Source organism: Mucilaginibacter flavus, from assembly GCF_030409315.1.
Lineage (GTDB): Bacteria > Bacteroidota > Bacteroidia > Sphingobacteriales > Sphingobacteriaceae > Mucilaginibacter > Mucilaginibacter flavus.
In genome coordinates this window covers 173,015-230,685 of record NZ_JAUFPS010000026.1, presented here as the reverse complement: position 1 = coordinate 230,685, position 57,671 = coordinate 173,015, and the positions used below count along the sequence as shown (strand labels likewise).

Sequence of the window (57,671 nt, the reverse complement as noted above, 5' to 3'; positions counted from 1 at the left end):
TAACCATGGTATGATGCATGGGGTTCATCGTTCTCAATTTCGGGGGTTAGCCAAATGGCAGTTACACCGAGGCTTTTCAGGTAATCAAGATGGTTCATTACACCTTGCAAATCCCCGCCGTGGCGGCTGTACATAGAATCGCGGTGAACGCCTTTTTCACGCAGGTTATCAAAAGAGTCGTTACTTTCATCGCCGTTGCTAAAACGATCTGGCATGATGAGGTAGATTACATCCTTGCTGGTTACCCCCTGAATCCTACCGGCAGATTTATCGCGTTTATTAAGGGTGTATTGGTAAACCAGGTCCCTTTTACCAGCCTTTGTAAATTTTACCGGGAACGTTCCCGGTAATGTTGATGAGGAAATTTGCAGATCGAGGAATAAGTAATTCGAATTTTCGACTTTATGTACCGCTTTTAGCTTTACACCGGGGTAATTAAGCACCACATTACGGCTTGCAATATTATTGCCATGTACTATAAGCTGCAGGTTTGGGTTGCTCATCCCTACCCACCATGACATTGGCTCAACACGCTCTAAAGCAGGCATCTGCGCATGCGCGCTTACAGCCAGCACAAAGCCGAATAGGGTTAATAGTAAGTTTTTTTTCATGTTAAACTGGTTAATTGGCTGTGGTCGGGAACGATCCCGAAATCCACGATTCAAATTTATAATAAAAATGATTTGTTGTATATTAAATTAAAAAAATGTTGAAAAGCATGAAGCAGACGACTCTCCCCGAACATCGCTGCGCTCATTCTGCCCCTTTATCCGGCTACTCCGCATAGAGGGGCGGGGAAATTTTGTTTCTTTAGCCCTTTTTGCCGCTTGCGGGAGAGAGGGCAGGTCCAGCGAAGCGTAGACCGGGTGAGTCGTCTACTCAATACAGAGCGAAGTGCCAAATCCCCGTTTATTTCCCATCGTAGAAAAACAGTATTCAAAAATTCTTTATCTTTATTTGGAATAAATATAAATAAACACAATCTTTGTGTTATTATATGATTGCTACGCTAACCCAAACAACTCCATGGACCGATGTTTTTAAAACAACAAAAGGTGCCGTTTACCAAAGCGATGAAGAGCGTTGCTGGTATGTTGATTTTGCCGGTAAGGTTGCCAAATTTGATCACCGTTGTTTGCTAAAACTTCGCAAAGCAGTTTACCATATAGATATTGAGCAAGCTTTGCTTAATACCACCAAAGATCCGGATGTGGAGATCATCTTCATTTGCGCCTGCGACCATTGCTATGTTTTAACCCTGGTACAAATCATCGCCCTCAAAGAATTACTGGAAGGCACATTTGTAATGTTAGAGTTGAACCACATTTTACACGATAAGCTTTACGCTTAGTCATTCGCTACGGTGTCATTTGCTACGCGTCATTTAGTCATTGTTAATTTTAGAAGAGCTAACTTTTAAAAATGACATAATGACCCAATGACTTAATGACCTTTCCCACGTATTATTTAGACCAAGTTCATATTGCGTTTATTTTGAGCAAAATAGATTTATAGCACTATAATTGTATATTATTTCCTGCTTAAGTTTATATTAATTATTCAATTTAATCCGATCATGAAAGATTTACTCCGCATAAAAAGCCTGATCTCAACAGAGATCGAATCGCTTTTAAATCAGCAAATTAAAAAAGAAGCTTATTCTTCTTCAGTATATTTATCAATGGCATCATGGTGTAACCGTAATGGTTATGATTTTTCGGCCGACTACTTTTTTAAACAAGCCGAAGAGGAAAGAACACACCAGCTAAAATTCTTCAAATATGTATTGGATATGGGCGGCAATTCCGTATCACCAGATGTTACCGGCATTAAACAGGAGTATAACTCATTCCGCGAAGTTTTTGAAGAAGCTTTAGACCAGGAGATCAGCGTTACCAACTCTATCAAAAACATTTATGCCCGCTGCATGAAAGAGCAGGATTTTGTGACTATGGAATTTTTAAACTGGTTCCTGAAAGAACAACGCGAAGAAGAATACAAAGCCCGTCGCGCCCTTGAACTGTTTGAAGTTATTGGCGAAGAAGGCACCGGCCGCTGGCAGATTGACAAACACGTTGGTGATATAAAATATAACAGCGAGGCATAAAGCCTCACCCTGCCCTCTCAAAAGAAGAGGGTTCTATAAAGAAAGGTCGTTTTGCCTGTGGCAAAACGACCTTTCTTGTTACATATGCTAATCAAAGTCCTCTCCTTTGGAGAGGATTTAGGTGAGGCTTCCTACTCTATCAAATCCATCAGCTTCAACACATCCTTAGGATGATACTCCTTGAGCCAGGTATTGCCCGGCTGGATGCTGCATATGGGGGCATATTTGCACCGATCTGTGCATTCGGTTTCTATTACCTCCATTTCGGTATTACCGTGGTAATGTTTGATGTATGATTTGGCAAGTTTATACATGTCCTTACCGCCGCGCTTGCCACATTTACTGCCGGTGCATACGTACAATACTTTGTCGGGGATGGTGAACTTGCTCATACTATGTTATTTTAATATTACTACAAAGTTAAGCCAATAATGTTGGATGATTTGCTCACGCTGCTGATTTTTACTCGCGAGCGATAAAGCGGCTATTTACCGGGCAAGTTTTTGTTTAATAAAGCCCGCGGCTTTGGTGTAGCCACCTTCGGCTCCATCAACAAAATGAATATGATCGTCTTCCAGGTCCCGCACGTAGCATGACATTACCGACTCACTACTTACATGAAAACCGTAATAAATTTGTCCTTCGTCTTCCATTTTACTTAAAACCTCCTGCAACTCTTTACGCTGATTTGGGCTACCTGTAATCACAGTATTTATCTTACCGTCGATAACTAACGTGTCAGACATTTCGACTAATTTATCCAAATACTTTTTACCCTTTTTAGTACGCAAATAAATGTAGGTGATGAGCATAGTAGCCCAATGTTTTAACATTTCAACTACCATGCTTTTGCTAATGCGCTCACGCATTGCCTTTTCCAGGCGGTTAAAGGTAGTTTTGAGCTTAAGTTTAGGTACCGATATTGGCTGCCTCTTCTTAGTATCGCCATAAATCCTGTCTATGTGGCAAATTACATACCTGAAAACTTCAGGTTGCTCATCCTCGTGCAGCGCCAGCACCAACAAGGTAAGTACTTCCTCATAGTCCTCGGGCGGTGGTATTTTATCCCATCGGCATTGCATTCCGCTTAAGTCAAGCTCGTCGGTTTGCGATTGATAGTTGGTTAAGTTGTCATTTCCTTTGATCTCTTTTTCGGCATAACTCAGACCGTTTCCTAAAACTATGGGAATGGTAAAATTCCCCGTGCAGCAAAATTTACTGATGCAAAGCTTATAACCGGCATCATAAATTTGCTTAACGGGTATGGTACCGGTGCGCAGCGCTAATTCAAAAGTTTTCAGGGTATTTTCTTTATGCAGGGCCAGGGCTTGCATTACGCTTTCCAATATCGATGGCGGCACTATAAACGTTGCGCCATCTCCACCGAAAAAGAAAGGCACTGATATATCTGCCTTAAAAGCGATATTCAATACCGAAACTATACTCCCGGTTGCTATCAGGTTTACATTTTCGTGCTTGCCATTCATCACCGCCGTGGTTGAGTTTTTGATATCGGTAATGATCACGTGCCAATCCCCGGGTACATTGAAAAACAGTTTATCATTAATAAAAAGGTCGCCGAGGGAAATATTATTCACCGGCAAACTGGCGTAAAACTGGTTGTTATTTGCTGACATTGATTATTTGGTAGTTAACAGTAACCAAGAATAAGGGTTTTGCTAATTACACACTACTTACGTAAACAAGATAAGTATGAATTTAGTTAAAATGTAAAAAACATTTGCCAATTACCCACTTAGCCCTACATTTATATAACCCAAGTATATATAAACCCAAACATGAAATCAATTGAAATTATCTCTATCCCGGTAACCAATCAGCAGGTTGCCAAAGAGTTTTACCTAAAACTGGGCTTCGCTGTGTTAGTAGAATCACCTTTTGAACCTGACGGCGCGCAATGGATACAAATGGCCTACCCAGGCTCGCCGGTTTCAATCACGCTGGTAAACTGGTTCCCGGATATGAAAGCCGGCAGCATCCGCGGACTGGTGATCAAAACCGATGACCTTGATGCCGATATTAAAGACCTTACCGAAAAAGGCGTAGCATTAGGCGAAGTGGATGCCACGCCATGGGGTAAATTCCTGAATATTAAAGATCCCGATGGAAATGTAGTGAGTTTGCATGGGAAATAAGTTTGAGATGTTGTCTGAATCAGAATTTACAGAATTTGGGAATTTTCAGAATGCTTTTTTAATTCTCCTTATTCTTTAATTCTGTAAATTCTGATTCCGACAATCATTGCCCATAACCATTCACATATTCTGCCAGCGGCTCCAACCCTACTTGCTTGCGTAATCTATCAACAGATTTGGGGTATTTAAGCGGGAAAGGTTTAAACTTCCTGGTTTTATCATCGCGTGATAATTGCGTACCGTAAATCTGTTTCTGATTTTTATTCACCAATACCCTATCAACCAGGTAAGCATATTTTTCTTTGTTAGCGTTATTTTTCGCGACTTCCTTTTTTAGCAAAGCCAACACGCGTTCCTGGAAAGGAATATCATCGTCACAATGCTGAATGATGGCCCAAAAATCATCGCTCGCCCTCTCGCCTACTTTGCTGTAGCCTGGGTAACCGTATTTATTAATGATGGCTTTGGCTTTAACCTCATTAATGCTATCTGCCTTTGACCAATTATCTTGTATCGTTTCGGCATCATAATTCGATTTTTCTTTGCGCTGGGTTTTCATAAACTCCACCCGCCAAAACTGATCTGTTTTATACATCGCAAGAATCTGGCTGGCCAATGCGGTATCCCGTTTAGCTTTTTGCCCAAAACAATGACTTGCAAAACAGGCAAAAATGAAAATTACAATTGTAAGTGTTTTCATATCAAATAATCAACTAAATATATAGTTATTAATTAAATAAAATACTTCTTTTATCATTTTAATATTACAACTTCACAACGTTTCCCTAAACTTTACAACATTCCAACTTTTTAACTTTAAAACGCCTCTTCCAAACTTTACAACGTTACAACATTCCAAGCTTACAACATCCAACACAAACTCCTATCTTTGCCGCCGAATATGATTATCCAGCAATTTTATGATAAAGGGTTAGCGCATGCCTCATATGCGGTGATCCGTACAGGTAAAATGATCGTTATTGATCCGGCGCGCGATCCGCAGCCTTACTATGATTTCGCTACGCTGCACACAGCCGATGTGGTTGGCGTTATTGAAACCCACCCCCATGCCGATTTTGTAAGTTCGCACCTGGAAATTCATGAAACCACCGGCGCTGTAATTTATTGCAGCAAACTTACCGGTGCCGCCTACCCACATGAAACTTTTGATGATGGCGATGTTATCCAACTAAATGACGTTAAACTAAAAGCCATCAACACACCAGGCCACTCACCCGATTCTATTTGTATTTTACTGGTAGATGAAGATGGCAAAGAACAGGCTGTTTTTACGGGCGATACCTTGTTTGTTGGCGATGTTGGTCGCCCCGACCTACGCGAGAGCGTTGGCAATATTACCGCAAAAAAAGAAGAGCTGGCCAAGCAAATGTACCTGAGCACGCGTCATAAAATCATGACCCTGCCCCGCAACGTTATTGTTTACCCCGCGCATGGCCCAGGTTCCTTATGCGGCAAAAATATGAGTCCGGATTTGCAAAGTACCATCGGGCGCGAGTTATTAGAAAACTATGCCCTGCAATTGATGGATGAATTTACCTTCATCAAAACCCTCACCAGCGATCAGCCCTTTGTACCCAATTATTTTGGTTATGATGTGGAGCTGAACAAAGCCGGTGCGCCTGCAATGCAGCAAAATGTTGATAAGGTACCTATGATGGATGCCGACATTCAGCTACAGGATGATATTACGGTTATTGATAGTCGCGCTAAAAGCATATTCCGGGCCGGCCACCTTAAAGGTGCTATTAACCTGCAGGACGGCGAAAAATTTGAAACCTGGTTAGGATCAATCCTGCAAGCAGATGAAAAATTTTACCTGGTAGCCGATAGCGAAGAAATTATTGGTAAGCTGTTAAAAAAGACAGCTAAAATAGGTTATGAAAGCAATATTCTGGCCACCCAGTTATCGCCTAAAAATACCAACGAAACACTGCCCGATCTTGATCTGGCAGCTTTTAAAGCAGATACAGACAGCTACACCATTGTAGATGTACGGAACGAAAGCGAAGTAAACGGCAGTAAAGCATTTGATACCGCCATCAATATACCGCTACCTCAGTTACGCAATCGCCTTAACGAAATCCCGACAGGTAAACCAATCGTAATACATTGCGCGGCGGGTTATCGCTCGGCAGCCGGCGCAAGTATAGTAGCAGGAGTCATTACCGGGGTACCCGTTTATGATTTAGGAGAGATAATTACTGAGTTCATAGTTCATAGTTCATAGTTCATAGTTCATAGTTCATAGTTCATAGTTCATAGTTCATAGTTCATAGTTCATAGTTCATAGTTCGGAATACTAAAGACAAAGGATTGTTTTAAACGAAAATCATTTTTTACTAACAATGCAGCTTTCACCATGAACCATTATCTATGAACCATGAACAACCGTATGACCTATCAATAGTTACAACTGCCGATGGGTCAAAAACCATTTACAACGCGCAGATTGGCGAGCTTTACCATTCGCGTAATGGCGCCTTGCAGGAAAGCAGGCATGTGTTTGTCAATGCGGGACTGGAATATTTTTTAGCCAATAATGATACCGTTAATACAAGCGTACTGGAAGTAGGTTTTGGCACTGGTTTAAACTTTTTGTTGAGTGCCGATGTTTGCAGTTTAAAAAACACCAACCTTGATTATACCGGTATAGAAGCCTACCCGCTTACCTCACAAATGATGAGTGAAACTGGTTACCAGGAATACACTTCGCCTGCGCTATGGTCATCTTATTTAGCTAACTATACAGAAGCTTTTAAAAAACCGGTTAGCATTGATCCTTGCAATACTTTACAAATAGCCGCGGTTAAACTCCTCGATTTTACATCGGGCACCAAATACGATATTATTTATTTCGACGCCTTTGCCGCCTCCCGCCAGCCAGAAATGTGGGAGCAGGAGGCTATTAGCCACGCGGCTGGTTTTATTAAGCCGGGCGGAGTGTTTGTAACCTATGCCATAACGGGTAATCTTAAACGAATGCTCAAAGCTCTCGGTTTTAAAATTGAAAAGGTACCCGGCGCAGCAGGAAAAAGAGAAATGCTGCGAGGGACATTTTTAAGTTAATCCCATACGCTTTCAATATACCGTTTAGTTTATGCTGTTAATAAAAATTCGCCCTGTTTTTAAGCGGCTTCAGTTTCAAAAAACTCCTTCTGAATTTTTAACGCTTCATCCACAGATTGTTGAATATACGCTATACCCGCTACAGCCTGAGGAACAGATGTGCGCCGTTCTAACTCACCAGGTTTAGTAAAATCAATATGGGGGATACGTTGGTTTATCCACCACAGGTTGCCAAACGGATCTAAAAGCCGGCAAACCTTTTCGCCAAAATACCTGGCTGTTATTTCGGTTGCCGATTTTGCACCCAGGGCAAGCGCTTTTTGATAAACCAGCTCAACATCATCTACATACAAATTTAAAAACGCTGGTGTCGACCCCCAGCCGCTGCGCGAATCAAATAACATAATCCGGGCATTTCCAATTTTGACCACTACATGTATAATAGCATCCCCGGCATTCATAATCCTGCTATTCGGAATTTCCTCGGCATCAAATGCCGCTTTTAAAAACTCCATCAATTTTGCCGACGAAGGTGATATAATCCAGGGTGTTACAGATGTGTAGTTATCGGGAATTATTTTGATTTGGGGTATGTTGTTGCTTCTCATGGCCTTTAATTTTGATTGTTACACAAAACTACCGGGCACTCATGACAACCCTATGTCAGGAGCTTTTAAATTAAATCAATGCAGGTTTTAATATTTTACAAATAACGTTGTTTGAATTGCAAGTTGCATCAAATCCGATAGTTTGATTGTTCCCCTAAGCACCTATCTTTGCTGTATAACAAATACAAACACATGCCTTTAAAAGCTCCTGAAACCGCTCCTACCTCAACCATAGCATTTCAACGTTTACTGATCATTATGGACGATCTGCGGGCCAACTGCCCATGGGATAAAAAGCAAACATTGGAAAGTTTACGCCACCTAACCATCGAAGAAACTTACGAACTAAGCGATGCCATTTTAGGCGATGATATGCAGGAGATAAAAAAAGAACTGGGCGATATTATGCTGCACCTGGTTTTTTATTCCAAAATAGCATCTGAAACCAATGATTTTAATATTACTGATGTTTTAAACGGCGTTTGCGATAAGCTTATTAACCGCCACCCGCATATTTATGGCGATGTAGAAGTGCAAAACGAAGAAGATGTAAAACGCAACTGGGAACAAATTAAACTTAAGGAAGGCAACAAATCTGTTTTGGGCGGTGTGCCCGCTTCATTACCGGCATTAGTAAAAGCATCGCGCATACAGGAAAAAGCGCGTGGCGTAGGCTTTGACTGGGAAGAGAAAAACCAGGTTTGGGCCAAGGTGGAAGAAGAGATGCAGGAATTTAAAAACGAATTTAACGCCGAAGACGAAAGCGCCATCGACCATGAAAAAGCCGAAGCCGAATTTGGTGATCTGCTGTTTTCACTTATCAACTATGCCCGTTTTATCAACATCAACCCCGAAAACGCGCTCGAAAAAACCAATAAAAAATTCATCAAGCGTTTTCAATACCTTGAATTGAAGGCCAAAGAGAACGGTAAACAACTACAGGATATGAGCCTTGCCGAGATGGACATATTCTGGAACGAGGCAAAAAAACTTTAAAATTTCACTTAGATATTGTAGCGTTTGTATCTTTATGTACGTAACCAATGTAAATACAAAGAAATATGAAGCGTTTTTTATCTTATTTATTACCCATATTGTTAATATTCGCCGTTGCTTGCTCGCCCAAATCAACCAGTACCGTAGTGCCGGCACCGTCTGGAACATTTTCGGGCCAGTTTAGATTTTATACCAAAAACAGCTCAGGCAACTATGACAGCCTCAGAACCAGCATAACACTTAAGTTAACAACTGATTACCATTTTAAGGTAACAGGCGATACCTCAACTGTGCATGCGGGTAGTCATGGTACGTTTAGTTATGATGGCTATTATATGCTGTTTGGCGATAGTACTTACAGCGCAACGGCTCCAAAAACCAAAAAACATTTATCGGGTTTGTTCCAGTATTTGTACGATGGCACCAATTTAAAGATGTTACGTTCTACATCAGGCTCAAGTCCAGATACTATCGGGCGTTATGACCTTAGCAGAACTTTAAATTAATATTTGTTTTTAACTAAACTGCCGTCGCCTTTTTGGGCCGACGGCTTTTTTAATTACAAGCCATATTAATTTGTAGTTAACTCTATTGACACGGGCGTGGCCTGCAAACAAAAAACATTTTTTTTATTTGTATCAATGTGGTTACATGCTGCGTAAGGGCATAAAAACCAACACAATATTTAGCGGAATTAAACATACTTAATGCATCTACCCAAACGCATTACTGAAGAAGAAATCATCAGCCAATGCAAAGCAGGCAACCTTAAATACCAGGAAATGCTGTATAAGCAGTTTTATGGCTATGCTATGGGTATAGGCTTGCGTTACAGCTTAAATCGCGATGATGCTTTAGAGGCCGTAAATGATGCATTTATAAAAGTATTTAACGCTATATATAATTACAATACAGATAAACCCTTTAAAGCCTGGCTGCGTACAATTGTGGTAAATACCGCTATAGACCGCCGTCGCAAGGATCTTAAATTCCAGTTAAATGTTGAGTTGGATAACGCCGCGCCCATTAGCAGTAATGTGGGTACGGTTGATAATTTAAATGCACAGGATATATTAAAACTGATGAACGAGCTGCCGCCTATACAGCTTACCATTTTTAATATGTACGAAATAGATGGTTACAATCATGACGAAATTGGTACTATGTTAGCTATCCCGGCAAGTTCATCGCGCGTTTATTTAAGCCGGGCTAAAGAACGATTGAGAAAAATATTAAGGCACGAAACACAAAACCATGGACGATCATCAGTTGGATAACGACTTAAAGAACCGCATCAGGGAGGTGTTTGATAATTACGAAGACACCACCGCCGATGAAGGCTGGCTGCTGCTTAGGGAACGATTCCCTGAGGAGGAGAAAAAGCGCCCGGTGGCCTGGTTATGGTGGGCAGGTGTGGCTGCCGGCTTACTGCTATTTTTAAGCATAGGCGTTTGGATGCTTGGTAAAAAACAGCGGGCAAATGATAGCGTTGCTATTAACCCAATCAAACAACATCAACATAAAACAGAAATTAAAGACTCGGCTGCACAGTTGGCCAGCACGCTAAATACAACTGGAAATAAACCGGCGGATAGCTTAGCAACGTCAACTCAAAACAATATCATTCCAAACAGTAAGCAAACACATAAAAGCCCGGTTGGGGCTTCGGCTCCTGTACAAAATAATATGGCGCAAAGCAATGTACCGGTAGTTAAAAGCCAGGCAGTAAATAATGCAAACACAACGCAAGCCAGCAACATGCTTGCAACTAATCAGCAAAAGCAACCTGCTTTAAATAGTCAGCCTTTGACTACCGGTGGTAATAACGGCATAGGCGGTAGTAGTAATGTGGCGGTTGTTACGCCACAGGTTGGTAAACAAACTAATATTGCAGCAACTACGCAAAAAGGGACTGATACCGCTAAATTGGCACCGCCAAAAACAGATGCTGCCCAATATGCTGTAAACAATAATATTATCCCTAATAAAACCGCGGATAGCAAACCTGCTGCTACAGATAAACAATTTGCCAAAACAGCTACGTCAGCAAGCGCCATGGACGCCATGTTTAAGGCAGAGCAAAATCAGTCTAAACGCCCGGAAGAAAAGCCGGCAGATGACAAACGGGTGAAATTTGGTGTGTACGCCGCTACATTTTTCAACTACGCCAAAGGCAGCAGTAACCAGGTTAATGCCGGCGCGGGTTTTACATCTGATATTAAATTGAGCAAAAATCTTAAGCTATCAACAGGGATAGCATTGGCACAAAACACTTTAAAATACAACAGCACCACGCCGCCAAATACAAACGCGGCCAGCGCGTTAGCCTTTGCCGCTACAAAACAGGAAGATATGCTGGCACCTGCCTCATCATTACCTACCTTTAAAAACTACAACGCCAGCCTGGTAGGGCTTGATGTACCTATCAATATTAAATACGAGTTTAACCCGCAAAAAACAGACGCGTACATTTCGGCAGGCCTAAGTTCGGGCACGTTTATTAACGAGGCTTATACCACCAGCTACGGCATTACCCACAATTCGTTGCTGGCAGGTGTAACACAGCAAACCACCGATCAAACCGATAAGCAAAGCTTTAACAGCTTTTATTTTGCCAGAACGTTAAACGTTTCCGTTGGTTTAGGAACCGCCATAGGTAAAAGCAACCGCCTTGTTATTGAACCTTTTTTGAAATACCCGCTTCAAGGGCTGGGATCGCAACAGATAAAGTTTGGTGCAGGCGGCGTGAACCTAAAATTTAACTTTACCAATAAAAAGTAAAGGAGTATCAAATTAGGAAAATCGTTTTTAGAGTCCTATCTTGATTTTTTTGGGGCTAAAACCTTCTTTTTTAGTTACTCTCGTTAACCGTTGGCTAAAGTCAAAACGGCAATGAATTAAAAATCAAATTCGAAAGCCATTTGAAAATTCATGTTCGTTCCATTTGTGGGGCGTACAAAGGCGATATACAAAGGGGCTTCAGCCAAAATGCACGGGTATGATCGATAGGGGTTTCAATTATAACTTATTAAACATTCAAAAACCGCAAAATATTTAGAAGCCGTCAAAAAACGGTTCCGGAAGGATATTATAGTCAAAAATCGCCATTGCTTTGTTATTCCTTCTACCAATTGCTTATCGTTTAAACGCTGGCGACGACTCACCCCGGCAACGCTTCGCTGGCCGACCCTCTCTCCGGTAAGCCGCAAAGAGGATGGAAAAATAGAAAGCTCTTGCCCCTCTATGCGACGCAGTCGGAGAGAGGGAGACGGGCGTAGCCTCGTCGGGGTGAGTCGTCTGCGCCTCATTCACACCATGCCATTCTTCAGATGTTGAGAATCTTACCAAAGGCAATAACAATCTGTTTTCTTACTTTTAAACAGCTTCTTAAAGATTACTTAAACCTGATAGCCTTAACCGGCGAAATTTTGCTTACCAGCATAGATGGCACAATAAGCACCAGCAGGCAAATGAACAGCGTACCTATGTTAAGCCAAAGAATATCCCAGGCGCTAAACATTACGGGTACAAAGGTCATGTAATAAGAAGCCTGGTCGAGTTTAAAGAAATGGGTTTGCTGTTGAAAAAAGCCAAGGCCAAGGCCCAAAGCATTCCCCAGTATAAGGCCTAAACCTATGAGGTAAGTGGCGTTAAATAAAAACACTTTTTGAATGTTCCAGTTTGATGCCCCCATGGCTTTAAACATGCCAATCATAGCGGTACGCTCCAAGATCATGATAAGTAATGCCGATATCATATTGATCACCGCCACAATTACCATGAGTACCAGCATCACTACCGAATTTACATCTAACAAGTTGAGCCACTCAAAAATGTTAGGATAATCATCCATAACGGTATGCGTTTTTTCTTTGATGGGTAAAATGTCATCTACCCTATCGGCAGTTTGGTTTAACTGGTCAAAATCGGCAACACGAATCTCGTACTGGCCTATCTCGGCGGGTTTCCAATTATTAAGTCGGTTTATTAATGATAACGAGCCAATTACAAATGTTTTATCAACTTCCTCTACCCCGATGCTAAAAATGCCTTTTATTTTAAACTGGCGCTTACGCAAGGGTTCCTGCACAAAATACATCAACAGCTTATCGCCAACCTTAAGCTTTAACCTATCGGCAGTTGTTTGCGATAGCATGATCTCTTTTTGCGCCTCAACAGAATCTCTAAAATCAATAACGTCGCCGGCCACCATCATTTTTTTAAAGTAGCTCCACTCGTAACTTTTGTCAACGCCTTTTAATACAACACCTTCAATTTCGTTATTGGCTTTAATAATACCGGGCTTGGTGGCAGTAGGCATTACGTTGGTTACCTGCGGTAATTTCAGCAGCTTTTGAACAAAGGCGGCATCGTACGTTATGGGCGAACTTTCGTATGAACTGTTCAGATCAAACTTCACCACGCGCATATCGCCAGCAAAGCCCCGAACTTTTTCGCGAATTTCGTGTTTAAATCCTTTAATAATAGCTAATGTTAATATCATTACCCCTAAGCCAAGCATAATGCCAATAATGGCAATACGTACAATCAGTTTTGAAAATGTACGCTTGGTTTTGAATGTTATACGGGTTGATATAAAGGAGGCGAAACTCAATGCAGCATGTTTTTAGTACCTTCGCAAATATGCGGTTTTGCTATTAAACCTGCTACTTTTTAAATTGTTTCAACACAATATTTTATGAGAACCACCACTGTTTTTCTACAAACCGCACTAATAGCAGTACTAAGTATCAACACGGCTTGTGCCAGCGCGGTTATCCATCATACTAAACCAACAGATAGCATTAAAACCGACAAAAAAATTAACACAGAAATAATTACCGGGGCCGATCAAATTCCGCTGTATTTTGATTATCTTAAGGGAAAAAATATTGGGATGGTTGTTAATCAAACTTCTGTTATTGGTAAAACCCTTACGCCCAGTGTTGATAGTTTGCTAAAACGCGGTATCAGCATCAAAAAAGTTTTCGGCCCGGAACATGGCTTCCGCGGTAATGCCAGCAATGGTGCCGTGGTTAACGATGCCGTTGATACCAAAACAGGTTTGCCGGTAATATCCCTGTACGGCAACAAACATTACAAACCAACTCCCGAAGATTTAAAAGGCATCGACCTGATGATATTTGACATTCAGGATGTTGGCGCCCGGTTTTATACCTATATATCAACCCTGCACTACGTAATGGAGGCTTGCGCCGAAAATAATGTGGAATTGATGATACTGGACAGGCCTAATCCTAACGGCTACCTGGTTGACGGTCCTGTTTTAGATACCACCTACCATTCTTTTGTAGGTATGCACCCCATCCCCATCAGCCACGGTATGACCATTGGCGAATATGCCAAAATGATTAACGGCGAACACTGGCTTAAAGATGGCGTACAATGCAGGTTAAAAATTATTAAAGTAGCCAACTATACCCATAAAATGGCTTATAAACTGCCCGTAAATCCATCGCCAAACTTAAATACCAATCAATCTATTTTATTGTACCCCAGCATTTGCCTGTTTGAGGGTACAACGTTTAGCCTGGGCCGGGGTACTTATTTTCCGTTTTTGATATTGGGGCATCCTTTATTAAAGGGAACTTATAAATATTCTTTTACGCCTTTAAGTATCCCTGGCATGAGTGAAAATCCACCGCAAAAGGATAAAGAATGTTTTGGGATTGATTTAAAAAATTATAGCGCCCAACAAATTACCGCGATGGGTCATATTAACCTAAGCTGGCTGCTGGAGCTTTATAAGGCCTTCCCGGATAAGGATCATTTTTTCAATGCCTACTTCACTAAACTGGCGGGTAGTAAAGAGCTACAAAAACAGATTACCGAAGGCAAAACCGAAGCCGAGATCAGAAGTAGCTGGCAAGCCGGCTTAAAACAATTTAACAAAACACGCAGCAAATACTTATTATACAACTAATAGCAGAAGCAAATAAAAAGCATATAACATGAGAATTGTATTTATGGGCACCCCCGAGTTTGCCGTTGCATCGCTTGATGCTTTGATAACAGCCGGCAGCGATATTGTTGGTGTAATAACCGCCCCCGATAAACCGGCTGGCCGCGGTAACAAGCTTAATCAATCGGCTGTAAAACAATACGCGGTAGCCAACGGCTTAAAAGTTTTACAACCCGAAAAACTAAAAAGCCCGGATTTTTTGGCCGAGTTAAAGGCCCTGAATGCCGATTTACAGGTAGTGGTGGCCTTTAGGATGCTGCCCGAAGTTGTTTGGAACATGCCGACTAAAGGCACCATTAATTTACATGCTTCTTTATTACCCCAATATCGTGGTGCCGCCCCTATCAACTGGGCCATAATTAATGGCGAAAAAGAAAGCGGTGTAACTACTTTTTTCCTTAAACATGAAATTGATACCGGTGATGTTTTATTTACTGAAAAAATAACGCTAACAGGCCATGAATCTGCGGGCGACTTGCACGACAGATTGATGAACAAGGGTGCCGGTCTGCTGGTAAAAACCGTTAAAGCGGTTGAAAGCGGCCGTTATAACGAGCATCCGCAGGTACAACTGCTAACCGGCGAAGAACTTAAACACGCCCCCAAACTTTTCAAAGAAGATTGCTTAATAGACTGGCTGCAGCCTGCCGAAGCCATTTATAACAGGATACGTGGTTTAAGCCCGGTGCCTACCGCTTACACCAGCTTAAACGGCAAAAGTTTAAAAATATACGCGTCTGAACTATTGATAGATGAGCCGGCCATACAACCAGGTGGTTTCCTTACCGATGGCAAAACCTTTTTAAAATTTGCAGCCAAAGGTGGCTTCATCAGTTTAACTGATGTACAATTGGAAGGAAAAAAAAGAATGGGAATTGAAGATTTTTTACGTGGTGTAAAGCTGTAAACACGCTATCACAATCAGATAATTACCCTGTTGTTAACATCAATTTAAGATAAATAAAACAGCTTTACGCGGTGCTGGCCCGCTCAAGCCATCACAAAAATTATTATTTTAGCGGTTCTTATGAGCAACAACATTGTAGTAGCAATTGATGGTTATTCATCTTGCGGAAAAAGTACGCTTGCAAAAGCGTTAGCAAAAAAACTTCATTTTATTTATGTAGATAGTGGTGCCATGTACCGTGCCGTGGCTTTATACTTTTTGCGTAACAATATCGACCTGGAAAATAACGAACAGATTGCCGAAGCGTTAAAAAACATCCACCTTAATTTTCACTCGCGCGACTATCAAAGCCATATCACCCTTAATGACGAGGAAGTATCTGACGAGATCAGGCAGATGCACGTTGCCGATAAAGTAAGTGCCGTGGCGGCAATACATGATGTACGTGTTGCCATGGTTAAGCAACAGCAGCGTTTGGGAAAATCAAAAAACATTGTGATGGATGGCCGGGATATTGGAACCGTTGTGTTCCCTAACGCCCAGGTTAAGCTATTTATGACAGCCGACCCTAAGATTCGCGCCGAAAGACGCTATAAGGAGCTTTTGCCAACCAATCCTGACATTACCTTAGAAGAGATTTTTGACAACCTGGCGCACCGAGATTACCAGGATACTACCCGTAAGGAAAGCCCACTCACACGAGCCGAGGACGCTATTATATTGGATAATACGGACCTTACACAAGCCGAACAGCTGCTTTTTGCGCTGAGCCATATTGAGCCATTCATGGCCTAATAGTAAGATAGCTGATGACGAAACAAGAAAGGCTTGCGAAGTTTTAAAAACTTCGTAAGTCTGGATTCTACACTATATAATGCGCTCCTCATCTTCCACAAATCTTACCGTAGGTACACCAAACCTGTTTAAAAAATCAACGCCCTCATCGCTGCCGATGCCTTTGTACTCGGCATATGATTTATCGTAATAAACCTTGGTTATCCCGGCCGAATAAATCAATCTTGCACAAGCAATGCAAGGCGAGAGCGTGGTATACAAAGTGGCTCCCTCTAACTTTGCTCCGCTTTTAACGGCATATAGTATAGCGTTTTCTTCGGCGTGAAGTGCCAACGAACAGCTACCTTTTGAATCGCGCGCGCAACCCACGCCGGGCCATTCCTCGTCGCAGTTATGCGTACCCGCTGGCGGCCCGTTATAGCCAATGGATATAATACGGGTATCGCGGGTTAAAACTGCGCCTACGTGGGCTTTAACGCAGTGCGAGCGCTTAGCCAAGTCTGTAGCCAGGTTCATGAAAATAGAATCGAAACTTGGTTTCATACTTTTAATCATTAGGTCATTAACGTCATTGGGTCATTAAATCATACTAAAATGACTTAATGACCCAATGACCAATGACATCTTTTTTTAATTAGTGGCCCGCTGCTACTTCAACGTGGTCAAGGTCGATACCCTGGCTACGTAGTTCGCGGCTTACTTTCCATGCAAAGTATGCAAGGTAAGCAAAACCCAATACAGGTACTATATATGAGAAGTGAATACCGCTCATGCCAGGAATAACATTATTGCTACCATCGGCTACTTTACCTTGCAATGGCGGAATGATTGAACCACCCAAAATCATCATGATCAAAAACGCAGAGCCTTGGCTGGTGTATTTTCCTAAGCCTGTAATAGCTAATGAGAAAATTGATGGCCACATAATTGAACAGCATAAGCCCCCGCTAATGAAAGAGAAAGTTGCTATTTTACCTGTTGTAGCCAATCCTGTTAACATAAATGCCATACCCAATAACCCTAACACGGCTAAAGTGCGGGTTGGTTTTTGCTGACCGATGAAGAAAGCGACAATCAAGATGGCTACACAAGCCGCGTAACCATACAGATTGCTCACATTTACACCGGTTGCAGCATTTACTAACAATACAATGCCAAATGCTATAAAAGGAATAAGAATGGTAAGTATGTACTTAACAGTTTTTGAAAGGTTAAACGCGCCAATAGCACCTGCAAAACGACCGATCATTAAGCTACCCCAATATAATGAGATATATGGAGCTATATCTGATTCTTTGAATGAACCAAACTCCGGAGTTTTTAACAACGAACCCATGTTACTTTGAATAGTAACCTCGGTACCCACATAGGTAAATATGGCCAGCATACCCAAAATCAATTGCGGATACTGCATAGCACCCCAGCCTTCTTTGCTTTGTTTAGCGGCAAAAATTGTACCCACCAGGGTAAGTATAATAATAGCCAATGAAGCGTAAACAAAATATTGACTTGGCACGCCCAATTTTTTACTCAACGGGTCGGCCGCCAAAATAAGCAGGAACGCCAGGAACATAATTAAAAGTGGAGTATTTGCTTTAGGGCTTGGTTCGATAGTTTCGTCGCTGGTTACCTTTGGTAAATTTGAAAACCAAAAGAAGATAGCTACTGCGATAAATAAACCGGCAAGCATGTAGTAAAGGTTATTTACAGAAGATATCTGTACATCTTTAGCGTCAATTTTGGCAGATGCTGATCCAAATAAAATAATACCTACAACTACGGGACCTAATAAACCACCGATATTATTGATACTACCCGCAAAATTTAAACGGTTTGAACCTGTTTCTGGCGGGCCTAAAGCAACCACAAACGGGTTTGCCGCTGTTTGCTGTAGTGAAAAACCAACGGCTATGATAAAAAATACTGCTAATATAAAGCCAAAAGATCCGGTGGCGATGGCAGGGATCATACCCAATGCACCTACAGCCGATATGATAAGGCCTAAGATGATACCATTTTTATAACCCATTTTATTCATGATATCTACTTTACTTATAGATGAAGCAAAATACAGTATCAGAGAGCCTATGAAATAACCGCCATAAAAGGTAAAGTCAATTAGCTGAGATTCAAACTGGGTTAAATGAAAATGTTCTTTACAAAAGGGTATGAATACACCGTTAGAGGCGGCTAAGAAGCCCCAGAAGAAAAATACAGTTATTAGCGTATAAAGCGCCGAACTATAGCTTTTGGCCTTGTTTTGTTCCATTGTTAAAATTGGTTATACAGAATAGATTTTGAATCGTTAAACATAATTCAATTTTTGTAAAAGTGGCTACACTTTTTTAAATTAAATAAATCACAATTTTAAGTTTCGTTGTTTAATAGATAAAATTGCATATTCGCATTGTTCAAAAATGAACAAAGCCTAACTTAATGATAAAAGCCATTGTTTCGGGTATAGGGTTTGGATTAGTGTTGACGTTTTTAACTGGCCCGGTCTTTTTTGCTCTTATTAAAACCAGCATTGAAAAAGGTTTTCATGCAGGCGTTGCTCTTGCACTTGGTGTTGTAAGCAGCGATATTTTTTTTGTGGGTGCCTTATTATTTGGATCACAATATATTGACGTATCCGACCATACCAAGCTTATAGCAGGTATTACCGGCGCTGTTATATTATTTGTACTGGGCCTTTACTATATGTTTAAAAAAGCCGAGATCAATTACGGCAATAAGGTACCAACCAGTGCCGATAGGTTTGGCTATTTCCTTAAAGGTTTCCTGATGTGTATTTTTAACCCTACCCTCCTTTTCCATTGGACGGTGGTTATCGGCGCCGCAAGTACAACATTCCTGGTTGGCAGTCCGCACCGGTCGTTTCACATCGCGGTAATGTTTCTTACTATTCTTATCCTGCAATTTGGCATGGATACTCTTAAAGCCTTTTACGCCGATAAACTGCGCGACAGGATTTCGGTTAAACTTATCCATCGCTTAAACGAAGTTGCTGGCGTGGCGCTTATTATAGCATCGCTGGTGTTGGTAGATAAACTCGTTACGCATATCATTTTCTCGGCACCAACTGCGTCTTAGGCCCAATCATTAGCTTTATAGTCCATGTCATTGCGAGTTATAAAATCCGGCGGACTTTGAAGGAGGGGGTGACGTAAGAACTACCTTCTACACCCTGTCATTTTGAGGCACGAAGAATCTTCTTCGCTATAAAAGTCTGCAATTAGCGTGGCGAAGAAGATCCTTCGTACCTCAGGATGACAAACATTTTTTACAAAACGTCATGGGTAGTTTTTTTAAACCCTTCGGCCTCTGAAGGGTGAGTGACGCATCAAACGCTCCTTTCCACCCTGTCATGCTGAGGTACGAAGCATCTATTCGCAAACTTTCAGGACGAATAAGCTTGGTGCAGAATAGATCCTTCGTTCCTCAGGATGACAAACTTTTATGTTTATTTCCCTCATCAGAGTCAACTGGATTTAGAAACTTGTGATGACGATTTGTTTTGGTTTTTAAATGACTTGTATGGAAATATTATTCAACAAAAAAGGCGATGAAAAAACTCATCGCCTTGATATTTTAATTCCCCCTTCAGGGGGTTAGGAGGCTACATGTAAGCTCTTTGGTTTTTACCTTCCATCCAGTTAACAAAAGCGCGGTTAACCACTTTATTACCACCAGGGGTTGGGTAATCACCGCTAAAGTACCAGTCGCCGGTATGATCCGGGCAGGCAATGTGCAGATTATCTAAAGTTTGATAAATTACCTTAACCTCGCATTTAATCTCTTTAGGGGTAATGATCTGCGCTATACGATCAGATACCTGCTGATCTGTAAACAACTCATATATCGCTTTTACGTGGTTTTGCACCTTCTCTTTAGGTAACTTAATGCTATCCTTACATTTTTGGTAAACATCAAGAATCACATCTTCCCTACCCATTTCTTTCAACAGGCTGATGGCCGCTTCAAAAGCAACAAACTCACCCATGCGCGACATATCAATACCATAACAATCCGGATAACGGATCTGCGGCGCTGATGATACCACTACAACCTTGGTAGGACCAAGCCTGTCTAATATTTTCAGGATACTTTGTTTAAGCGTAGTACCACGTACAATTGAATCATCCAAAACAACCAGGGTATCGGTATCACGTTTTATCAAGCCATAAGTGGTATCATAAACGTGGGCAACCATTTCGCTACGATCCGCATCCTGGGTGATGAAGGTACGCAGTTTAACGTCCTTGATCGCTATTTTCTCAACACGTGGTGCCAAAGCCAGGATTTCGCTAAGCTCTTCGTCGCTTACTTTATCTTCCCGGTTTAATAACCTGTCCCGCTGGTATTTTTTTACGTATTTGTGTACCCCTTCAACCATTCCGTAAAATGCAACTTCGGCTGTATTTGGGATGTAGGAGAACACGGTGTTTTTGATATCGTGATTAACAGCGTCCAATATCTGTGGACAAAGCAAACGACCCAATTGTTTACGTTCGCGATAAATAGCTGAATCGCTGCCACGTGAAAAATAAATCCGCTCAAATGAACATGATTTTTTTTCCTTTGGTTCGCTAAACATACTTTCGGTGATCTTGCCGTTCTTTTTAACAATAAGGGCGTGACCAGGCATAATCTCCCTGATCTCTTCCATCGGCACGTTAAAGGCTGTTTGAATAGCAGGGCGCTCTGATGCCGCAACTACAATCTCGTCATTATAATAGTAAAACGCCGGACGGATACCAACCGGGTCGCGCATTACAAACGCGTCGCCATGCCCAAGAATACCGGCTATAGTATAGCCGCCATCCCAGTTTTTGGCAGATTTTGTTAAGATTTTGGCAACATCCATATCGTTAGCAATCAACTTGCTGATCTCTACGTTATCGTCCAAACCTTCGCGTTTATACTGGTCAAATAAGCCCTGGTTTTCGGTATCGATGAAGTGGCCCATTTTTTCCAATACGGTAATGGTATCGGCTTGCTCCTTAGGATGCTGACCCAAATCATATAGTTGTTGCAATAACTCATCAACATTAGTCATGTTAAAGTTACCTGCAATAACCAGATTACGGGTTTGCCAGTTGTTTTGCCTTAAAAAGGGGTGACAGCTTTCAATGCTATTTTTACCGTGGGTACCATAACGCAGGTGCCCCAATAAAACTTCGCCGGTAAAACTCACGTGCTCTTTAAGCCATTCGGCGTCAAGCATTTTTTCGGGAGTTTCCTTTTGAATATCCGCGAATTTCTTCTGGATGTATTCAAAGATATCAGCAACAGCATTAGATGCCATTGAGCGGTGCCTGCTTATGTAACGTTTGCCTGGAGCAATATCTAATTTAATGGTAGCAACACCAGCGCCATCCTGGCCGCGGTTATGTTGTTTCTCCATTAAAAGGTAAAGCTTGTTCAGGCCGTACAGCGCAGTTCCGTACTTTTTCTGATAAAAAGATAGTGGCTTTAGTAAGCGGATAAATGCCACACCGCATTCATGTTTAATCTGATCGCTCATGATTCGGAATGAGGCTGCAAAGGTATCATTTATAATGGACTCTTACTAAAATCATTTGTCATAAAATAGTAGTTTAAACATGCAATTTAAATGTGCAGATTTTAGATTACAGATGTGCAGATGTTTTTACTTGACTATTTGTCAGAATCAGAATTTACAGAATTAGAAAATTAACAGAATGCAGCGTTATTTTGAAAATTCTAAAATTCTGTAAATTCTGATTCTTACATTTCATCTGCACATCTGTAATCTAAAATCTGCACATCTAATACCTAATATCCCTAAACGTAATGTTAATCCTCGCTCCCATCTCTTTAGCGGTTTTAGGTACCTGGTGTAACCAATGGTGTTGGGTAGCTCCCTGCATTATCAGCAAACTGCCGTTGTTTAAAGCCACAGATACTTTGGCGTTCTTTTGAGTTTTGTGCTTAAACTGAAAGGTACGTGTAGCACCAAATGAAGCCGAAGCGATGACCGGGTTGCCGCTTAGTTCCTTTTCATCGTCGCTATGCCAACCCATGCTGTCGCCACCATCACGGTAATAATTAAGCAGGGCCGAATTAAATTGCTTACCGCATTGCGCTTCGGCGGCTTGTTTGATTTTGATAAGCGAAGGCGTAAAAGGATTGGGCGTGTTTACCACTCCCGAGTACGTGTATTCCTGATCGCCATCGGCATACCAGGAGGTAAGACGAGGAAAATTGACTGTTTTGCCATAAATTTTCATGGCATCCTGTTTCCAAAGAATGGTGTTCTTTAACTGTTCAAAAATATCATAAATCCCATCCTCCTGGTAAAAGTTGGGGTATAGCAAAACCTCGCTATCAAAAGGTAATAAATTTTGATGAGGAGAATTGAAGATATTTAGTTGATTGTCGATAGACATTTTTGAAATAGAGTCAAGAATTAAGAGCCAAGAATCAAGATAAGCACAAGTTGCAATTAATAATACCAAATTTATTTTCAAAGTGTTTAACAGCCCTCCATTTTTTATGTCATTAATCCTTGCTCCAAAAATCCTTGCTCCATAAAACAAAAAAATCCGGCTTTTCAGCCGGACTTTCAGGTTTATTTAGTTGGTTTGAAATTCGATGTTTAGATCATAGCTTTTCGCCATGCTGACTGATATCCAGCCCCAGCATTTCTTCTTCTGCCGAAACCCTTAGTGGCGATATCATATCCGTAATTTTTAATAGCAGCAATGATCCGAAGAAAGCGAATACAGATACGCCCACCATAGCCAAAAGCTGCACCAGGAACAGGTGTGTTTCGCCAAAAAACAAACCGTTGCCTGTAGTATTATTAGGGTTTACATGCTGACTGGCAAATACGCCTGTGAGCAGCATCCCCACCATACCACCTACCCCATGGCAAGGGAATACGTCGAGCGTATCATCGATGGTAGTGCGGGTACGCCACTCTACAACAAGGTTACTCACCACGGCCGATATAATACCGATAGCCAACGAGTGCGGTACAGTTACGTAACCCGCCGCAGGTGTAATGGCCACAAGGCCTACAACCGCGCCTATACAAGTACCCATTGCCGATGGTTTACGTCCACGCAGCATATCAAAAAATATCCAGGTAATACCACCCGCGGCAGATGCCGTAGTACTGGTGGCCAAAGCGGTTACCGCCAAAGCGTTTGCACCAAATGCCGAACCGGCGTTGAACCCGAACCAGCCAAACCATAACAAACCGGTACCTATCATCACATAAGTGATGCGGGCGGGTGAATGATTGGCCTCGTTACGGCGCTTCAGGTAAATAGCCGAAGCCAAAGCCGCCCATCCGGCAGACATGTGCACTACCGTGCCACCTGCAAAATCTAACACGCCTAACTTGGCAAGGATGCCATCAGGGTGCCAGGTGCAATGTGCCAGTGGCGAAAATATGAAAATGGAAAAAAGTACAAGAAAAATAATGTAAGAGTTAAAACGGATACGCTCGGCAAAAGCGCCGGTGATCAACGCCGGGGTGATAATGGCAAACTTCAACTGGTACATGGCAAACAGCAACAACGGGATAGTTGGCGCGGCTTTCCAGGTAGCGTTGCCCAGCATGCCCTTCATCATAAAAAAAGTGGATGGGTTGCCTATAATGCCGTGGAAACTTTCGCCAAAGGCAAGGCTGAAACCAAATATGCCCCAAAGCACGGTAATGATAACCATACAAACGATGCTTTGCAGCATGGTTGAGATCACATTTTTTTTGTTTACCATGCCGCCGTAAAAGAAAGCTAATCCTGGTGTCATGATCAAAACAAGCGCTGTTGACATCAGCATCCAGGCTATATCACCGGTATTAAATTGCGGCGAACCAGAGTTTTTGAAATCAACAGATGGAAACAGGAATGTAAGCGACAGTATTACAAGAATAATGAAAAAAGGAAAGTAACGCTTCATGTATTAGTTAGGAATTCGTTTTTAAAACGGCCTGAAATTAATACTTTTTGAGCAATTAAAAGAAGAAAATGTTAACTTTTTATTAAATAGACAATAAAAAATCAAATTTAAAGGTATTTTAATATAGAATTGGGGAAAACACCCAGTAAAATTAACACGAAGGCAATAATTGAAGCTAAAACAATCAAATTGTAAGATTTCCTGTATTCAATATCTTGGTTTTCTGATCTTTTAAGAAATAAATTCAGCGGAATTTTAATATAGTAAAATAGCGATACCACGGTAGTTAAGGCCCCGGTAATCATCAATAATGCAAGCCAAATGCTGCTATCCTGCTGATAAATATTGTACACTGCCGAAAAAACAAATAGTTTACCGGTAAATCCGGCGCTTATTGGTAAACCGGTAAGCGAGATAAGGATAATGGTAAAACAAACCGAAGCAATAGGATATTTTAATCCCAGGCCCTTGTACCCTTCTATGTCTTCGGCGTCGGCAACGTTGCTAAAGTAACTGGCCAGCGCCAGCGCGCCAATATTAGCCAGGGCATAAACTAATAGGTAATAAGTTAAGGCAGATAAGCTTTGCGGATTATGTACAATAACCGCCATTAGCGCGAAACCGGTATGCCCAATGCTTGAATAAGCCAGCATCCTTTTAACATTATTTTGCATTACGGCTGCAAAGTTGCCGGCTATCATGGTAACAATGCTTATCACTGCAAAAACAATTGTTAAATCAAAGCCTATTGCTTTACCAATTGGCATTACAAAGGGTAAAATATTAAGTACCAATGCAAAGGCAGCTATTTTAGGTAAACTTGAAAGCCACGCGGTAACCGGCGTTGGCGCGCCCTGGTAAACATCGGGCACCCAAAAATGAACCGGGACAAATGATAATTTAAACCCTATCCCAATTAGCACCAATACCACCGCAAAAGAAGCACTGAAGGAATTTACTTTTAATAATTGCGCTATCATTGCAGGAGCCTGCAAATCTAACGATCCGCTAAAACCATATAGCAACGATATTCCATACAACATAATGGCCGACGATGCCGCGCCAAACAAAACGTATTTCAAACCAGCTTCGGTGCTCAAAGCATTCTCGGTACGGTAAGCCACCATCAGGTATGAAGCGATGGAAACCATTTCAATAGCCAGGTAAATAGATAACAGGTTTACCGCCATCACCATCAAATGCAAACCAAATACAGACGCGATGGCTATAGAATACAAATCGGCCAGACCTTTACTATGCGCTTTTAGCTTTTTATCCCAGGTGAAATAAAGCAGCAACATCAACGCCAGCAAATCGATGATGGATTTAAAGCATATACTGCTGCGGTTAAGCAGCAGCATATGATTAAATATCAGGTGCCAGCCATTTAAAACCAGGCCAAATTGCAGCAAATCTTTAAAAAGCACAATCACCAGGCCTGCACAGGCTATTGCACGGCAGTAGGCAACCGCTCTTTTACCAAACACCAAATCGGTTATCATCACTACCAGGAACAATAGTACCAGGTAAGCTTCGGGCATAAAATAGGTTATGCCTGTAAAAACATCATTTAATAAACCGGTTATGTTTGGCAGTAGCTGGTGCATTTATATTATTGAACTATTACTGATTGATCTTTAGGGTATTTAACCAGGTACTTTAACTGTACTTTTTTATCATCCTGCGAATTTAGCAGGAAATTCCATGAAAGTTTGCCGGTAGCATCATCAGGTTTTGCACCGGATGTGTTTTGAACATCAACTATTACCAATGCATTCTGTGAAACCGGTACCTGGTCTTCCACCAGTAAATTCACTTTCTGGTTTTTCCGGTTCTTTACTTCAATTAACCAATTACGAGTTTCCTTTGCATTTGACCCCGATCTATCTACAAAACCTTTTTCCAGTGTTCGTTTAACCAGGATGTTTTTATCTACCCCCAAAGGCAAACTTAAAGTATCGTTTGTACCACGCGTATCAATTTTAGATTTGCCAACGTAAGTACCCTCATAATACAAATTGGCTTCGCCCGATAAAAAATTAAACTTATTCCAGTCGGTGATGCGGGCGGTTAAAAACACATCGGTACTTAGTTTTGGAACTACAAAATACTGATAGCTTGCGTTGGTGGCAACCTGGTTAATCTCTACCTGGCAAACCTTGCCATCGTCTTTTATCGAATATGGATTATCGATATTAAATTCAACATTGGTTTGATTTTCTACCATGTTTACCTGAACCGGAAAAGTGTACTCCTTATTCCGCGAGCTATATCCTACAACAGCAACCTCGCTTAAACTGCTTACCGAACCGGTACTCTGGCTATAATTTTTCTCATATTTTGGGGTAAAGTTTACAAAATAAGGATTTAGCTCCTGTTTAACATTGTTAACAGATGGGTTTCCGGTTGATAAAGAAAGCTTTACATTTCGCCAGTCTTCACCGCTTTTTTGCGATATATTGGCTTTATAAACAATAGTAACCGGACTGTTTACATTTTTGGCCCTGATATCATAACTTGGATACCAACTGGCATTACCAACAACGTAACTCAAAGTAAAAGCCGATTGTAAAGCAATTTTTGAAGCAACAGTTACAATAATGTTAGCACTTGAAACATCCTCCTGCTGATTGATGATGTTGATCTGATCTTCATATTTTTGAAATTCATCATTCAAAGCTGTTACCTGGTTGTTAATCAACCGCTCTTTCTGCCTTAATGAGGTAAGTCGTTCAGTTTGAAAATCAAGTGCCAGCTTTAATTTTGCTACATCAAGATTTTGATTTTCGGGCCTCACAAACTGATTTTTGGCTAACACTGCCTCTTCGGTTTGGTAGATAGAAATCATGTTAGATAACATGTCTGTTTTATCCCGTATTCCCTTTTGCAAAGCCCGCAAATCTTCTATTTGTTTCGCTTTAGCGCTTTTAAGGGCCTCAGAATAATTGATCTCGCTTTTTACCGAAAGCACCGTAAACTCGCCGTTGGCATGTACCTGTATACTGTTTACATCAATACCAGGCGAAATACCATCAAACACCAGATCGGATGTACCTGCATTGATACTTACCTGCGCGGTACGACTTACCTGCGCCCCTCTTAAAAACACGGTAACTTTTTGCACTTTGGAAGCTACCTTTTGTCCTTCATCAGCTTTGGCGGCAATGGCTATAAAAAGAAAAATAGCAGTTGATAGTTTTTTGAACATAACATCTTCGGTTAAATGAATACTTGCTTTTAGTTTGCCCCTGCCAACCTCAAAGGCGGCCGGGTAAACTAAAGATGCAGTGGCATGCTTTTTTCCATAAAAGAATTTATGCTGATACACTATCAATTATTTTGTTTGTAAAAACTGGATGAGGGCCAATACAGAATCGTTCACCTTGTCAAAGACCAACGATGGCATTACACCTAAAGCCAGGGCAATAATAGCCAGTGGCGCAAGCGTCAATTTTTCCCGAAGGTTCAAATCGGTAAGCGCTATTTTCCAGATGCTGCCGCCTTTTAATGATTCCTTGCCAAAGAACATGCGTTGCAGTGTCCATAAAAAGTAGGCTGCTCCTAACAGGATGCCCACGGTACCGCAAACGGCCATCCAATAAGGCAACAGGCCGTTTACACTATGCGATTTAAAAGTACCTGCAAGGGTAAAAGCTTCGGCCACAAAAGCCGAGAAGCCGGGTAATCCCAAAGAGGCAAAAAAAGCGATCATTACAAAGGCAGTATATTTAGGCATCAAGGTGCCCAGTCCGCGGAAATGGTAAATATCCCTGTCGTGCACACGGTTGTAGATAACACCCACCAAAAAGAACAGCATGGTTGATAAAAAGCCGTGGCTTACCATTTGCATTACCGCGCCGCTGATGCCTTCGGCAGTTTGCGAAGCTATACCCAGTAATACAAAGCCCATATGCGATACGGATGAATAAGCGATCATTCGCTTCAGGTCCCGCTGCGCCAGGGCGTTGAACGCGCCGTATAGTATAGATATAACCCCAATTAAACCAAGCCAAAAGGCGTAGGTAGTAGCTACTTCGGGGAAGATGCCCAGGCAAATTCTGATAATACCGTAGCCCCCTATTTTTAACAGGATACCGGCCAGTATTATAGATACGGGTGTTGGCGCTTCCACGTGGGCATCGGGTAGCCAGGTATGCAATGGTACTATAGGTACTTTAATAGCAAAAGCGATAAACAGTACCACAAAACCAACTGTACGTGCAGACATGCCCAGGATATGCCGATGCGCGGCCAAAGAGAATACCGAACCCTGATCATAATTGGCCGGATTCATCATTTGTACCATGTTGAAGGTATGCGCTCCTGTTGCCGGGTCGGTTACTGATAAGTACAAGCCCACCATCACCAGCAACATAAATACCGAACCAAATAGTGTGTACAGGAAAAACTTAATGGCAGCATATTCGCGGCGCACGCCGCCCCACATCCCTATCAGGAAGTATAATGGCAATAGCATCAACTCGTAAAACAGATAGAATAAAAAGAAATCCAACGCGCAGAATACACCGATAACGGCCATATCCAACAGTAAAAATAACAGGAAGAAACCTTTCAGGTTACTTTTAATTTCCCAGGAGGCAAGCGTAGCAATCACCATTACAAATGATGTCATCACCAGCAGGGTTATAGAAATCCCGTCAATCCCCACAAAATAATCAATCTGCATTTTACCCATGCCACCCAGGTTAAGGCTGATCCAGGGGATTTTTTGCACAAATTGAAACTGCTCCTCATGGTTAATACCACCAAAATTTGCGCCTGTTTTAAAGTTAAGGTACATCCATATGCTGATACCCAACTGGATTAATGTAGCCGCCAGCGTGATATATTTAAAACTGTTACGCATGTTTGATGGCAGCACCATGATGATAATGCCAAAGAGTACAGGTATAAATATGAGTAAGGTTAATATATTCATCAGGTTTATATCAGTATTTTAAAAAGAAACAGCGCCAGTACAATCACCAGCATGCTAAACAAATAGTATTGCACTTTACCGCCTTGAAACTTACGTGCAAAATTGCCAATGCTTTGCACCATAGCGGCCAGCAAATGTAAAAAGCCGTCAACAATGTATTTATCCGTCCAGGCCGAAAAACGGGCCACACAACCGGCCATATTTGCCAACAGGTGCACAAAGCCATCAATGATATTTTTATCAAACCAAAAAAGCGTCTTGCCCAAACCAAGCACAGGTTTTACAAACACTTTTTTGTAGATTTTATCAATATACCATTGATTGTATGATAAACGGTAAAAGAAACCTGTTTGCGAAAAAGCAGAGCTGTTTTGCTTTACGTAGATAGCATAAGCCAGGTACAACACCACCAAACTCACCAGGTTTACTAAAACCGGAATGATGAGGTGATAGGTGCTTTCAAATTTGGCTATGCGTGCAATATCCATTCCCTTAAACAGCCACGAAGTTTCATAGGAGAAAGGATTAAAGGAAAACAGCGGGAACAAACAGCAAATGGCCAATAAAACCACCGGTACTTTGTACTGCCAGCCGCCATCCCTCATGTGCAGTTTTAGATTTGGGTAGATGTTTTGCAGCCTGAAATCGCCAAAGAAAACTTTAAAGATGAGCCTTGCCACATAAAAAGCGGTAAGCCAGCTGGTAATCAAGGCTGTTACCGGGATTATTTTAAACCATGTATTTTTGCCATCGCTCCATTCAAAGGCCTGGATCAGGATGCCATCTTTGGATAAATAACCGGATGTAAGTGGTAAACCAATCAAAGCCAAACCGGCAACAATAGCTACAATAAAAGTAAGCGGCAACTTTTTGCGCAAGCCGCCCATTAATAAAATATCCTGCGGATCGAAATCAAGATGATTATCTTTCTTCACATGCTGCATCTCATGGATAACAATGCCTGCTACTAAAAACAATAAACATTTAAAAAACGCGTGCGTAGCTAAATGAAACAGCGACGATGAATACGCCCCTACCCCCATACCCAACACCATAAAGCCTAATTGCGATATGGTAGAGTACGCCAAAACGCGTTTCAGATCATTTTGGGTAAGTGCTATGGTAGCGGCCATAAAGGCTGTAAAGCAACCCATAACGGCCAATATGGTAAGCTCGGTTGGCGTAAACATGGGATAAACTCTGCCCAACAAAAATACGCCTGCCGCGACCATGGTAGCCGCATGAATTAATGACGATACCGATGTTGGCCCCTCCATCGCATCGGGTAACCAGGTATGTAGTGGAAATTGTGCCGATTTAGCGGCTACAGCTAATAGTATACCTGCAAAAGCAACGTATTGCCACACGGCTGGCAACTGGTAAGAAATACCGTCAACCATCCAGTTGTTTTCATTAGCCGATGTCCAATGTCCCGTTAATAAAACCGACTGGGCAACTATTGAATTACGCCCAAATAAACGATCAATATCAAAGGTGTGGAAAACCAGGAATAATATCAGGATTGCACTTAACAAACCAATATCCCCTATCCGGTTCATGATAAAGGCTTTTTTATTAGCCTGTACCGCTTTATCCCTTGTAAACCAAAAACCTATAAGCAGGTACGATGAAAAACCTACCAACTCCCAAAAACCGTAAAACAGCACCAGGTTATCTACCACCACCAAAGCCAGCATGCTAAAGCAAAAAAAGCTGAGGTAAGTAAAGTACCGGCTATACCGCTCGTCATATTTCATATACGCGGTAGAGTACACATGCACAGGCAAAGCAATGAGAGATACCAGCAACAACATTAAAACGGAAAGATTATTTAACAATATCCCGGCGTACACTTTGGTATTGCCAATAGTAAACCAAACCTGCTGTACGTGCAATTGAGGCGCGTTCCATACCCCTGCAAATACTTTAGCCGATAAGATACAAGCCAGTAAAATAGCCAATGCAGATACCCAACCCGCAACCTTACTTTTTACCGGCAGGCAAAAATTAACCAAAGCAGCAAACAGCGGAAATGCTACAGCTGCAAGGGTGCAGATGATGAGGGTGGTATCGGTATGGGATAGTGTGTTGTTCAAGGTTATTGGGTTGCGATACTTACAGTTTTATTTTTAATGCTTATCAATTTTATAGTATCCACTTTTAAGTTATACAGCTTACCAACTATTTCAGATAATTTACCGGTAATTGGCTTCCCATCTACCTGGTATGAAAAAACATCTGGGGTACGCACCGCTTTAGCATAATCGGCAGATAATGCAGAAAACTTTTGCTGGTAGCTTTGAATCCCGAATTTAATGGTCGTAACTAATATCACACCATTCTTTCCTTCTGCGCCGTATTGTGCGGTTTTCGATCCATCTTTAATAACAGTTACCTCTAAAACATCTTCGGGATTGATTTTATTTAATGAAGATTGATCTATCTTTTTGCCATCGCAAAATACAAAAGGGAATGTTTTAGTATCACCTTCTGAATTATTTGTAGCTGCCCGGGCAGCTGAGTCGGCTTGGTGCTTATTGATTACACAATGCGCATATATCATATCTTCAACAGCAGCGTCATCGCCGAGGTCGCGGGCTTTGTAAAGATCGTCGCAACCGGGTTTTGATTGTTCGGCAGTAAGTTCAATAATACCTTTGTTGGTATATTGGTTTATTTTGGCCACACCCCGGTTGGCATACGCCTCCTTATATTCCGGGTTCAATCCGATAGCTTTATCATAATCAACAATCGCCCCATCCATATCAAACTTAAGACCTTTAGCTGCTCCCCTGTTAAAGTATAGCTCTGCTATTTTGGGGTTAATTTCGATGGCCTTGGTATACAGCGCAATGGCTTCGTCAGATTTATACTGATGTGCTAAGCTATCAGCCTGGCTAAGCAGGTCATTAATCTGTTTTCCGTAGTCTGGCCGGCCATTGGCAAATTTAACAGAATGAATTACCTTACCCAGCTTATCGTATTCTATAAAATCGCCAACCTCAACACCGTTTTTAAAAGTCGCTTCTGTATGTTTTTCACCGGTTTCGTAGTAAGTTAATGACTGCCCATCCCTAAGTTCATTAACTATATTCATTTCAGCCTTCAGATTGCCGCTCTCAAAATACTCTTTAACAGGCCCATCTCTTTTGCCATCTTTCATCGTCAATTCAAAATTCTTCTTCCCATTATCAAAATAACCAATAACTAAACCATCGGGTAAGCCATTTTTGATAGACCCTTTTACTTTTAGTGTACCCGATTTCCCATTGGCAAAAAAATCACCGGTATAAAGTGTATTGGTTTTCGTGTATATTTTGCCGTCAACTTCATGCAGATCCTTCATATCAACCTGGCTAAAAGACTGTTTACAGGCAAGCAGCGCAACAAATAGTAAAACAATTTTGATTTTCTTCATCATTGATCCTTTAAATTATTGATCTTATCAGGATCGATAGTTTTATATTTCCGGTATACGTTGAGGATAATAGCTAAAGCTACCGCGGTTGTGGCGGCGGCCAAAACAATAGCGAATAGCGCGAAGATTTGTCCGCTGTTATTTACAGCATCGTGCTTGCCAAAGGCTACCAGGTTTAATATGGCGGCGTTTAGGATCAGTTCGATGCCAATCAGGATCTGGATGGCGTTGCGCTTAGATATGATCATGTACAAGCCAATGCAAAACAGGGCTGCACTTACAATCAAAAAATCGGTCAGGGTAATCATGCTTCCGGCTCCTTTCTTGACAAGTGGGCCGCGCCTACCAATGCCATTAGCAATAAAACCGAAATGGCTTCAAAAGGCAGCAGGTAGCGCGTCATTAAATTAACACCTATATTATCAATAGTAGCCGTATTGGGCGTTATGGTATTGTTATTGGCGATGGAATCTTTTACCCAGGGCAAATTATCAGCATCGGCCTTTAACACCACATTAATCATCACAATAAAAAACAGCGCCGCCAATAATATGGCAGGCAATTTACCTAAGCTAAAAAACTTGCCTTTTTGCTGCTGCATTACATCCAAGGTCTCTTTACCCGACAGCATAAACGCGAACAGGATGAGCACCAAAATACCACCTACATAAATTACTACCTGGGTTACGGCCACAAAATCGGCCAGGCATAAAACGTACAGACCGGCCAGGGCAAACAGCGTTACAAAAAACACAAAAATACTACGCACCAGGTTTTGAGTTGATGCCGCGTACAAAGCCGACGCGATAGCAATAAAACTCATGAAATAAAACAGCAGGCGGATCAAGCTCATGCTCCTCCCTCCTTTAGTTTCATAGCGGCTAATTTGGCTGCTTGCTTTTCGGCTTGTTGTTTATCAAACAGTGCACGTTTTTCGGCAGCTACCTCTGGCGGCATATCTGAAAACTGGTAAACCAAGTCGCTTAGCTCAAATACGGTTTTATCATATTGATTGGTCATTACAATACACTCGGTTGGGCATACAATAGTACACAGACCGCAATACATGCATTTGGCCATATCGATATCAAATTTGGCCGCATATAAACGCTTGGTGGTACCATCAGATGTTTGACCGATGGCTTCGGTAGCCTTTATGGCTTCAATATCTATACAGTTAACCGGGCAAACCTTAGCGCATAAATCGCATACAATACAATCGTCCATTTCCACATCCAGCTGGTACCGGCCAATTTCGGGCACGGGTAATTCCTGTTTTGGATATTGAATGGTATTGGTGCCGTTCTCCAGTTGTTTAAAGTAATTGGTATCGCTCACGGTAACAATTTTCCTGGCCGAGTTATTGGCAAACAGGTGCTTCACGGTAAGGCTTAAACCTTTCCATGCCGTTGTAAAACCGTTGATTACTTTATTGAACAAATCTTTGAAATTCTAAAAAATAAATTCTAAACTCTAATCGCCAAATTCTAAATCTGAAATCCTTTTTCTAACACTTTTTCCTTGTCTTGATTCTTGACTCTTGGTTCTTGATTCTCTTCCCCCTACATTAGCCACAATCGCCACACACCCGATATCAGCATACATAAAAATGCCAGCGGGGTTAATACTTTCCAGCAGAGGTTCATGAGTTGATCTACCCGGAAACGGGGCAGTGTCCACCTGATCCACATCTGGATGGCTACGAGGCCTAATGTTTTTATAGCTACCCAAAAAATGCCCCACCACATATTGGTTGTCCAGGTAGCCAAATGTACCGGGCCTATGTTTGGCAACGGTGTATTCCAGGCACCTAAAAACAGGATCACGCCTATCATACTCACCAGGAACATCATCGAGTACTCGGCCAAAAAAACCAGCGCGAAGCGGATGCCTGTAAACTCGGTATGGAAACCGGCCACCAATTCTGATTCCGCTTCCGGAATATCAAACGGCGCACGATTACTCTCGGCAAGTGAGGCGATAAAATAGATCACAAAAGCGATGATAAGGTGCGGTGCCCGGAAGATGTTCCAGCTGAACAAACCACCAATTTTGGTTACATCCCAAAAGCCCGCGAACTTTATTTTTTCGACAGCCAAGATCCCTTGCTGCATCGATACCACCTGCAGATCGAGCGTTTGGGCTATCATTACTACCGATATAATGGCAAAACCGGCAGGGATCTCGTAAGAGATGATCTGCGCGGCCGAGCGCATAGCGCCCAATACGGAATATTTGTTATTTGATCCCCAACCTGCCATCAGGATACCCAATGTTTCGATAGAGATGATAGCGAAGATATAATAGATACCCAAATTTATTTTGGATGGGATAAGCCCCGGCCCCCAGGGCAGGGCGGCAAAGCCCATGTAAACGGCGATAAAGATGATAGCAGGTGCCAGCATAAACAGCCATTTATCGGCAGCGGCCGGGATGATGAGCTCCTTTTGGATCATCTTCATAATATCGGCCAGAGTTTGCAACGAACCAAATTTACCGGTTTCGGTTGGCCCGAGCCGGTCTTGTATAAATGCGGAGATTTTCCGCTCGGCATACACACCCGCCAACGCAAAAAAGGCCGAAAAACTGAACAACCCTATAGCTACAATAAAATATGTGATATAATAATTCAAGCGCTTTTTTGCTAAAGCTGCAAACTTACTAAATGTTGGGTTAATTTAGACGACAAGTTTAGTATATATTGATTGGGGACAGAATCAAGAGACAAGAATCAAGAATTAAGACTTTTTAAATATTTTCCAAAAGTGTTGCGTTCGCAACAAGTGAAACAAATATAAAATTTCAATATGTTGATTATCAATTAATTATAATATTTCATATTTTAAAATCGCAACAAAAAGCGCAACAGATTATTGGATTAACGCTGATTGGCAAGATTAGAAGATCACCCTGAATTTATTGATTTAGGCCAGTTAAGAATTAGCGCGCGAATTGACTCAATCAACTTACTCCAACCGAATTAAGCTAATCCAACTCATTCCAACTTAATCAACCACTCAACTAATCAACCACTCACTAACACCTAACCAAATCATTAGCCGCAATGTAAGTCGACTTTACGGGTTCTGAGAAAAACAGGGATGCATGATGATCAAAATCGGCGGTGTCATCTGTGGTGGTAAAAAACTGGCGGGTGCCGGTTTTGGTGAGGCGGCCTTCCATTTCTGGGTGGCGGTGCAGGTAGTCAACCAGGCTTTTGGCGACAATATCGCCCTGCGAAACTACCTTTACATGAGCAGGCAAATTGGCTTCAATTTTATCTTTAATGATGGGGTAATGTGTACAGGCCAGCAACATGGTATCAATATCGGGCGACTGCGCCATAATCTCGTCAAGGTATAGCTTTACAAAGTATTCGGCACCGGGCTGGTCATACTCTCCGTTTTCAATAAGCGGCACCCAAAGCGGGCAGGCCTGCTGATGCACTTTCACATCGGGGAAAAAATTGTTGATCTCCAACAGGTACGATCCTGATTGCACCGTGCCTTTGGTGCCCAGTACCCCTATGTGTTTGGTATCGGTATAATTGCCTACAATTTCGGCGGTGGGGCGTATAACGCCAAGTACGCGTTTTGTTGGATCGGCATTTTTAAGGTCTTGCTGTTGTATGGTGCGCAGCGCTTTGGCCGATGCTGTATTACAGGCTACAATTATTAACGGACAACCTTGTGCAAAAAGCCATTGCACGCACTCCCAGGTATACTCGTGGATAGTTTTAAATGAGCGGTTGCCATAAGGTGCCCGGGCATTATCGCCAAGGTATATATAGTCATAACCGGGCAGCTCCTTATAAATAGATTTAAATACGGTAAGGCCGCCAAAGCCCGAATCAAAAATACCTATAGGTTGCTTGCTCATATACAAACATAAAAAAAGCGCTCCGTAAATACGGGGCGCTCTTTTATAAATGACGGTTGGTTGATATTATTTTAAACCTAATTGCAATTTAACTGCCGGCAACAAATCATCAGCTTCTGGTGATACCAATAAGCTTACTTGTGATGAATCTAAAACGTAAGCGTAACCTTTTGCTTTGGCAACTGCGGTTACAGCAGCGGTAGCTTTATCAAAAAGTGGTTTGCCTAATTCGTTTTTCTTTTGTTCAACTTGTTGTTGAGCGCTGGTTTGCAAATCGTTCATACGCTTTTGAATGTCCTGCAATTCGTTACCTTTTACGGTACGTACAGCGTCGGTCATGGTAGCCTGGTTTTTTTGAAAATCCTGACCTTTTGTGGTATACTCGTTATTCATTGCTGTAAGCTGGTCAATGAATTGTTTTTGGTAAGCCTGAATCTGGGTTGAAACTGTTTTAGTTTCTGGTAGCAAGTCAATCAGCTGGTTAAAATTAATATGACCAATTTTAGTTTGTGCATGGGCAAAGTTGCCGGCAAATATCATTCCTACTGCAACTAAAGCAACTTTAAATAGTTTTTTCATTTTTCTTGTCCTGTGTTTAATAATAGTTCTGTTCTTATTTTATTTAATTCAAAAGTTTACTTGGCTAATACGCCGGGCTTAAGGCCCAATTTGGTAATTACATCAGCGCTTCTGTCAAACCTTGGGTTTGCATACAGCATGATCACTTCACTGTTTTTATCAAACATCATGTCTATATCGTTACTCTCGGCAACAGCTTGTACAGCTTTAGACACCCTATCCTGAATTGGTTTAACCAAGGCAGTGCTTCTTTGTGAAAGCTCCCCATCGGGGCCAAATTTCTGGCGTTGAAAATCTTTGGCGGCTTTCTCTTTATCTACAATTTCGGCCTCACGGCGTTTTTTCATATCTGGCGTCATCAGTATCTGATCGGCCTGGTATGCCTTATATAAACGGTCTATTTCCTGAAATTTACCGTCAACTTCTTTTTGCCATTGATCAGATAACGCGGCCAATTGTTTTTGAGACGATGCATACTCTGGCATGTGCTTTAGAATATACTCCGAATCAACATAAGCAAAACGTTGCGCATAAGCCCCGGCAAATGCTGTAAACGTTAAAATGGCTACTAAAATTATCTTTTTCATATATCGCTGCGCAAATTAATTAAATCCGCCGGATAAACTCTGAGAAATTGTAAAATGGAACTGGCCTTTATTTGCATCTGGTGCACCAGGTATTTTATCAAATCCGTAACCATAATCTAATCCAAGCAATCCAAATATAGGTAAAAATATCCTTGCTCCCACACCTACCGAACGCCTTACGTTAAACGGACTAAACTGGCTGAAATTGTTCCAAACGTTACCACCTTCTGCAAATGTTAACAGGAATATAGTAGCCGACTGGCTGGCAATAACCGGGTGACGCAACTCTAAAGTATATTTATTATAGATGGTGCTACCTGTGTTGTTGTTCTGGTTTTCGTTTGAACCTTCTGGCACAATAGAGAAGTTTTGATAACCTCTTAAACCAATGATCTCGCTACCTTGTAAAAACTGGTAACTCTGCATACCGTCACCACCTAATTTAAAGCGCTCAAACGGCGAAGGACCTACCTCTTTGTTATACATACCCAGGAAACCAAACCTCACCTGGCTCATCAGTACAAACTTACCTACCACTTTGGTAAACCATTGCGCATCGTATTTAAATTTGTAATACTCTACAAAGTGATAACGCTCCTGCGGGGTTGCTACTTTATAGTTAACGTTGTTAAACAATGAATATGGAGGCGTTGCCTGTACCGTAAATTTGATATTTGAACCCTGTGTAGGGAAAATAGGCATATCAATTGAGTTACGGGTTAACTCCTGGGTTAACTTGATGTTGAACGATGTACCGTTGCTAAACAGGTAACCAGTGTAGTTATCCAGGTTATAGTGGTCAAAGTTTAACGAGTAGTTTAATTGGAAATAGTTATCCGGCCATCTTAATTTTTTACCCAAAGTAACACCAATACCATTGATACGCAGGTTATTATAGTAAGGGCTCGATTTTGCATAATACTGTCCGGTTGAACTACCTTGTGTATATGCCGATAATGCAAAGTAAATTGGTTTTTTACCACCTAACCATGGCTCAGAGAATGTGAACGAGAAGTTTTGATAAGTACGACCGCTCGACTGGCCTCTTAAGCTTAATTTTTGACCATCACCTTTTGGCAGTGGTTTGTAAGCTTTAAGGTTAAATATGTTTCTTAACGAGAAGTTGTTAAATGTAAGGCCTAATGTACCCACCAGCTGTCCGCCACCAAAACCACCTGATAACTCAATCTGATCCGAAGGTTTTTCAACAACGTTGTAGATAATATCTACCGTACCATCCTGTGGGTTGATGTTGGTTGGCTTAGGCTCGGTTTTTTGCTCATCAAAGTTACCTAACTGACCAATTTCACGCGCACTGCGGATTAATAACTCTTTATTGAATTTTTGGCCTGGTTTGGTTTGAATTTCGCGCATTACCACCTTATCGTTAGTAACATCGTTACCTTTAAGGCTTACACGGTTAATGGTGTATTGCGGGCCTTCATAAATCCTGATATCCAGGTCAACAGTATCGTTATAAACTTTGGTTTGAACAGGATCTGCGCTAAAGGTTAAATAACCATCATTTAAATAAAGCGATGAAACATCATCATTACTTGGCGTAGGGCCACTTAATCTTTTATTTAATTCATCCTCGCTAAATACATCGCCTTTTTTAATGTGCATGATCCTATCCAGCAATGAGGCTGGATATTTGGCGTTGCCGCTCCATTTTACTTTACCAAAAAAGTATTTAGGACCTTCGTAAACTTTTAGCTTTACGTTAACGGTTTTATCATCGTTTTTCCAAACAGAATCACTAACCAATTCGGCATCGCGATAACCTTTGGCCTGCATTTTTTCAACCAGGTTTACCTTATCCTCGTCGTATTTATCCTGCTTAAATTTCTTTGAACCAAAAACGTTATACCATCTTCTTTTACGTGTTTTGCTCAGGTAACCGCGTAATTCGCCCTGCGAAAACGCTTTGTTACCCTCAAACGTAACGTTGTTGATCATCACCTTGGTCTTTTTATCAACTTTTACATCCAGTATAACACTGTTGGCATCTCCCGGATCTTTGCGTTGCGTCATCACAACGGTAGTATTTAAAAAGCCCTTTTCGTTAAAATGCCTTTTAATGATGGCAGATGTTGTGCTTAGTAGATTTTCGTTTACAATTTTACCGGTTTTATCGGTTAACTTTTTCTGGATGTCTTCAATCTCGCCTTTACGGATACCGGTTATGTGTAACCGTGATAAACGCGGGCGCTCAACAACCACAATTTCAAGATAAACGGTATCCTGGTTAATTTTAGTGATGTTTAACTGTACATCATCAAACAAGCCTTGTTCGTATAATTTCTTTATTACTTCGGCATTACGTTCGCCTGGAATATTGATCCTATCGCCTTTGGTTAATTTTGATAACAATATTAAATTGTCTTTATCCAAATATTTTACCCCACTTACAGTAATACCACCAATAATATAATCGTGCGGATTAAGGTAACTTAAACTATCGGCCGGTATCTGTTTGGTGAGGGGTTGCCTTGGCGAATTGGAAATCTGGGCAAAGGCAGCAGTACCAAAAACAGAGAAAAGAATAGCAAAAAGAAATTTATACATTCGAATATTTTAGTGGGCTAAAATTAATTTATACAGTTGTTAAAATTTGTTAAAAGAAAAAATTTAGTTAACCTGCTCGCTGGTCTTACCAAAACGGCGCTCGCGTTTTTGGTAATCAACGATAGCTTCGTACAAATCTTCCTTTCTAAAATCGGGCCATAGCTTGTTTGTAAAATACAACTCAGCGTAGGCTATTTGCCATAATAAATAGTTACTTATCCGATACTCCCCACCGGTCCTGATCAGTAATTCAGGGTCGGGCATATCATTGGTGAATAAATTACGTTCAAAAACAGTTTCGTTGATATCTTCAATTTCAAGCTCGCCGCTTTTTACCTGCGCCGCTATGTTTTTTGCAGCACGTAAAATTTCGCGCCTGGAGCCATAACTTAAAGCCAATGTAAGAACCACCCCGGTATTACCCTTGGTTTTTTCCATAGCGGCATTAAGCTCCTTTAAACATTTTGCGGGTAACATATCCAAATCGCCTATGGCATTAAGCTTAATGTCGTTTTTCATAAAGCCGGCAATTTCCTTATGGATGGTGCTTACCATCAATTCCATAATAGCCATTACCTCAAATTTAGGACGATTCCAGTTTTCTGATGAGAAGGTATATAGTGTAATATATTTAACACCTACTTTATCGCATCCTTCTACCACATCCCGTACAGATGTTACCCCGTTATGATGACCAAATACCCTCAATTTGCCTTTTTCTTTTGCCCAACGACCGTTGCCATCCATAATGATAGCTACATGCTTAGGCAATTTCAACAAATCAATCTGATCCAAATATTCCATATTGTTCAAATAAAAAGCCGGCGTTATGGCTTATATAAAAGACATGCCTGTTTTATGCGTGTATCAATGCTATGTCTAATAAATATTTGTTTTTTAGACTAATATGCGTTACCAATTAACCGGGCTTAGACATCTAAAATTGCCAAATTTCCGGTTTTTTCAGGGGACAAAGGTAAAACTTACTTTGTATTTTTTTAGTATGCAATTGCAAAAGAAAATCTTATTGTAAATAAAGGCTTTAAATGTCATCAAAAACCCATAAAACGGCATGTATTGAAGGTTAAAGGCGAAAGGTTAAAGGTACATGGCACAAAGGAAAAGGAATAAAGCACATGCTATGTGAAATTTATTATTACACGCTATGTAATGGCTATAAAACAAAAAACCAGGCGCTGATTGCTCAAATGCCCGGCTTTAACGAGGGTGATAAGGATGGTCAATTTTTTAATAAACCCCTTTTTGTTTCAAGGCATCCACATCTGGCTGGGCTATATCAACTATAGAATATATTTGTGTTTGAGAAATGTTAAGTTCATCAAGGGTACTTACCAGGCTGCTGTACTTGGAGTGATCACTTGGCTTTACCAGCACAATCATATTTTTGCCGTATTTGGCCCTGATCATTTTACCGGTTTCAATTAGTGTTTGCCTTAAACCAGCACTACTAAAATTGGTGATGGTTGGCGCGATAACAGGTTTTGCCAGTTCACCAAGGTAGTACATCACCTGGTTGTTTTTGCCCAGGCAAATAGTGAGACTCCTGCTTGCAGGTACTGGTTGACCAATCTCGTCGCTTATTGGCATAGCTACATCCATAGCTTTTCTTTTTTCAAGCGTGGTTGTTAAAATAAAAAAGGTGATGAGCAGAAAGGCCAGGTCGACCATGGCGGTAAGATCGATACGTACATTCATTTTTTTACGACCACGCGCTGCGCCTGAGCGAGGGGTTGAGGAAGCTAATTCGGCCATGACTTTATAGATTTAAGGTTAAATTTAAAAACCAGTATTAAATACCGATTATTTACAAATAACGAACTATAAAATCAATTATTATACATTTTTCAAAATTAAATTTTGAATTATATAATTTAATAGAATTTAATTCTGAAAATAACAGCGCTGGGTTACAAATGTGTAAGAAATGGTGAAGTTGAGCAGAAAATAAGTATCCCGGGGTTTAAAATCGCCGCGCTGGGTGCCGGCAGTACCGATGTAAATCCCTGTTTTTTCGCCCGAGCGATCTGACAAGGCCTTCGCGTAACTGGATGTCAGTTTATTTTTATCAGCATAACTGCCGCTTACGTCATCTAAATAATCGGTAAAAGTATAACGGTATCCAATATCAGCCCCCACGTTAAATTTGCCGTAGATATTGTATTTAATACCCACGCCATAAGGAATAACCACCGTATTGGTGCCATAAGGAGCAGTTTGGCCTTCGGTTTTTAATTGCCTTAAACCATATGTATGCCCGTTGTATTCAGCATGCGGCGCATATGCTGTTATGCCAATACCGGCATATATAAAAGGTGTAAATTTATTAGGCCCCGCATCGGGTATGTATTTCAGAAAATTAAATTCGCCTATGGCTGTCAATTCCTTTATGCCATCGGTAAAACTTAAGTTACGATCACGAAACTGCTGATTGGATGATGTACTATCTGCCGCGCCAAACTTAGCGTAACTAAAAGTTAGCCGGGCCGATAAGTAACCATCAAAATTGCGTTTAACAAATAAACCCGCCGAAGGGCCACTTATTTTTACAGGATTGTTGGGATTAAGATCGCCGATGTAGCCGGCACCGCCTAAAGTGCCCCCTACTTCCCAGGTTTGAGCCTGCAATGTACAAGTAGCGAGTAACAGTAATATTAAAAGTACAATTTTAGGCATTCAACAAATTTAGTAATTACGGGCATCCAGTCCCCATAATAGTTTGTTTCTTAACGTGGTTAAGTAACTTTCATTATTAAGGCGGATTAAATTTAACTGAAAGCCTGCTTTTTCTACATGAAACTTCACGGTTTCATCCATAACAGCCATCCGCGAATCGCATGATACCAGGTATTTGGAGCTGCGGGTTTCAACCTCAAAACACAGTTTGCTGTTATCGGGCAAAATAATTGGCCTTACATTTAAGTTATGAGGCGATACCGGGGTAACTACTATACTTTTTGATTGCGGGAAGATGATCGGTCCGCCGCAGCTTAGTGAATAAGCGGTTGAACCTGTTGATGTTGATATGATCAAGCCATCGCCCCAATAGGAGTTTAAAAACTCATCGTTTAAAAACACATGGGTGATGATCATAGCCGCGTCGTCGCGTTTATGAATGGTAATATCGTTAAGCGCGAAGTTATCGTTACCAAAAGTATCAGCCTTTGAATCTATTTTGAGCAGTTCGCGGCAGTCAAGTGTAAACTCTTTATTTACTACCGCGTGTATGGCGGCATTGATATCACTTTTATTTACACTGGCCAAAAAACCAAGTCGGCCAAAGTTAATCCCGATTACCGGGATGCCCGAATCGCGGATAACGGTAACCATATCTAACAGGGTGCCATCGCCGCCAAGGGTTATAAATACATCTATAAACCCTTTTAACGAATCGGTGGTGTGCAACACGTTGTATTGTACACCTGTTATTTTATCCTGCAAATACTCGTTTAGCAGCTGGTGTACGTAGATATCAACATTGTGGTGGGCCAGGTTATCAAATACCTGCTGAATGTACGGTAGTACCGATGGTTCATTAAATGGCCGGCCGTAAATTGCTATTTTTTGGTTCATTAGTTCATTGGTTCATTAGTTCATTGGTCTTTTTCGCGGAGATAACAATTCAGTTAGGCAACGGCCAGCATTTTGGCAATACCCTTTAGCAACCTTTATTACTCTGTTTTAACTTTTGCGTTCTTACCAATGAACTTTAAATATGCATTTAGTTTGAGATGAATCGATTGAAATTTTTCAAATAGTGAATTAAATTGATCGTCATTTATCAAATTCCTGTTTTTTGATTTTAGTAACTATCCTTTTGTTTCTAAAATTGAACCCCGGCTAAAAAAGCAAAAATTCCGATTTCCTTTGAAATGATATCTGCCGTATCCTTCGGCGATGTTAGCACCTATAGAATCAGCAGAACGTACTATTTGTTTGCCAACAGTATCTTTTGCAAAATGATCCCATCCGCTAACAATCACCCATATTTCATCGCTAAAACCTTCGCCCAATTTGTATACCTCTAAATCTTCAAGACTATAATAACTCATATTTGAACTATTTTCGCGGCCGGCAAACTATCGAACTTTTCACCAATGAACGAATGAACCAGTGAACCAATGAACTAAAGATTTAAATAATTCATGAGGGAATCGTAACGGTCTTTGGCGTTATCGTTATTATCTGTATGGTTAAAGGTTGCTTTAACATCATACTCGTAACGCAAAAATGTGGCTATGATGTTTGATATATCCTGCTTGTTAACTTTTAAGGTTACTTCCATGCGGGTTGAGTCGGGGAAGGTTTGTACGTATGAGCTCAGGATCTGGGCATTATCAGATTCAACTATTTGCGCCATGTGGGCCAGCGAATTGTTTTTGTTGTTGATCTCCAGCACAATGATACCGCCCGGTTGGGATACCGAGGTGATTTGCGCAAAATAATCTGTAATGGCATTTATGGTGATAACACCCAGGTAATTTTGTTTCAAATCTAAAACAGGTACCACCGTAAGCTTACGCTCATGAAAAAGGCGGATAACATCATATACGTGCTGATCTTCGCGAACGTAGGGATTTACCAACGATAACGCTAAGGCGCCAACCTGTGTTTGGTTATCGCTTTCGGCTTGCATGTCATCATCGCTAACCAGGCCTAAAAACTGTTCTTCGTTTACAATTGGCAAATGGCGAACGCGAAACTCCACCATGCGCTCATACACCTTCTGTATCGTATCAGAAGTATGCGCCGGGGGTATCGCATCTGCTATCAGTTCAATTGCAATCATGTTATGCTTTTATTTTATCTAAAAACGCGCTCAACAGTACATTAAATTCCTGGGGACGCTCCATCATAGGCGCATGGCCGCATTTATCAATCCAGTGTAACTCGGAGTTCGGAAACTCTTCATTAAACTCTACAGCCACTTCTGGCGGTGTAATTTTATCATCCTTACCCCATATCAAACAAACCGGCAGGGTCATTTTATGCAGATCCTTTTTCATGTTATGGCGAATGGCCGATTTTGCCATAGCCAATAACCGGAGCACGCTATGCCTATCGTTAATCAGTTTATGAATATCGTTAACCATTTCATCAGTTGCAATGGCCGGATCATAAAAGGTATACTGTACTTTCTCTCTTACAAAATCGATACTCTCGCGGCGCGGAAATGAGCCGCCAAAAGCATTTTCATATAAACCCGAGCTACCCGTTAACACCAGCGCCTTAATATTTTCGGGATGGGCTAAAAGATAAACCAGGGCTACGTGACCACCAAGCGAATTACCCAAAATGGTAATATTGCTCAGTTGTTTAAACTTAATAAACTTATGCACAAATTTCGACAGGCTTTTTACACCTGTAGTAATCAGTGGCATATCGTAAATAGGCAATATAGGTATTATTACACGGTATTTTGATTTAAACTCATCAATTACACCGTCCCAATTGCTTAAGGCTCCCATTAAACCGTGTAGTAGTAACAGTACCTCTCCTTCGCCCTCATCGATGTAACTAAAACCGTGTTCCTCTTTAAGCACGAAATCCATATAAATATTCTGTATTAATTTTCAATTAACTATACCAAAACCCTTTTTAGTATAAAAATGTGTTAATCCGCTATAAAATTAGTTTATCGCGGACGAGTTTCAGCAATTATAGTAATAATTTATCAATGTAGATATTAAGCTTATATTGATAAATTGTTGGTTAACCCAACAATTGCCTTACCACCTCTGAGATTGTTTTGCCATCGCCTTTGCCCGCAAGTTCTTTATTGGCAACGCCCATAACACGACCCAAATCTTTGGCTGAAGTAGCTTCAAGCCTGCTAATGAGGTCCTGCAAATAACCTTCAATTTCAAAGCGACTCATCTGCTGTGGCAGGTACGGCTCAATCACGCGCATCTCTTCCATTTCAATTTCGTACAGGTCTTCGCGGTTTTGCGTTTTATAAATATCTGCCGATTCTTTACGTTGTTTAATCAGTCTTTGCAATACCTTGATCTCACCTTCCTGGGTAAGCTCTTCGGCGGCGCCTTTTTCTGTTTTGGCCAATAGCAAAGCCGATTTAATAGCGCGCAAACCCCTTAAACGGTCTGGCTGTTTAGCCAGCATAGCTAACTTGATATCCTGGTCTATTTGTGTAATTAGTGACATTTATTTTGATTAGTTTTTAGTCCGAAAGTCGGAAAAGACCGAAAGTCCGGAAGATTTTTACCTTATTACAATTATATTTTACTTTCGGACTTTCCCGACTTTCGGACTTCCCGACTTATAATCTACTTCCTATATATATTAGTCGCCGTTGCCTGTGCGGTTGGCATAATCACCAGGTCGTTGATGTTTACGTGGGCCGGGCGCGATGCTGCAAACCAGATGGTTTCGGCAATATCATCGGCAACTAACGGCTCAAAGCCATCGTACACTTTTTTGGCGCGGTCCTTATCACCCTTAAAACGCACTTCCGAAAACTCGGTTTCAACAGCACCGGGATGTACCGCGGTAACTTTTATGCCATATGGCAGCAAGTCGGCCCGCATACCTTTATTTAAGGCATCAACCGCGTGCTTGGTAGCGCAGTATACATTGCCATTAGGATAAACCTCTTTACCGGCTATTGACCCTAAATTGATGATATGACCTTTACCATTATCAATCATCCAGTTTGATACTACCTTGCTTACGTAAAGCAAACCTTTTATGTTGGTATCAATCATGGTTTCCCAATCGTCAATGTCGCCTTTTTGAATGGGGTCAAGGCCCTGGCTTAAGCCAGCGTTATTAACCAGCACATCAACCTTCTTCCATTCGGCAGGAAGTTCGTTCAGGTTTTCAATAACTTCGGCACGGTTACGCACATCGAAGGACATAGCCGTAACTTCTACGTTGTATTTATCATTTAAGTGCGATGCCACTTTGTTTAAGCGGTCTTCGCGCCTGCCGGTTAAGATTAAATTATAACCCTCACGCGCAAACACATGCGCGCAAGCCTCGCCTATACCAGCGGTAGCACCTGTTATTAAAGCAATTTTACTCATAGTAGTAGGATAACTATAGCAGCGAAATTATGTTTTTTAGTTTGAATTATTGTTGTTTGGAGGTAATGTTAGTTGAATGGCGCGGGTTTGTGGGGTGATAACTAACCGGGGGAAGACTCACCCGGTCTACGCTTCGCTGGCCCTGCCCTCTCTCCGGCAAGCCGCAAAGAGGGCTTAAAAATATTGAAAAAATCCTTGCCCCTCTATGCGGCGCAGCCGGAGAGAGGGGAAGACGGGCAAAGCCTCGTCGGGGTGAGTCTTCTACGCCTCCCCCTACTCAAAAAACAAACTAAACACTACCGTATGCAATGACAACTTGCTTATTGGCGCGGCAAAGGGATGATCCTCGGCTACAAGCAGGTTGCCGAAAGAATTGGAGATTTTGATTTGGGGCGATAATTTGAAATATTCAAAATAAATATCGCAACCCAGACCGGCTTCATAGGAGCTGAAGCCGCCCACGTTTTTCACGGTTTTATCAAGCGGATCGAGATTGGATTCGTTTTTTTTGGTACCTATAGCCATTTGATATTTAACCCCGCCCAGTATGTAGGCCCTGAAATCGCCCAGCCTATCCGACTTAATTTTGAACGATAGCGGAATTTCAAACGAGGTGGTTTGTATCTGCTTCACCTGGTTTTGATCGGGGTTGGCGTAGGTGTATGTTAAGTTTCTATCGGCAAAAACCAACGATGGCGTGCTGCGCACTTCAAAATGCTCGGTTAAAGTATATCGGGCTATAAAACCAATGGCAAAGCCGGGGGTACTTTTTGAACTGATACTGTTTACCGAGTCTGTAATATAAGTACCGGTGCCTTTATCAAAAAAAGGACTACGCCAGTTTGGCTTTTTGGTGATCTTAAAATCGCTGGCTACGTAACTGAAGCTAAAACCCCAGCTTAAGTCAACCTGATCGGCACCGCCACCCCATGCAGGTACTATATCGCTTTGCGCCAATAAAAACTGGCTGCAAAACATAAAGCATACAAGTAACAGGTAGCGGGTTTTAATCATTTAACGCCTGTGTATATAGAACAAATACCAAACGCCAATGGCCTGTGTTTGGTATTTTTGAAACCTACTTTATCCATCAAAGCAACAAAACTCTTACCATCTGGAAAAGCGGCAACCGATTCTGGTAAATAACTGTATGCCCTTGCATCTTTACTAAACAGTTTACCAATGCCTGGTGTAATGTAGTTAAAGTAAAAATTATAAAGCTGCTTGATTGGGAATGCCTTAGGTTTTGAAAATTCCAATACCACGGCTTTACCACCTGGTTTTAACACCCGCTGAATATCGGCCAGGCCAACTTCCAGGTTTTCGAAATTACGTACGCCATAGGCCACGGTAACCGCGTCAAATTCGGCATCGTCAAAGGGTAGCTTTTCCGAATCGCCCAATTTCACACCAAACTTATCGGCAAGACCACGTTTGGCTATTTTTTGCTCGGCAATATCCAGCATCCCACGTGAAATATCTACGCCGATGATTTTCTCGGGTTTCAGGATTTTTAAAGCCTCAAAAGCAAAATCGCCTGTACCGGTGGCAACGTCAAGGATTAGTTTGGGTTGATCTTTTTTTAATTCGTTGATCGCTTTTTTACGCCAGATGATATCAATGCCCAGGGACATGAAGTGATTCAAAAAATCGTATGTTTTAGATATATTGTTGAACATATCTGCCACCTGTTCTTTTTTGGTAGCCTGCTCGTTATTGTAGGGAGTTATGGTTTTGCTCATTTTGATAGTAGCGGCAAAGATAGTGATTGTATATTGATTGTTTTATGAGGATACATTAAGTTGACGGGCTTGTGAAAATGTTAAGTCAATTCACTAATTTTAAAAACCAGTTCAGCCAAGTCAGCACTAAGTCGCCTCCTGTTATAAGCAAGGCGCACCCAAAAGGTTCTTATAAACTAATTTTATTATATAGTTCATTTCCTTATCCATGAAAGAAAAACAAGAATCCTCGCGCCGCAGTTTCATCAAAAAATTAACCACCACAACCGCCGCGGTAGCCGTGGGCAACAGCCTATTTGCTGCCGAAAGCAGCGTTAAACCCTTCGCGATACTTAAACGCCAATTAGGTTATGAGTATAACGACCAGATTAATATAGCCCTGATTGGTGCCGGCGGTATGGGCAACAGCGATACCGATACCGCCCTTAAAGTACCCGGCGTAAAATTAGTTGCCGTTTGCGATTTGTATGATGGCCGCTTAAAAGATGCAAAAGCCAAATACGGCGCTGATATTTTTACTACCAAAATTTATAAAGAGATCCTGAACCGCAAGGATATTGACGCGGTAATTATAGCCACACCCGATCATTGGCACCAGCAAATTTCTGTTGACGCCATGCACGCCGGCAAGCATGTGTATTGCGAAAAACCCATGGTACACGCCATAGGCGAAGGCCCCGCGGTAATTAAGGCTCAACAGGAAACCGGCAAAATTTTCCAGGTGGGAAGCCAGGGGGTATCATCATTAGGAAACGAGAAAGCGCATGAGCTGTTAAAAAGCGGCGCTATCGGTCAGTTGAATTACGCCGAGGGCTTTTGGGCCAGGCGCGAACCATTAGAAGTATGGCAGTATCCTATCCCGGCAGACGCATCAACCCAAACGGTGGATTGGGAAACCTATATCAGCAACACCAAAAAACGCGATTACGACTCCAAGCGCTTTTTCCGCTGGAGGAACTATACCGATTATGGCACCGGCATGGCCGGCGATTTATTTGTGCACCTGTTTTCGAGCCTGCACTTTATTACCGATTCGATGGGGCCGAACAAAATTTACGCATCCGGCGGTTTACGTTTCTGGAATGATGGTCGCGAGGTACCAGATGTGCTGTTAGGCACTTTTGATTATGGTAAAACACAGGCGCACCCCGCTTTTAATTTATCGTTACGCTGCAATTTTGTAGATGGCACCAGCGGTACCACCTATTTGAAACTGGTAGGCAGCGAAGGATCAATGGACATTACCTGGGATAAGGTAACCCTTAAGCGCAATAAAACCTTTGCCAGCGACGATCCTTTTTACCTTGATAAACTAAAAAAGGCCGGCGTTGGCTATGCCGAACGCAAAAAGATGTTACCGCCTGAAGAAATCACCTACGATGCCGACAAAGGCTACATAGGCGGTCCTTACGATCATATGGTTAACTTTTTTACCGCCATCAGGAACAACGGCAAAGTAACCGAAGATGCCATTTTTGGCTATCGCGCCGCTGCCCCCGCCCTGCTTTGTAACGACAGCTATTATAAAGACAGCCCCATGTTTTGGGACCCGGAGAAAATGCAAGTGGCTTCGAAAAAGAATTAAGAGTCAAGAATCAAGAGTTAAGACAAAAAATAAAAAAGGAGGCATGTTGAACTTGTTTCAACATCCACGGAACAGGAGTTCTGTAGGTAAATCATCTATCCATTATTCATATGAAACAACAAATAAAAAGGCTGGGCCTGATGATAGCAGCTGCAGCCGTGGTTTGCGTTCAAACATCGGCAGTAGTAGTAAAAGTGCCGCCACATGTAAGGGCGACCACAAAAAAAGGCGACTGGGTAAACCTGTTTGATGGTAAAACATTAAAGGGCTGGCACAGCTTCAATAAAACCACGCCTGTAAAAAACTGGACCATCGTTGACGGCGCTTTAGTTTGCCTTGGCGCTGCCGAGGGTGATACCGGCGGCGATATTGTTACCGATAAAGCATACACCAACTTTGAGCTGGAATGGGAATGGAAGATTGACAAGGGCAGCAACAGTGGAGTATTATATCACGTAATTGAAGATGCTAAATATCACTCCACCTACGCCACCGGCCCCGAGTACCAGATCATTGATGATGAAGGCTGGCCCGACAAACTGGAAGAATGGCAAAAAACCGGCTGCGACTATGCCATGCACCTGCCCAACACCTTAAAAAAGGTTGAACCTATAGGCAAATGGAACATCAGCAAAATTGTATTTAACAACGGGCACGTGGAGCATTGGCTTAACGGATCAAAAATTATTGCCTTTGAAGCCTGGACCGATGAATGGAACAAAAAGAAAGCCGAAGGCAAATGGAAAGATTATCCCGATTATGGCACCGCCAAAACAGGCTTAATCGCCCTACAAGATCATGGGCATAAGGCTTATTTCAGGAATATCAGGATAAAGGAACTGTAACACGATTTGTCTGAACCGCGATTAAGCAGATTCATCAGATTTTTGGAATTTTTACTTACAGAGCAAAAAAATCCTGTACCCAAAATCTGTTTAATCCCGGTTCAGAAAATTATTTAGCCAATGCCAGCAAACCCTCCATATCCAATCTGCGGGTAAACATGGTCATTTCACCAAGCTCGTTAGTTGGCCATTGTTCTTTGGGGCGATCCCAGTAAAGTTCTACGCCGTTCTGGTCGGGGTCATTTAGGTAAATAGCTTCAGATACCCCATGATCTGATGCGCCGGTGATCGGATATTTGGCATCGATCAGTCTTTGTAATATCAGCGCCAGATCCTTACGTTCGGGGTAAAGAATGGCGGTATGAAAAAGCCCGGGCGCATACTCTGGTGCCGGTGATGCGCCTTTACTATGCCATGTATTTAAACCAATATGATGGTGATACCCTCCGGCCGAAATAAACGCGGCCTGATCGCCATACGTCAGCATTTTATCAAAACCAAGTAGTCCGCAATAAAAATCAAGTGACTTTTGCAGGTCGCTCACCTTTAAATGCACGTGACCGATGCGGGTTTGGGCGGGTATTTTATAATCTTCCATTGCTATATTGTTGTAAGGTTGGAATGTTTTAATGTTGTAAAGTTAGATATGAATGTAGCATAATTTGTCGCTTGTTTGTAAAAGATGTTTAAACATTCATTTTACTAAAAACAGTTCACCATCTTTGACAAACCAACATTTCAATTTTATAACCGTCCAACTTTACAACATACAGGAAACATTTCAACTTTACAACATTAAAACGTTCCAACCTTACAACAAACCTTAAGCAAACATTTCAACTTTACAACCTTCCAACTTTGAAACACCCAGGAAACATTACAACAAATTAAAAACTTACCTTTGCAGCATGATTGTTAAAACAGCCGAATTTATTTGCAGCAATACCCAAATCAGTAAGTTACCGCCGCCGGTAAAGGCCGAGTACGCTTTTATAGGCAGATCAAATGTGGGTAAATCTTCACTGATCAACATGCTTACCGCAAAAAAAGGGCTTGCAAAAACATCCCAAACCCCGGGCAAAACCCAGTTGATCAATCATTTTTTAGTTAACGATAGCTGGTACATTGTTGATTTACCCGGCTATGGTTACGCCCGGGCATCCAAAACAAATAAAGCCAACTGGAACAAATTTATCCATAACTACCTTGATAAACGCGAAAGCCTGCAATGTGTGATGGTGCTGATCGACAGTCGTCTTGAACCACAAAAAATAGATCTTGAATTTTGCAACTGGCTTGGCGAAAAAGGCTTATCATTTGTGTTGGTTTTCACCAAGGCCGATAAACAATCAAGCGTAAAAACCGATCAGAACATCGCCAAATTCAAAAAAGCCTTATTGGCTACTTTTGAAGAAGCGCCACAATATTTCATAACATCATCTGAGTTGCAATCGGGCAGAGATGAGATTTTGGATTTTATTGATAATATTAATAAGAGTTTTGTAATACCGCATTTCACTTCCCCTCTTGAGAGGGGGCGCGATGGAAACGAGTGATGGCAAGCTCTTTTCTCAATTCCCCTCTTGAGAGGGGGCGCGGAGGAAAGTGCGGCTGTAGGGGTGTGTTATACGCCATAAAGGCAAAGCGACAAGTAATTTATGCCACACAAAATCATCCCATACAACCCTAAACTAAAAGAGCTTGCCCGTAGGTTACGAAACGATAGCACTTTGGGCGAAGTATTGCTTTGGAATGAAATAAAAGGTAAAAAATTTGGTTTTGATTTTCACCGACAGAAACCATTGTTAAATTACATAGTTGATTTTTATTGCGGTGAGTTAAATTTGGTAATTGAAATAGATGGACAATATCACAGCCACGAAGAGAAATTTGAGGCTGACACAATAAGAGATCAGGAATTAGGCAAATATAATTTAACAGTACTGCGTTTCACTGAAAAGGAAGTAAAAACAGATATCAATAATGTGCTGAGGACAGTTGAACAACAGATTGTGGAGCAAGGCCATTGAGAATTTCAAGAAGCCTTATACAAGATTAAAATACAGGAATAACAAAATACGTGGGGGCATGTAGCAGAACACACCCCTACCCCTCTCAAGAGGGGATTTTTTTTAAAACAATATGAAAAAATACCTTTCATTAGTAACTTTCACACATACCATTTTTGCCATGCCCTTCGCCTTCATCGGCTTCTTTTTGGCAGTGACTACTACCGAGCATACTTTCGACTGGAAAAAACTGGTGCTCATGGTGCTTTGTATGATCTTTGCCCGTAACTCGGCCATGGCTTTTAACCGCTACCTGGATAGAGATATCGACGCCCAAAACCCGCGCACCAAACAACGGGATATTCCGGCAGGACGTATTACCGCGCCTGCGGCGTTAACATTTACATTGATCAATTGCGGGTTGTTTATTGCGGCTACTTTTTTTATCAACCCATTGTGCTTTTACTTATCACCAATTGCTTTATTTGTGGTGATGGGGTATAGTGCTACCAAACGTTTTACAGCACTTTGTCATTTGGTATTAGGCCTGGGGTTATCCTTGGCACCTATTGGCGCTTACCTGGTAGTTACCGGTGCTTTCGCCTTAACTCCGGTATTTTTCTCATTATCTGTTTTATGCTGGGTGAGTGGTTTTGATATCATTTACGCCCTGCAGGATGAGGACTTTGATCGTAGTCAAAACCTGCACTCCATCCCCGCCTATTTGGGTAAAGTGAACGCCTTAAGGCTTTCTACATTTTTACATGTTCTTTCGGCCCTGTTTATTATGATGCCGGTGTTATTTACGCATGTAGGGATTTTATACTACCTAGGCATCCTTTTCTTTTGCTCTATGTTGGTTTATCAGCATCTGTTGGTAAAACCAAACGATTTAAGCCGGGTTAACTTCGCTTTTATGACTACCAATGGTATTGCCAGTGTGGTGTTCGCGGTTTTATTTTTGCTGGATAGGATATGGACACGCTAACAGCTCTCCAAAAATTCAGGGAGCATGTAGAAAGCTACGTACCCGTGAATGACATGGAGTGGCAGGCATTAGCATCACATTTAGAAGTAAGTGCCCTTAAAAAAAAGAAATACTTTGCCGAACCGGGTAAAATTTGTAACCATATAGGCTTGGTTGTTAAAGGTGCCGTACGTTATTTTTTAGTAAAAGATGGCGAAGAAATAACGGGATATTTCAGTTTCGAGAACGAACTGCTTAGCTCCTACAAAAGCTTTTTAACCCGCCAACCCGGCGAAAACTATATACAAGCCCTGGAAGATTGTCATATTGTAACCCTTAGCTACAATGCTATGCAGCAGCTTTATGATGACGATCTTATTGGTAAAAAGATGGAGCGCTTCAGCAGGCTCATCGCCGAGCACTACCTCATCTGCTACGAAGACCGCGTAAGCGCCTTTATAACCCAAACACCCGAAGAGCGCTACAACAAGCTCCTGGAAACCGGCGGCGACGTACTACAGCGCATTCCCCAACATTACATAGCCAATTTTTTAGGCATCACCCCGGTTTCGTTATCTCGGATCAGGCGGAGGATTATGAAGATAAGCGCTTAGCCTCACCTAAATCCTCTCCAAAGGAGAGGACTTTGATTATCAGCATCAATTTTTTTTGTTATTTCAGGTTGATTTGCAGGACCCTCTCCTTTGGAGAGGGCAGGGTGAGGCTTTTTCTTATCTTTTGTTAACGTTTTGACTTACAAGGCTGCCCTACCTTTGTTATACACAAAACGAAAAAGATTATGCATACTATATTAGGAGCCGGCGGTCCGGTGGCAAATGCCCTAACCCGCGAATTATTGAGTGCTAACGAAACTATCCGTTTGGTTAGCCGCAAACCCGTTAACACAACCGGTAAAAACGTAACCTGGCAAAAGGCCGATCTGCTGAATTACGATGAGGTGCTATCAGCAGCCAAAGGATCAACCATCATTTACCTGGTAGCAGGATTGGTTTATGACAAAGATGTATGGAAACAGCAATGGCCCATCATTATGCAAAACGTTATCAACGTAACCAAAGCCACAGGTGCCCGACTTATATTTTTTGATAACGTTTACATGTACGGACTGGTTAACGGCGCCATGAAAGAAGATACACCCTACCATCCATCCAGCGTGAAGGGCAGCGTCCGCGCGGGTGTTGCCGATATGCTGATGGCCGAAGTAAAAGCAGGCAACATCAATGCTACCATAGCCCGCGCGCCTGATTTTTACGGAACCGACTCCACCAACAGTTTTGTTGATATGATGGTGCTGAGCAAATATGCTGCCGGCCAATCCGCACAATGGATAGGTGACGCCGGCAAAAAGCACAATTTTATTTTTATTGAAGATGCCGGCAAAGCGATGTACCTGCTTGGCCAAAACCCCGATAGCGCCAACCAGATATGGCATTTGCCAACGCCGCCTGCCATTACCGGCAAACAGTTTATAGAGATCGCCGCAAGCGTGTACAAAGTTAAACCCAGGTTTTTCAGCATTAAAAAATATATGCTGTGGTTGATAGGCCTCTTTCAAAAAGTGGTAATGGGCACTGTAGAAATGTATTACCAATACGATCACGACTATATTTTTGATAGCAGTAAATTTGAAAAAGCCTTCGACTTTAAACCAACCAGTTATGAGGATGGGATTACCGAGATGTCGAAAACGCTTTATAAGCCGAAGGCATAGTCCGTAAGTCGGGAAAGTCCGTGAAGTCCGAAAGTAACGTCGCCTGGGGATCTCAGTCCCCCATAGCCAGAAGATCAAATACATTGATTAAATCAACCACATTTTTTCAATCTTCCAGGCTTTTCCAACTTTCGGACTTCACGGACTTTCCCGACTTTCCGACTAAATCTGCATATTTGCATACACGCATATTTGCACATCTAAAATTATGATCCACAAAAAAACAAGAAAATATATCCCCGCTAAGCTTGATATTACCTGGGAAATACTTGAACCTTTTTATAAAGAATTACTGGAACGCCCTATTAATTCAGTTACCGAACTGGAAAAATGGCTGCACGACCGAAGCGAATTAGAAGCCGCTTTAGAAGAAGATTCGGCCTGGCGCTATATTCGCATGACCTGCGATACCACCAGCGAAGAACTGCTGGAAAGTTTCCAATATTTTGCTACTGAAATATCGCCCAAAATTGCGCCTTACGATAACGGACTGAACAAAAAACTGGTAACCAGCGAGTATATCGATCAGTTGGACGGCGAAAAATATTTTATCTTTTTAAGGGCGATAAAAAAATCGTTAGAACTTTTCCGCGAGGAGAATATCCCGGTACAAACCGAGATACAGGTTGAGCAGCAAAAATACCAGTCGATAACCGGTGCGATGTCTGTTCATATTGATGATAAGGAATATACATTGGAGCAAGCCTCGGTATTTTTAAAAGGTACCGACCGCGCCAAACGCCAGGAAGTTTGGGAAAAAATAACCGGTCGCCGCTTACAGGAAAAGGATACTTTAGATACCCTGTTTGATCACCTGCGCAAACTGCGCCACACGGTTGCCCTGAATGCGGGGTTTGAAAACTTCAGGGATTACATGTTCCAGGCCCTGGGCAGATTTGATTATACTCCCCAGGATTGTTACGCTTTCCACTCTGCTATCGAAACCGAGATTGTACCCATACTGCGCGAACAAGCAGAAAAACGCAAGACAGCCCTTGCCCTGCCGGCCTTAAAGCCCTGGGATATGGATGTTGATGTATCGGGTAAAGCAGCCTTAAAACCGTTTAACAATGGCAGCGAACTGATTGAAAAATCAATCCAATGCTTCGCCAATATCAACAGCTACCTGGGCGAGCGTTTGGAGATCATGAAAGAAAACAACCTGTTTGATGTAGAAAGCCGCAAA

57 protein-coding genes (2 of these 57 running past the window's edge) are annotated in these 57,671 nt (G+C 41.7%); 21 read left to right on the top strand and 36 right to left on the bottom strand.

All coding sequences use genetic code 11. The features are described from left to right. Positions 1–611: the beginning of a glycoside hydrolase family 13 protein gene (locus QWZ17_RS10850; RefSeq protein WP_290305224.1), read on the bottom strand. Its footprint begins 1,252 nt before the window's first position; the window shows 611 of its 1,863 coding nt (coding positions 1–611); the start codon lies at positions 609–611; the stop codon falls past the left edge of the window. 386 nt (positions 612–997) lie between these two features. Here QWZ17_RS10850 and QWZ17_RS10845 point away from each other — a divergent pair, with 386 nt between their 5' ends. Together QWZ17_RS10845 and QWZ17_RS10840 are read left to right on the top strand one after the other, a co-directional pair. Next, positions 998–1,351: a hypothetical protein gene (locus tag QWZ17_RS10845; protein ID WP_290305223.1), complete on the top strand. Its 354-nt coding sequence runs from the start codon at positions 998–1,000 to the stop codon at positions 1,349–1,351. Positions 1,352–1,576: 225 nt separating this feature from the next. Further along, a complete protein-coding gene (locus QWZ17_RS10840; protein ID WP_290305222.1) occupies positions 1,577–2,107 on the top strand; it encodes a ferritin in 531 nt (176 codons plus the stop codon). A gap of 131 nt (positions 2,108–2,238) precedes the next feature. On the opposite strand, the gene QWZ17_RS10835 is transcribed toward QWZ17_RS10840, so the two are convergent. After that, entirely contained in the window at positions 2,239–2,499 is a 261-nt protein-coding gene (locus QWZ17_RS10835; RefSeq protein ID WP_290305221.1) for a (2Fe-2S) ferredoxin domain-containing protein, read from the bottom strand. A 96-nt stretch (positions 2,500–2,595) separates the two neighbouring features. Beyond that, positions 2,596–3,744 carry a DUF3095 family protein gene (locus QWZ17_RS10830; protein ID WP_290305220.1) on the bottom strand — a complete coding sequence of 383 codons (1,149 nt, stop codon included), beginning with the start codon at positions 3,742–3,744 and terminating at the stop codon, positions 2,596–2,598. A 162-nt stretch (positions 3,745–3,906) separates the two neighbouring features. Between QWZ17_RS10830 and QWZ17_RS10825 the strand changes: the two genes are divergently transcribed. Continuing rightward, complete coding sequence (locus tag QWZ17_RS10825; RefSeq protein WP_290305219.1) at positions 3,907–4,263, top strand: VOC family protein; 357 nt, start codon at positions 3,907–3,909, stop codon at positions 4,261–4,263. Between the two features lie 103 nt (positions 4,264–4,366). Here QWZ17_RS10825 and QWZ17_RS10820 read toward each other — a convergent pair whose 3' ends face one another. After that, on the bottom strand, positions 4,367–4,963 hold the full coding sequence (locus tag QWZ17_RS10820; protein WP_290305218.1) for a DUF6624 domain-containing protein: 597 nt from the start codon (positions 4,961–4,963) through the stop codon (positions 4,367–4,369). A 201-nt stretch (positions 4,964–5,164) separates the two neighbouring features. On the opposite strand from QWZ17_RS10820, the gene QWZ17_RS10815 reads away from it, so the two are divergent. Both QWZ17_RS10815 and mnmC2 read left to right on the top strand, forming a co-directional pair. Next, positions 5,165–6,511: an MBL fold metallo-hydrolase gene (locus QWZ17_RS10815; RefSeq protein WP_290305216.1), complete on the top strand. Its 1,347-nt coding sequence runs from the start codon at positions 5,165–5,167 to the stop codon at positions 6,509–6,511. 146 nt (positions 6,512–6,657) lie between these two features. Then, the gene (gene mnmC2, locus QWZ17_RS10810) at positions 6,658–7,350 is read left to right on the top strand and encodes a tRNA (5-methylaminomethyl-2-thiouridine)(34)-methyltransferase MnmC2 (RefSeq protein ID WP_290305215.1); all 693 of its coding nucleotides are present in this window, start codon (positions 6,658–6,660) and stop codon (positions 7,348–7,350) included. Between the two features lie 59 nt (positions 7,351–7,409). Here the strand turns inward: mnmC2 and QWZ17_RS10805 are convergent, their stop codons facing one another. Further along, a complete protein-coding gene (locus tag QWZ17_RS10805; RefSeq protein ID WP_290305214.1) occupies positions 7,410–7,958 on the bottom strand; it encodes a VOC family protein in 549 nt (182 codons plus the stop codon). Positions 7,959–8,150: 192 nt separating this feature from the next. Here QWZ17_RS10805 and mazG point away from each other — a divergent pair, with 192 nt between their 5' ends. The 4 genes from mazG to QWZ17_RS10785 all read left to right on the top strand — a co-directional run bounded on the left by mazG (position 8,151) and on the right by QWZ17_RS10785 (position 11,735). Then, on the top strand, positions 8,151–8,954 hold the full coding sequence (gene mazG / locus QWZ17_RS10800; RefSeq protein WP_290305213.1) for a nucleoside triphosphate pyrophosphohydrolase: 804 nt from the start codon (positions 8,151–8,153) through the stop codon (positions 8,952–8,954). Positions 8,955–9,019: 65 nt separating this feature from the next. Further along, a complete protein-coding gene (locus QWZ17_RS10795) occupies positions 9,020–9,460 on the top strand; it encodes a hypothetical protein (RefSeq protein WP_290305212.1) in 441 nt (146 codons plus the stop codon). A gap of 201 nt (positions 9,461–9,661) precedes the next feature. After that, complete coding sequence (locus tag QWZ17_RS10790) at positions 9,662–10,231, top strand: RNA polymerase sigma factor (RefSeq protein WP_290305211.1); 570 nt, start codon at positions 9,662–9,664, stop codon at positions 10,229–10,231. After that, on the top strand, positions 10,209–11,735 hold the full coding sequence (locus QWZ17_RS10785) for a hypothetical protein (RefSeq protein ID WP_290305210.1): 1,527 nt from the start codon (positions 10,209–10,211) through the stop codon (positions 11,733–11,735). Before QWZ17_RS10790 ends, QWZ17_RS10785 begins: the two co-directional genes overlap by 23 nt. Before the next feature lie 613 nt (positions 11,736–12,348). On the opposite strand, the gene QWZ17_RS10780 is transcribed toward QWZ17_RS10785, so the two are convergent. After that, positions 12,349–13,569, bottom strand: coding sequence for an ABC transporter permease (locus QWZ17_RS10780; RefSeq protein WP_290305209.1), 1,221 nt, complete (start codon positions 13,567–13,569; stop codon positions 12,349–12,351). Positions 13,570–13,653: 84 nt separating this feature from the next. Between QWZ17_RS10780 and QWZ17_RS10775 the strand changes: the two genes are divergently transcribed. From QWZ17_RS10775 to cmk, 3 genes are all read left to right on the top strand, one after another. Continuing rightward, a complete protein-coding gene (locus QWZ17_RS10775) occupies positions 13,654–14,898 on the top strand; it encodes an exo-beta-N-acetylmuramidase NamZ family protein (protein WP_290305208.1) in 1,245 nt (414 codons plus the stop codon). 28 nt (positions 14,899–14,926) lie between these two features. Continuing rightward, positions 14,927–15,844, top strand: a complete 918-nt coding sequence (gene fmt / locus QWZ17_RS10770; protein WP_290305207.1) for a methionyl-tRNA formyltransferase — start codon at positions 14,927–14,929, stop codon at positions 15,842–15,844. Positions 15,845–15,964: 120 nt separating this feature from the next. Next, positions 15,965–16,639: a (d)CMP kinase gene (gene cmk / locus QWZ17_RS10765; protein WP_290305206.1), complete on the top strand. Its 675-nt coding sequence runs from the start codon at positions 15,965–15,967 to the stop codon at positions 16,637–16,639. A gap of 72 nt (positions 16,640–16,711) precedes the next feature. Here the strand turns inward: cmk and QWZ17_RS10760 are convergent, their stop codons facing one another. Together QWZ17_RS10760 and QWZ17_RS10755 are read right to left on the bottom strand one after the other, a co-directional pair. Next, entirely contained in the window at positions 16,712–17,182 is a 471-nt protein-coding gene (locus QWZ17_RS10760) for a deoxycytidylate deaminase (RefSeq protein ID WP_290305205.1), read from the bottom strand. 91 nt (positions 17,183–17,273) lie between these two features. Further along, the gene (locus tag QWZ17_RS10755; RefSeq protein WP_290305204.1) at positions 17,274–18,908 is read right to left on the bottom strand and encodes an MFS transporter; all 1,635 of its coding nucleotides are present in this window, start codon (positions 18,906–18,908) and stop codon (positions 17,274–17,276) included. Positions 18,909–19,075: 167 nt separating this feature from the next. On the opposite strand from QWZ17_RS10755, the gene QWZ17_RS10750 reads away from it, so the two are divergent. Continuing rightward, positions 19,076–19,732 (top strand): LysE family translocator, encoded by a 657-nt coding sequence (locus tag QWZ17_RS10750; RefSeq protein WP_290305203.1) that lies wholly within the window; start codon positions 19,076–19,078, stop codon positions 19,730–19,732. Between the two features lie 526 nt (positions 19,733–20,258). Here QWZ17_RS10750 and QWZ17_RS10745 read toward each other — a convergent pair. The 27 genes from QWZ17_RS10745 to ubiE all read right to left on the bottom strand — a co-directional run bounded on the left by QWZ17_RS10745 (position 20,259) and on the right by ubiE (position 49,347). Next, positions 20,259–22,166 carry an amidophosphoribosyltransferase gene (locus tag QWZ17_RS10745; protein WP_290305202.1) on the bottom strand — a complete coding sequence of 636 codons (1,908 nt, stop codon included), beginning with the start codon at positions 22,164–22,166 and terminating at the stop codon, positions 20,259–20,261. 265 nt (positions 22,167–22,431) lie between these two features. Then, a complete protein-coding gene (locus tag QWZ17_RS10740) occupies positions 22,432–23,052 on the bottom strand; it encodes an alpha-ketoglutarate-dependent dioxygenase AlkB family protein (RefSeq protein WP_290305201.1) in 621 nt (206 codons plus the stop codon). A gap of 214 nt (positions 23,053–23,266) precedes the next feature. Further along, on the bottom strand, positions 23,267–24,574 hold the full coding sequence (locus QWZ17_RS10735; RefSeq protein WP_290305200.1) for an ammonium transporter: 1,308 nt from the start codon (positions 24,572–24,574) through the stop codon (positions 23,267–23,269). Between the two features lie 107 nt (positions 24,575–24,681). Continuing rightward, the gene (locus QWZ17_RS10730; protein ID WP_290305199.1) at positions 24,682–26,181 is read right to left on the bottom strand and encodes an NADH-quinone oxidoreductase subunit N; all 1,500 of its coding nucleotides are present in this window, start codon (positions 26,179–26,181) and stop codon (positions 24,682–24,684) included. A 5-nt stretch (positions 26,182–26,186) separates the two neighbouring features. Beyond that, positions 26,187–27,902 (bottom strand): DUF4139 domain-containing protein, encoded by a 1,716-nt coding sequence (locus QWZ17_RS10725; RefSeq protein WP_290305198.1) that lies wholly within the window; start codon positions 27,900–27,902, stop codon positions 26,187–26,189. 6 nt (positions 27,903–27,908) lie between these two features. Then, the gene (locus QWZ17_RS10720; protein ID WP_290305197.1) at positions 27,909–29,513 is read right to left on the bottom strand and encodes a complex I subunit 4 family protein; all 1,605 of its coding nucleotides are present in this window, start codon (positions 29,511–29,513) and stop codon (positions 27,909–27,911) included. 5 nt (positions 29,514–29,518) lie between these two features. Next, entirely contained in the window at positions 29,519–31,609 is a 2,091-nt protein-coding gene (locus QWZ17_RS10715; RefSeq protein ID WP_290305196.1) for an NADH-quinone oxidoreductase subunit 5 family protein, read from the bottom strand. 2 nt (positions 31,610–31,611) lie between these two features. Next, positions 31,612–32,934 (bottom strand): hypothetical protein, encoded by a 1,323-nt coding sequence (locus QWZ17_RS10710; protein WP_290305195.1) that lies wholly within the window; start codon positions 32,932–32,934, stop codon positions 31,612–31,614. Next, entirely contained in the window at positions 32,931–33,239 is a 309-nt protein-coding gene (gene nuoK, locus QWZ17_RS10705) for an NADH-quinone oxidoreductase subunit NuoK (protein WP_290305194.1), read from the bottom strand. The genes QWZ17_RS10710 and nuoK overlap by 4 nt, the downstream gene beginning before the upstream one ends. After that, a complete protein-coding gene (locus tag QWZ17_RS10700) occupies positions 33,236–33,784 on the bottom strand; it encodes an NADH-quinone oxidoreductase subunit J family protein (protein ID WP_290305193.1) in 549 nt (182 codons plus the stop codon). Before QWZ17_RS10700 ends, nuoK begins: the two co-directional genes overlap by 4 nt. Further along, the gene (locus QWZ17_RS10695) at positions 33,781–34,371 is read right to left on the bottom strand and encodes a 4Fe-4S binding protein (RefSeq protein ID WP_290305192.1); all 591 of its coding nucleotides are present in this window, start codon (positions 34,369–34,371) and stop codon (positions 33,781–33,783) included. The genes QWZ17_RS10700 and QWZ17_RS10695 overlap by 4 nt, the downstream gene beginning before the upstream one ends. A gap of 122 nt (positions 34,372–34,493) precedes the next feature. Further along, positions 34,494–35,564 (bottom strand): complex I subunit 1/NuoH family protein, encoded by a 1,071-nt coding sequence (locus QWZ17_RS10690; RefSeq protein WP_290305191.1) that lies wholly within the window; start codon positions 35,562–35,564, stop codon positions 34,494–34,496. 403 nt (positions 35,565–35,967) lie between these two features. Continuing rightward, entirely contained in the window at positions 35,968–36,810 is an 843-nt protein-coding gene (gene murI, locus QWZ17_RS10685) for a glutamate racemase (RefSeq protein ID WP_290305190.1), read from the bottom strand. Between the two features lie 66 nt (positions 36,811–36,876). Continuing rightward, positions 36,877–37,389, bottom strand: a complete 513-nt coding sequence (locus tag QWZ17_RS10680) for an OmpH/Skp family outer membrane protein (protein WP_290305189.1) — start codon at positions 37,387–37,389, stop codon at positions 36,877–36,879. 56 nt (positions 37,390–37,445) lie between these two features. Next, complete coding sequence (locus QWZ17_RS10675) at positions 37,446–37,976, bottom strand: OmpH/Skp family outer membrane protein (RefSeq protein WP_290305188.1); 531 nt, start codon at positions 37,974–37,976, stop codon at positions 37,446–37,448. A gap of 15 nt (positions 37,977–37,991) precedes the next feature. Beyond that, positions 37,992–40,544, bottom strand: coding sequence for an outer membrane protein assembly factor BamA (bamA, locus tag QWZ17_RS10670; RefSeq protein ID WP_290305186.1), 2,553 nt, complete (start codon positions 40,542–40,544; stop codon positions 37,992–37,994). Between the two features lie 63 nt (positions 40,545–40,607). Continuing rightward, complete coding sequence (gene uppS, locus QWZ17_RS10665) at positions 40,608–41,348, bottom strand: undecaprenyl pyrophosphate synthase (protein ID WP_290305185.1); 741 nt, start codon at positions 41,346–41,348, stop codon at positions 40,608–40,610. A gap of 444 nt (positions 41,349–41,792) precedes the next feature. Beyond that, the gene (locus QWZ17_RS10660) at positions 41,793–42,317 is read right to left on the bottom strand and encodes an ExbD/TolR family protein (protein WP_290305184.1); all 525 of its coding nucleotides are present in this window, start codon (positions 42,315–42,317) and stop codon (positions 41,793–41,795) included. 129 nt (positions 42,318–42,446) lie between these two features. After that, positions 42,447–43,238, bottom strand: coding sequence for a type IX secretion system protein PorG (gene porG / locus QWZ17_RS10655; RefSeq protein ID WP_290305183.1), 792 nt, complete (start codon positions 43,236–43,238; stop codon positions 42,447–42,449). 9 nt (positions 43,239–43,247) lie between these two features. Further along, the gene (locus QWZ17_RS10650) at positions 43,248–44,135 is read right to left on the bottom strand and encodes an NAD kinase (protein WP_290305182.1); all 888 of its coding nucleotides are present in this window, start codon (positions 44,133–44,135) and stop codon (positions 43,248–43,250) included. 236 nt (positions 44,136–44,371) lie between these two features. Continuing rightward, positions 44,372–44,614, bottom strand: coding sequence for a four helix bundle protein (locus tag QWZ17_RS10645; RefSeq protein ID WP_290305181.1), 243 nt, complete (start codon positions 44,612–44,614; stop codon positions 44,372–44,374). A gap of 74 nt (positions 44,615–44,688) precedes the next feature. Next, positions 44,689–45,351: a CBS domain-containing protein gene (locus tag QWZ17_RS10640; protein WP_290305180.1), complete on the bottom strand. Its 663-nt coding sequence runs from the start codon at positions 45,349–45,351 to the stop codon at positions 44,689–44,691. Between the two features lies 1 nt (position 45,352). Further along, positions 45,353–46,114 (bottom strand): alpha/beta fold hydrolase, encoded by a 762-nt coding sequence (locus QWZ17_RS10635; protein WP_290305179.1) that lies wholly within the window; start codon positions 46,112–46,114, stop codon positions 45,353–45,355. A 160-nt stretch (positions 46,115–46,274) separates the two neighbouring features. Further along, the gene (locus tag QWZ17_RS10630) at positions 46,275–46,724 is read right to left on the bottom strand and encodes a GatB/YqeY domain-containing protein (RefSeq protein ID WP_290305178.1); all 450 of its coding nucleotides are present in this window, start codon (positions 46,722–46,724) and stop codon (positions 46,275–46,277) included. Between the two features lie 122 nt (positions 46,725–46,846). After that, positions 46,847–47,605 (bottom strand): SDR family oxidoreductase, encoded by a 759-nt coding sequence (locus QWZ17_RS10625; RefSeq protein ID WP_290305177.1) that lies wholly within the window; start codon positions 47,603–47,605, stop codon positions 46,847–46,849. Between the two features lie 273 nt (positions 47,606–47,878). Then, positions 47,879–48,619: a type IX secretion/gliding motility protein PorT/SprT gene (gene porT / locus QWZ17_RS10620; protein WP_290305176.1), complete on the bottom strand. Its 741-nt coding sequence runs from the start codon at positions 48,617–48,619 to the stop codon at positions 47,879–47,881. Next, a complete protein-coding gene (ubiE, locus tag QWZ17_RS10615) occupies positions 48,616–49,347 on the bottom strand; it encodes a bifunctional demethylmenaquinone methyltransferase/2-methoxy-6-polyprenyl-1,4-benzoquinol methylase UbiE (RefSeq protein WP_290305175.1) in 732 nt (243 codons plus the stop codon). The genes porT and ubiE overlap by 4 nt, the downstream gene beginning before the upstream one ends. 208 nt (positions 49,348–49,555) lie before the next feature. On the opposite strand from ubiE, the gene QWZ17_RS10610 reads away from it, so the two are divergent. Both QWZ17_RS10610 and QWZ17_RS10605 read left to right on the top strand, forming a co-directional pair. Next, positions 49,556–50,932, top strand: coding sequence for a Gfo/Idh/MocA family protein (locus QWZ17_RS10610; protein ID WP_290305174.1), 1,377 nt, complete (start codon positions 49,556–49,558; stop codon positions 50,930–50,932). Positions 50,933–51,042: 110 nt separating this feature from the next. Next, positions 51,043–51,777, top strand: a complete 735-nt coding sequence (locus QWZ17_RS10605; RefSeq protein ID WP_290305173.1) for a 3-keto-disaccharide hydrolase — start codon at positions 51,043–51,045, stop codon at positions 51,775–51,777. A 109-nt stretch (positions 51,778–51,886) separates the two neighbouring features. Here QWZ17_RS10605 and QWZ17_RS10600 read toward each other — a convergent pair whose 3' ends face one another. Beyond that, positions 51,887–52,375: a VOC family protein gene (locus QWZ17_RS10600; protein ID WP_290305172.1), complete on the bottom strand. Its 489-nt coding sequence runs from the start codon at positions 52,373–52,375 to the stop codon at positions 51,887–51,889. A 310-nt stretch (positions 52,376–52,685) separates the two neighbouring features. On the opposite strand from QWZ17_RS10600, the gene yihA reads away from it, so the two are divergent. From yihA to QWZ17_RS10570, 6 genes are all read left to right on the top strand, one after another. Next, entirely contained in the window at positions 52,686–53,333 is a 648-nt protein-coding gene (yihA, locus tag QWZ17_RS10595; RefSeq protein ID WP_290305171.1) for a ribosome biogenesis GTP-binding protein YihA/YsxC, read from the top strand. A 102-nt stretch (positions 53,334–53,435) separates the two neighbouring features. Further along, positions 53,436–53,807 (top strand): endonuclease domain-containing protein, encoded by a 372-nt coding sequence (locus QWZ17_RS10590; RefSeq protein ID WP_290305170.1) that lies wholly within the window; start codon positions 53,436–53,438, stop codon positions 53,805–53,807. Between the two features lie 112 nt (positions 53,808–53,919). Beyond that, on the top strand, positions 53,920–54,774 hold the full coding sequence (locus QWZ17_RS10585; RefSeq protein ID WP_290305169.1) for a UbiA-like polyprenyltransferase: 855 nt from the start codon (positions 53,920–53,922) through the stop codon (positions 54,772–54,774). Then, a complete protein-coding gene (locus tag QWZ17_RS10580; protein WP_290305168.1) occupies positions 54,762–55,367 on the top strand; it encodes a Crp/Fnr family transcriptional regulator in 606 nt (201 codons plus the stop codon). The genes QWZ17_RS10585 and QWZ17_RS10580 overlap by 13 nt, the downstream gene beginning before the upstream one ends. A gap of 185 nt (positions 55,368–55,552) precedes the next feature. Beyond that, positions 55,553–56,485, top strand: coding sequence for an NAD-dependent epimerase/dehydratase family protein (locus tag QWZ17_RS10575; RefSeq protein ID WP_290305167.1), 933 nt, complete (start codon positions 55,553–55,555; stop codon positions 56,483–56,485). Positions 56,486–56,693: 208 nt separating this feature from the next. Next, on the top strand, positions 56,694–57,671 hold the 5' portion of the coding sequence (locus QWZ17_RS10570; RefSeq protein ID WP_290305166.1) for a M3 family oligoendopeptidase. 723 nt of this gene lie beyond the right edge of the window; 978 of the gene's 1,701 nt are visible here — the first part of the coding sequence; its start codon is at positions 56,694–56,696; the stop codon falls past the right edge of the window.

Bases quoted from the DNA above. Each gene is read 5' to 3' on its own strand.
- QWZ17_RS10845 (WP_290305223.1), top strand. From the start codon at position 998: ATGATTGCTACGCTAACCCAAACAACTCCATGGACCGATGTTTTTAAA.
- QWZ17_RS10840 (WP_290305222.1), top strand. From the start codon at position 1,577: ATGAAAGATTTACTCCGCATAAAAAGCCTGATCTCAACAGAGATCGAA.
- QWZ17_RS10835 (WP_290305221.1), bottom strand. From the start codon at position 2,499: ATGAGCAAGTTCACCATCCCCGACAAAGTATTGTACGTATGCACCGGC.
- QWZ17_RS10830 (WP_290305220.1), bottom strand. From the start codon at position 3,744: ATGTCAGCAAATAACAACCAGTTTTACGCCAGTTTGCCGGTGAATAAT.
- QWZ17_RS10825 (WP_290305219.1), top strand. From the start codon at position 3,907: ATGAAATCAATTGAAATTATCTCTATCCCGGTAACCAATCAGCAGGTT.
- QWZ17_RS10820 (WP_290305218.1), bottom strand. From the start codon at position 4,963: ATGAAAACACTTACAATTGTAATTTTCATTTTTGCCTGTTTTGCAAGT.
- QWZ17_RS10815 (WP_290305216.1), top strand. From the start codon at position 5,165: ATGATTATCCAGCAATTTTATGATAAAGGGTTAGCGCATGCCTCATAT.
- mnmC2 (WP_290305215.1), top strand. From the start codon at position 6,658: ATGAACCATGAACAACCGTATGACCTATCAATAGTTACAACTGCCGAT.
- QWZ17_RS10805 (WP_290305214.1), bottom strand. From the start codon at position 7,958: ATGAGAAGCAACAACATACCCCAAATCAAAATAATTCCCGATAACTAC.
- mazG (WP_290305213.1), top strand. From the start codon at position 8,151: ATGCCTTTAAAAGCTCCTGAAACCGCTCCTACCTCAACCATAGCATTT.
- QWZ17_RS10795 (WP_290305212.1), top strand. From the start codon at position 9,020: ATGAAGCGTTTTTTATCTTATTTATTACCCATATTGTTAATATTCGCC.
- QWZ17_RS10790 (WP_290305211.1), top strand. From the start codon at position 9,662: ATGCATCTACCCAAACGCATTACTGAAGAAGAAATCATCAGCCAATGC.
- QWZ17_RS10785 (WP_290305210.1), top strand. From the start codon at position 10,209: ATGGACGATCATCAGTTGGATAACGACTTAAAGAACCGCATCAGGGAG.
- QWZ17_RS10775 (WP_290305208.1), top strand. From the start codon at position 13,654: ATGAGAACCACCACTGTTTTTCTACAAACCGCACTAATAGCAGTACTA.
- fmt (WP_290305207.1), top strand. From the start codon at position 14,927: ATGAGAATTGTATTTATGGGCACCCCCGAGTTTGCCGTTGCATCGCTT.
- cmk (WP_290305206.1), top strand. From the start codon at position 15,965: ATGAGCAACAACATTGTAGTAGCAATTGATGGTTATTCATCTTGCGGA.
- QWZ17_RS10760 (WP_290305205.1), bottom strand. From the start codon at position 17,182: ATGAAACCAAGTTTCGATTCTATTTTCATGAACCTGGCTACAGACTTG.
- QWZ17_RS10755 (WP_290305204.1), bottom strand. From the start codon at position 18,908: ATGGAACAAAACAAGGCCAAAAGCTATAGTTCGGCGCTTTATACGCTA.
- QWZ17_RS10750 (WP_290305203.1), top strand. From the start codon at position 19,076: ATGATAAAAGCCATTGTTTCGGGTATAGGGTTTGGATTAGTGTTGACG.
- QWZ17_RS10745 (WP_290305202.1), bottom strand. From the start codon at position 22,166: ATGAGCGATCAGATTAAACATGAATGCGGTGTGGCATTTATCCGCTTA.
- QWZ17_RS10740 (WP_290305201.1), bottom strand. From the start codon at position 23,052: ATGTCTATCGACAATCAACTAAATATCTTCAATTCTCCTCATCAAAAT.
- QWZ17_RS10735 (WP_290305200.1), bottom strand. From the start codon at position 24,574: ATGAAGCGTTACTTTCCTTTTTTCATTATTCTTGTAATACTGTCGCTT.
- QWZ17_RS10730 (WP_290305199.1), bottom strand. From the start codon at position 26,181: ATGCACCAGCTACTGCCAAACATAACCGGTTTATTAAATGATGTTTTT.
- QWZ17_RS10720 (WP_290305197.1), bottom strand. From the start codon at position 29,513: ATGAATATATTAACCTTACTCATATTTATACCTGTACTCTTTGGCATT.
- QWZ17_RS10710 (WP_290305195.1), bottom strand. From the start codon at position 32,934: ATGATGAAGAAAATCAAAATTGTTTTACTATTTGTTGCGCTGCTTGCC.
- nuoK (WP_290305194.1), bottom strand. From the start codon at position 33,239: ATGATTACCCTGACCGATTTTTTGATTGTAAGTGCAGCCCTGTTTTGC.
- QWZ17_RS10700 (WP_290305193.1), bottom strand. From the start codon at position 33,784: ATGAGCTTGATCCGCCTGCTGTTTTATTTCATGAGTTTTATTGCTATC.
- murI (WP_290305190.1), bottom strand. From the start codon at position 36,810: ATGAGCAAGCAACCTATAGGTATTTTTGATTCGGGCTTTGGCGGCCTT.
- QWZ17_RS10680 (WP_290305189.1), bottom strand. From the start codon at position 37,389: ATGAAAAAACTATTTAAAGTTGCTTTAGTTGCAGTAGGAATGATATTT.
- QWZ17_RS10675 (WP_290305188.1), bottom strand. From the start codon at position 37,976: ATGAAAAAGATAATTTTAGTAGCCATTTTAACGTTTACAGCATTTGCC.
- bamA (WP_290305186.1), bottom strand. From the start codon at position 40,544: ATGTATAAATTTCTTTTTGCTATTCTTTTCTCTGTTTTTGGTACTGCT.
- uppS (WP_290305185.1), bottom strand. From the start codon at position 41,348: ATGGAATATTTGGATCAGATTGATTTGTTGAAATTGCCTAAGCATGTA.
- QWZ17_RS10660 (WP_290305184.1), bottom strand. From the start codon at position 42,317: ATGGCCGAATTAGCTTCCTCAACCCCTCGCTCAGGCGCAGCGCGTGGT.
- porG (WP_290305183.1), bottom strand. From the start codon at position 43,238: ATGCCTAAAATTGTACTTTTAATATTACTGTTACTCGCTACTTGTACA.
- QWZ17_RS10650 (WP_290305182.1), bottom strand. From the start codon at position 44,135: ATGAACCAAAAAATAGCAATTTACGGCCGGCCATTTAATGAACCATCG.
- QWZ17_RS10645 (WP_290305181.1), bottom strand. From the start codon at position 44,614: ATGAGTTATTATAGTCTTGAAGATTTAGAGGTATACAAATTGGGCGAA.
- QWZ17_RS10640 (WP_290305180.1), bottom strand. From the start codon at position 45,351: ATGATTGCAATTGAACTGATAGCAGATGCGATACCCCCGGCGCATACT.
- QWZ17_RS10635 (WP_290305179.1), bottom strand. From the start codon at position 46,114: ATGGATTTCGTGCTTAAAGAGGAACACGGTTTTAGTTACATCGATGAG.
- QWZ17_RS10630 (WP_290305178.1), bottom strand. From the start codon at position 46,724: ATGTCACTAATTACACAAATAGACCAGGATATCAAGTTAGCTATGCTG.
- QWZ17_RS10625 (WP_290305177.1), bottom strand. From the start codon at position 47,605: ATGAGTAAAATTGCTTTAATAACAGGTGCTACCGCTGGTATAGGCGAG.
- porT (WP_290305176.1), bottom strand. From the start codon at position 48,619: ATGATTAAAACCCGCTACCTGTTACTTGTATGCTTTATGTTTTGCAGC.
- ubiE (WP_290305175.1), bottom strand. From the start codon at position 49,347: ATGAGCAAAACCATAACTCCCTACAATAACGAGCAGGCTACCAAAAAA.
- QWZ17_RS10610 (WP_290305174.1), top strand. From the start codon at position 49,556: ATGAAAGAAAAACAAGAATCCTCGCGCCGCAGTTTCATCAAAAAATTA.
- QWZ17_RS10605 (WP_290305173.1), top strand. From the start codon at position 51,043: ATGAAACAACAAATAAAAAGGCTGGGCCTGATGATAGCAGCTGCAGCC.
- QWZ17_RS10600 (WP_290305172.1), bottom strand. From the start codon at position 52,375: ATGGAAGATTATAAAATACCCGCCCAAACCCGCATCGGTCACGTGCAT.
- yihA (WP_290305171.1), top strand. From the start codon at position 52,686: ATGATTGTTAAAACAGCCGAATTTATTTGCAGCAATACCCAAATCAGT.
- QWZ17_RS10590 (WP_290305170.1), top strand. From the start codon at position 53,436: ATGCCACACAAAATCATCCCATACAACCCTAAACTAAAAGAGCTTGCC.
- QWZ17_RS10585 (WP_290305169.1), top strand. From the start codon at position 53,920: ATGAAAAAATACCTTTCATTAGTAACTTTCACACATACCATTTTTGCC.
- QWZ17_RS10580 (WP_290305168.1), top strand. From the start codon at position 54,762: ATGGACACGCTAACAGCTCTCCAAAAATTCAGGGAGCATGTAGAAAGC.
- QWZ17_RS10575 (WP_290305167.1), top strand. From the start codon at position 55,553: ATGCATACTATATTAGGAGCCGGCGGTCCGGTGGCAAATGCCCTAACC.